60 protein-coding genes (2 of these 60 only partly in view) are annotated in these 54,298 nt (G+C 68.9%); 35 read left to right on the plus strand and 25 right to left on the minus strand.

The features are described 5' to 3' along the window. Window positions 1-200, minus strand: partial view of an ATP-binding cassette domain-containing protein gene (locus tag Q9G87_RS05330; protein WP_305915026.1) — the start only. 742 nt of this gene lie to the left of the window's left edge; the window shows 200 of its 942 coding nt (coding positions 1-200); its start codon is at window positions 198-200; its stop codon lies off the left edge, out of view. Between the two features lie 131 nt (window positions 201-331). Between Q9G87_RS05330 and Q9G87_RS05335 the strand changes: the two genes are divergently transcribed. The 3 genes from Q9G87_RS05335 to Q9G87_RS05345 all read left to right on the plus strand — a co-directional run bounded on the left by Q9G87_RS05335 (window position 332) and on the right by Q9G87_RS05345 (window position 3,032). Continuing rightward, complete coding sequence (locus tag Q9G87_RS05335) at window positions 332-1,471, plus strand: sensor histidine kinase (RefSeq protein ID WP_305915027.1); 1,140 nt, start codon at window positions 332-334, stop codon at window positions 1,469-1,471. 16 nt (window positions 1,472-1,487) lie between these two features. Next, window positions 1,488-2,174: a response regulator gene (locus tag Q9G87_RS05340; protein ID WP_305915028.1), complete on the plus strand. Its 687-nt coding sequence runs from the start codon at window positions 1,488-1,490 to the stop codon at window positions 2,172-2,174. A 315-nt stretch (window positions 2,175-2,489) separates the two neighbouring features. After that, the gene (locus tag Q9G87_RS05345) at window positions 2,490-3,032 is read left to right on the plus strand and encodes a hypothetical protein (RefSeq protein ID WP_305915029.1); all 543 of its coding nucleotides are present in this window, start codon (window positions 2,490-2,492) and stop codon (window positions 3,030-3,032) included. Between the two features lie 372 nt (window positions 3,033-3,404). Here the strand turns inward: Q9G87_RS05345 and Q9G87_RS05350 are convergent, their stop codons facing one another. Then, window positions 3,405-4,433, minus strand: coding sequence for a LysR family transcriptional regulator (locus Q9G87_RS05350; RefSeq protein WP_305915030.1), 1,029 nt, complete (start codon window positions 4,431-4,433; stop codon window positions 3,405-3,407). A gap of 84 nt (window positions 4,434-4,517) precedes the next feature. Here Q9G87_RS05350 and Q9G87_RS05355 point away from each other — a divergent pair, with 84 nt between their 5' ends. Then, a complete protein-coding gene (locus Q9G87_RS05355; protein ID WP_305915031.1) occupies window positions 4,518-4,703 on the plus strand; it encodes a hypothetical protein in 186 nt (61 codons plus the stop codon). Between the two features lie 100 nt (window positions 4,704-4,803). On the opposite strand, the gene Q9G87_RS05360 is transcribed toward Q9G87_RS05355, so the two are convergent. The 5 genes from Q9G87_RS05360 to Q9G87_RS05380 form a co-directional block, all read right to left on the minus strand. After that, window positions 4,804-5,205, minus strand: a complete 402-nt coding sequence (locus Q9G87_RS05360) for a hypothetical protein (protein WP_305915032.1) — start codon at window positions 5,203-5,205, stop codon at window positions 4,804-4,806. Between the two features lie 238 nt (window positions 5,206-5,443). Continuing rightward, the gene (locus Q9G87_RS05365; protein WP_305915033.1) at window positions 5,444-6,424 is read right to left on the minus strand and encodes a threonine ammonia-lyase; all 981 of its coding nucleotides are present in this window, start codon (window positions 6,422-6,424) and stop codon (window positions 5,444-5,446) included. Between the two features lie 111 nt (window positions 6,425-6,535). Beyond that, on the minus strand, window positions 6,536-7,198 hold the full coding sequence (locus Q9G87_RS05370) for a maltokinase N-terminal cap-like domain-containing protein (RefSeq protein ID WP_305915034.1): 663 nt from the start codon (window positions 7,196-7,198) through the stop codon (window positions 6,536-6,538). 101 nt (window positions 7,199-7,299) lie between these two features. Further along, on the minus strand, window positions 7,300-8,061 hold the full coding sequence (locus Q9G87_RS05375; protein ID WP_305915035.1) for an SDR family oxidoreductase: 762 nt from the start codon (window positions 8,059-8,061) through the stop codon (window positions 7,300-7,302). After that, window positions 8,058-9,083, minus strand: a complete 1,026-nt coding sequence (locus Q9G87_RS05380) for a zinc-dependent alcohol dehydrogenase (protein WP_305915036.1) — start codon at window positions 9,081-9,083, stop codon at window positions 8,058-8,060. Before Q9G87_RS05380 ends, Q9G87_RS05375 begins: the two co-directional genes overlap by 4 nt. 190 nt (window positions 9,084-9,273) lie before the next feature. On the opposite strand from Q9G87_RS05380, the gene Q9G87_RS05385 reads away from it, so the two are divergent. Continuing rightward, window positions 9,274-10,581 (plus strand): L-fuconate dehydratase, encoded by a 1,308-nt coding sequence (locus Q9G87_RS05385; protein WP_305915037.1) that lies wholly within the window; start codon window positions 9,274-9,276, stop codon window positions 10,579-10,581. Here Q9G87_RS05385 and Q9G87_RS05390 read toward each other — a convergent pair. Continuing rightward, on the minus strand, window positions 10,554-11,282 hold the full coding sequence (locus Q9G87_RS05390; protein WP_305915038.1) for a FadR/GntR family transcriptional regulator: 729 nt from the start codon (window positions 11,280-11,282) through the stop codon (window positions 10,554-10,556). The genes Q9G87_RS05385 and Q9G87_RS05390 overlap by 28 nt on opposite strands. 217 nt (window positions 11,283-11,499) lie before the next feature. Here Q9G87_RS05390 and Q9G87_RS05395 point away from each other — a divergent pair, with 217 nt between their 5' ends. The 3 genes from Q9G87_RS05395 to Q9G87_RS05405 all read left to right on the plus strand — a co-directional run bounded on the left by Q9G87_RS05395 (window position 11,500) and on the right by Q9G87_RS05405 (window position 14,402). Beyond that, the gene (locus Q9G87_RS05395; protein ID WP_305915039.1) at window positions 11,500-12,837 is read left to right on the plus strand and encodes an MFS transporter; all 1,338 of its coding nucleotides are present in this window, start codon (window positions 11,500-11,502) and stop codon (window positions 12,835-12,837) included. Between the two features lie 206 nt (window positions 12,838-13,043). Next, entirely contained in the window at window positions 13,044-13,793 is a 750-nt protein-coding gene (locus Q9G87_RS05400) for an SDR family oxidoreductase (RefSeq protein WP_305915040.1), read from the plus strand. A 153-nt stretch (window positions 13,794-13,946) separates the two neighbouring features. Beyond that, window positions 13,947-14,402, plus strand: coding sequence for a hypothetical protein (locus Q9G87_RS05405; protein ID WP_305915041.1), 456 nt, complete (start codon window positions 13,947-13,949; stop codon window positions 14,400-14,402). Window positions 14,403-14,509: 107 nt separating this feature from the next. On the opposite strand, the gene Q9G87_RS05410 is transcribed toward Q9G87_RS05405, so the two are convergent. From Q9G87_RS05410 to Q9G87_RS05420, 3 genes are all read right to left on the minus strand, one after another. Next, entirely contained in the window at window positions 14,510-14,785 is a 276-nt protein-coding gene (locus tag Q9G87_RS05410; protein ID WP_305915042.1) for an isoamylase early set domain-containing protein, read from the minus strand. Between the two features lie 100 nt (window positions 14,786-14,885). After that, window positions 14,886-15,311 carry an archease gene (locus tag Q9G87_RS05415; RefSeq protein ID WP_305915043.1) on the minus strand — a complete coding sequence of 142 codons (426 nt, stop codon included), beginning with the start codon at window positions 15,309-15,311 and terminating at the stop codon, window positions 14,886-14,888. A gap of 375 nt (window positions 15,312-15,686) precedes the next feature. Continuing rightward, window positions 15,687-16,445 (minus strand): class I SAM-dependent methyltransferase, encoded by a 759-nt coding sequence (locus Q9G87_RS05420; protein ID WP_305915044.1) that lies wholly within the window; start codon window positions 16,443-16,445, stop codon window positions 15,687-15,689. Between the two features lie 72 nt (window positions 16,446-16,517). On the opposite strand from Q9G87_RS05420, the gene Q9G87_RS05425 reads away from it, so the two are divergent. Next, on the plus strand, window positions 16,518-17,087 hold the full coding sequence (locus tag Q9G87_RS05425; protein WP_305915045.1) for a CGNR zinc finger domain-containing protein: 570 nt from the start codon (window positions 16,518-16,520) through the stop codon (window positions 17,085-17,087). 123 nt (window positions 17,088-17,210) lie between these two features. Further along, on the plus strand, window positions 17,211-17,693 hold the full coding sequence (locus Q9G87_RS05430) for a CHRD domain-containing protein (protein WP_305915046.1): 483 nt from the start codon (window positions 17,211-17,213) through the stop codon (window positions 17,691-17,693). A gap of 223 nt (window positions 17,694-17,916) precedes the next feature. Here Q9G87_RS05430 and Q9G87_RS05435 read toward each other — a convergent pair whose 3' ends face one another. Beyond that, complete coding sequence (locus Q9G87_RS05435) at window positions 17,917-18,282, minus strand: ClpX C4-type zinc finger protein (RefSeq protein ID WP_305915047.1); 366 nt, start codon at window positions 18,280-18,282, stop codon at window positions 17,917-17,919. 18 nt (window positions 18,283-18,300) lie between these two features. Beyond that, the gene (locus Q9G87_RS05440) at window positions 18,301-18,657 is read right to left on the minus strand and encodes a hypothetical protein (protein ID WP_305915048.1); all 357 of its coding nucleotides are present in this window, start codon (window positions 18,655-18,657) and stop codon (window positions 18,301-18,303) included. A 322-nt stretch (window positions 18,658-18,979) separates the two neighbouring features. Here Q9G87_RS05440 and Q9G87_RS05445 point away from each other — a divergent pair, with 322 nt between their 5' ends. The 8 genes from Q9G87_RS05445 (at window position 18,980) to Q9G87_RS05480 (ending at window position 26,300) form a co-directional block, all read left to right on the plus strand. Next, window positions 18,980-20,791 (plus strand): glycosyltransferase family 2 protein, encoded by a 1,812-nt coding sequence (locus Q9G87_RS05445; protein WP_305915049.1) that lies wholly within the window; start codon window positions 18,980-18,982, stop codon window positions 20,789-20,791. A gap of 75 nt (window positions 20,792-20,866) precedes the next feature. Beyond that, the gene (locus tag Q9G87_RS05450) at window positions 20,867-21,871 is read left to right on the plus strand and encodes an energy-coupling factor ABC transporter permease (protein ID WP_305915050.1); all 1,005 of its coding nucleotides are present in this window, start codon (window positions 20,867-20,869) and stop codon (window positions 21,869-21,871) included. Between the two features lie 3 nt (window positions 21,872-21,874). Beyond that, entirely contained in the window at window positions 21,875-22,630 is a 756-nt protein-coding gene (cbiQ, locus tag Q9G87_RS05455; RefSeq protein ID WP_305915051.1) for a cobalt ECF transporter T component CbiQ, read from the plus strand. Next, window positions 22,627-23,361 (plus strand): energy-coupling factor ABC transporter ATP-binding protein, encoded by a 735-nt coding sequence (locus Q9G87_RS05460; RefSeq protein ID WP_305915052.1) that lies wholly within the window; start codon window positions 22,627-22,629, stop codon window positions 23,359-23,361. Before cbiQ ends, Q9G87_RS05460 begins: the two co-directional genes overlap by 4 nt. An 85-nt stretch (window positions 23,362-23,446) precedes the next feature. After that, on the plus strand, window positions 23,447-23,785 hold the full coding sequence (locus tag Q9G87_RS05465; RefSeq protein WP_090946873.1) for an STAS domain-containing protein: 339 nt from the start codon (window positions 23,447-23,449) through the stop codon (window positions 23,783-23,785). 48 nt (window positions 23,786-23,833) lie between these two features. Continuing rightward, window positions 23,834-24,607 (plus strand): SDR family NAD(P)-dependent oxidoreductase, encoded by a 774-nt coding sequence (locus Q9G87_RS05470; protein ID WP_305915053.1) that lies wholly within the window; start codon window positions 23,834-23,836, stop codon window positions 24,605-24,607. 51 nt (window positions 24,608-24,658) lie between these two features. Continuing rightward, window positions 24,659-25,423, plus strand: coding sequence for a crotonase/enoyl-CoA hydratase family protein (locus tag Q9G87_RS05475; RefSeq protein ID WP_305915054.1), 765 nt, complete (start codon window positions 24,659-24,661; stop codon window positions 25,421-25,423). Window positions 25,424-25,682: 259 nt separating this feature from the next. Next, entirely contained in the window at window positions 25,683-26,300 is a 618-nt protein-coding gene (locus tag Q9G87_RS05480; protein WP_305915055.1) for a rhomboid family intramembrane serine protease, read from the plus strand. Here Q9G87_RS05480 and Q9G87_RS05485 read toward each other — a convergent pair. Further along, window positions 26,289-26,840 carry a TIGR00645 family protein gene (locus Q9G87_RS05485; protein ID WP_305915056.1) on the minus strand — a complete coding sequence of 184 codons (552 nt, stop codon included), beginning with the start codon at window positions 26,838-26,840 and terminating at the stop codon, window positions 26,289-26,291. The two genes, Q9G87_RS05480 and Q9G87_RS05485, sit on opposite strands and share 12 nt — an antisense overlap. A 71-nt stretch (window positions 26,841-26,911) precedes the next feature. On the opposite strand from Q9G87_RS05485, the gene Q9G87_RS05490 reads away from it, so the two are divergent. After that, window positions 26,912-27,280 carry a BlaI/MecI/CopY family transcriptional regulator gene (locus Q9G87_RS05490; RefSeq protein ID WP_305915057.1) on the plus strand — a complete coding sequence of 123 codons (369 nt, stop codon included), beginning with the start codon at window positions 26,912-26,914 and terminating at the stop codon, window positions 27,278-27,280. Here Q9G87_RS05490 and serC read toward each other — a convergent pair. Continuing rightward, a complete protein-coding gene (gene serC, locus Q9G87_RS05495) occupies window positions 27,259-28,368 on the minus strand; it encodes a phosphoserine transaminase (RefSeq protein ID WP_371825726.1) in 1,110 nt (369 codons plus the stop codon). The genes Q9G87_RS05490 and serC overlap by 22 nt on opposite strands. A 168-nt stretch (window positions 28,369-28,536) precedes the next feature. Between serC and Q9G87_RS05500 the strand changes: the two genes are divergently transcribed. Then, a complete protein-coding gene (locus Q9G87_RS05500; RefSeq protein WP_305915058.1) occupies window positions 28,537-29,448 on the plus strand; it encodes a LuxR family transcriptional regulator in 912 nt (303 codons plus the stop codon). Between the two features lie 15 nt (window positions 29,449-29,463). Here the strand turns inward: Q9G87_RS05500 and Q9G87_RS05505 are convergent, their stop codons facing one another. Then, the gene (locus Q9G87_RS05505; RefSeq protein WP_305915059.1) at window positions 29,464-31,032 is read right to left on the minus strand and encodes a peroxidase family protein; all 1,569 of its coding nucleotides are present in this window, start codon (window positions 31,030-31,032) and stop codon (window positions 29,464-29,466) included. 218 nt (window positions 31,033-31,250) lie between these two features. Then, entirely contained in the window at window positions 31,251-32,357 is a 1,107-nt protein-coding gene (locus Q9G87_RS05510) for a citrate synthase 2 (RefSeq protein ID WP_305915060.1), read from the minus strand. Between the two features lie 291 nt (window positions 32,358-32,648). Here Q9G87_RS05510 and pdxH point away from each other — a divergent pair, with 291 nt between their 5' ends. Together pdxH and Q9G87_RS05520 are read left to right on the plus strand one after the other, a co-directional pair. Continuing rightward, window positions 32,649-33,302, plus strand: coding sequence for a pyridoxamine 5'-phosphate oxidase (gene pdxH, locus Q9G87_RS05515; protein ID WP_305915061.1), 654 nt, complete (start codon window positions 32,649-32,651; stop codon window positions 33,300-33,302). Between the two features lie 10 nt (window positions 33,303-33,312). Continuing rightward, window positions 33,313-34,581 carry an MFS transporter gene (locus tag Q9G87_RS05520; protein WP_305915062.1) on the plus strand — a complete coding sequence of 423 codons (1,269 nt, stop codon included), beginning with the start codon at window positions 33,313-33,315 and terminating at the stop codon, window positions 34,579-34,581. On the opposite strand, the gene Q9G87_RS05525 is transcribed toward Q9G87_RS05520, so the two are convergent. Then, window positions 34,582-35,199: a UdgX family uracil-DNA binding protein gene (locus Q9G87_RS05525; RefSeq protein ID WP_305915063.1), complete on the minus strand. Its 618-nt coding sequence runs from the start codon at window positions 35,197-35,199 to the stop codon at window positions 34,582-34,584. It lies immediately after the preceding gene. Window positions 35,200-35,334: 135 nt separating this feature from the next. Between Q9G87_RS05525 and Q9G87_RS05530 the strand changes: the two genes are divergently transcribed. The 3 genes from Q9G87_RS05530 (at window position 35,335) to Q9G87_RS05540 (ending at window position 39,175) form a co-directional block, all read left to right on the plus strand. Next, the gene (locus Q9G87_RS05530) at window positions 35,335-36,036 is read left to right on the plus strand and encodes a metal-dependent transcriptional regulator (RefSeq protein ID WP_305915064.1); all 702 of its coding nucleotides are present in this window, start codon (window positions 35,335-35,337) and stop codon (window positions 36,034-36,036) included. A 123-nt stretch (window positions 36,037-36,159) separates the two neighbouring features. Further along, window positions 36,160-38,382 carry an ATP-binding SpoIIE family protein phosphatase gene (locus Q9G87_RS05535; RefSeq protein WP_305915065.1) on the plus strand — a complete coding sequence of 741 codons (2,223 nt, stop codon included), beginning with the start codon at window positions 36,160-36,162 and terminating at the stop codon, window positions 38,380-38,382. A gap of 16 nt (window positions 38,383-38,398) precedes the next feature. Next, complete coding sequence (locus tag Q9G87_RS05540) at window positions 38,399-39,175, plus strand: alpha/beta fold hydrolase (protein WP_305915066.1); 777 nt, start codon at window positions 38,399-38,401, stop codon at window positions 39,173-39,175. Here Q9G87_RS05540 and Q9G87_RS05545 read toward each other — a convergent pair. After that, a complete protein-coding gene (locus Q9G87_RS05545; protein ID WP_305915067.1) occupies window positions 39,170-39,526 on the minus strand; it encodes a MarR family winged helix-turn-helix transcriptional regulator in 357 nt (118 codons plus the stop codon). The genes Q9G87_RS05540 and Q9G87_RS05545 overlap by 6 nt on opposite strands. A gap of 20 nt (window positions 39,527-39,546) precedes the next feature. Here Q9G87_RS05545 and Q9G87_RS05550 point away from each other — a divergent pair, with 20 nt between their 5' ends. Then, on the plus strand, window positions 39,547-39,978 hold the full coding sequence (locus Q9G87_RS05550; protein WP_305915068.1) for a MarR family winged helix-turn-helix transcriptional regulator: 432 nt from the start codon (window positions 39,547-39,549) through the stop codon (window positions 39,976-39,978). Here the strand turns inward: Q9G87_RS05550 and Q9G87_RS05555 are convergent. Together Q9G87_RS05555 and Q9G87_RS05560 are read right to left on the minus strand one after the other, a co-directional pair. After that, window positions 39,975-40,136 carry a hypothetical protein gene (locus Q9G87_RS05555; RefSeq protein ID WP_165977497.1) on the minus strand — a complete coding sequence of 54 codons (162 nt, stop codon included), beginning with the start codon at window positions 40,134-40,136 and terminating at the stop codon, window positions 39,975-39,977. The genes Q9G87_RS05550 and Q9G87_RS05555 overlap by 4 nt on opposite strands. 44 nt (window positions 40,137-40,180) lie before the next feature. Continuing rightward, on the minus strand, window positions 40,181-41,326 hold the full coding sequence (locus Q9G87_RS05560) for an acyl-CoA dehydrogenase family protein (RefSeq protein ID WP_305915069.1): 1,146 nt from the start codon (window positions 41,324-41,326) through the stop codon (window positions 40,181-40,183). 140 nt (window positions 41,327-41,466) lie between these two features. On the opposite strand from Q9G87_RS05560, the gene Q9G87_RS05565 reads away from it, so the two are divergent. Both Q9G87_RS05565 and Q9G87_RS05570 read left to right on the plus strand, forming a co-directional pair. Next, the gene (locus Q9G87_RS05565; RefSeq protein ID WP_305915070.1) at window positions 41,467-42,897 is read left to right on the plus strand and encodes a hypothetical protein; all 1,431 of its coding nucleotides are present in this window, start codon (window positions 41,467-41,469) and stop codon (window positions 42,895-42,897) included. Beyond that, window positions 42,897-43,682, plus strand: coding sequence for a class F sortase (locus tag Q9G87_RS05570; protein WP_305915071.1), 786 nt, complete (start codon window positions 42,897-42,899; stop codon window positions 43,680-43,682). Before Q9G87_RS05565 ends, Q9G87_RS05570 begins: the two co-directional genes overlap by 1 nt. Window positions 43,683-43,935: 253 nt before the next feature. On the opposite strand, the gene Q9G87_RS05575 is transcribed toward Q9G87_RS05570, so the two are convergent. Beyond that, window positions 43,936-44,232: a hypothetical protein gene (locus Q9G87_RS05575; RefSeq protein ID WP_305915072.1), complete on the minus strand. Its 297-nt coding sequence runs from the start codon at window positions 44,230-44,232 to the stop codon at window positions 43,936-43,938. On the opposite strand from Q9G87_RS05575, the gene Q9G87_RS05580 reads away from it, so the two are divergent. From Q9G87_RS05580 to Q9G87_RS05595, 4 genes are all read left to right on the plus strand, one after another. Further along, window positions 44,219-44,662, plus strand: a complete 444-nt coding sequence (locus Q9G87_RS05580) for a hypothetical protein (protein WP_305915073.1) — start codon at window positions 44,219-44,221, stop codon at window positions 44,660-44,662. The genes Q9G87_RS05575 and Q9G87_RS05580 overlap by 14 nt on opposite strands. A gap of 5 nt (window positions 44,663-44,667) precedes the next feature. Further along, window positions 44,668-45,435 carry a class F sortase gene (locus tag Q9G87_RS05585; protein ID WP_305915074.1) on the plus strand — a complete coding sequence of 256 codons (768 nt, stop codon included), beginning with the start codon at window positions 44,668-44,670 and terminating at the stop codon, window positions 45,433-45,435. 23 nt (window positions 45,436-45,458) lie between these two features. Continuing rightward, entirely contained in the window at window positions 45,459-46,112 is a 654-nt protein-coding gene (locus tag Q9G87_RS05590; protein WP_305915075.1) for a hypothetical protein, read from the plus strand. A gap of 72 nt (window positions 46,113-46,184) precedes the next feature. After that, window positions 46,185-47,330: an acetyl-CoA C-acetyltransferase gene (locus Q9G87_RS05595; protein ID WP_305915076.1), complete on the plus strand. Its 1,146-nt coding sequence runs from the start codon at window positions 46,185-46,187 to the stop codon at window positions 47,328-47,330. 74 nt (window positions 47,331-47,404) lie between these two features. On the opposite strand, the gene Q9G87_RS05600 is transcribed toward Q9G87_RS05595, so the two are convergent. The 3 genes from Q9G87_RS05600 to Q9G87_RS05610 form a co-directional block, all read right to left on the minus strand. Further along, window positions 47,405-47,545, minus strand: coding sequence for a hypothetical protein (locus Q9G87_RS05600; RefSeq protein WP_305915077.1), 141 nt, complete (start codon window positions 47,543-47,545; stop codon window positions 47,405-47,407). Window positions 47,546-47,715: 170 nt separating this feature from the next. Continuing rightward, window positions 47,716-49,164, minus strand: coding sequence for a serine hydrolase domain-containing protein (locus Q9G87_RS05605; RefSeq protein ID WP_305915078.1), 1,449 nt, complete (start codon window positions 49,162-49,164; stop codon window positions 47,716-47,718). A 69-nt stretch (window positions 49,165-49,233) separates the two neighbouring features. Further along, window positions 49,234-49,704 (minus strand): Lrp/AsnC family transcriptional regulator, encoded by a 471-nt coding sequence (locus tag Q9G87_RS05610; protein ID WP_305915079.1) that lies wholly within the window; start codon window positions 49,702-49,704, stop codon window positions 49,234-49,236. Between the two features lie 93 nt (window positions 49,705-49,797). On the opposite strand from Q9G87_RS05610, the gene Q9G87_RS05615 reads away from it, so the two are divergent. The 3 genes from Q9G87_RS05615 to Q9G87_RS05625 all read left to right on the plus strand — a co-directional run. Continuing rightward, the gene (locus Q9G87_RS05615; protein ID WP_305915080.1) at window positions 49,798-51,012 is read left to right on the plus strand and encodes an APC family permease; all 1,215 of its coding nucleotides are present in this window, start codon (window positions 49,798-49,800) and stop codon (window positions 51,010-51,012) included. Window positions 51,013-51,082: 70 nt separating this feature from the next. Beyond that, window positions 51,083-52,954: an acyl-CoA dehydrogenase family protein gene (locus Q9G87_RS05620; protein WP_305915081.1), complete on the plus strand. Its 1,872-nt coding sequence runs from the start codon at window positions 51,083-51,085 to the stop codon at window positions 52,952-52,954. Window positions 52,955-53,154: 200 nt separating this feature from the next. Further along, window positions 53,155-54,298, plus strand: the 5' portion of a protein-coding gene (locus Q9G87_RS05625; protein WP_305915138.1) for an extracellular solute-binding protein. The gene runs 110 nt beyond the window's last position; only the first 1,144 of its 1,254 coding nucleotides appear in the window; its start codon is at window positions 53,155-53,157; its stop codon lies off the right edge, out of view.

Below are 54,298 nucleotides of genomic sequence, written 5' to 3' on the forward strand. Positions count from 1 at the left end.
GACCTGTAGGGCCGGCCGCCGATGAGCGCCTCGCCCGAGGTGGGGGCGACCAGGCCGAGTATCGCCCGCATGGTGGTCGACTTCCCCGCACCGTTCGGGCCGAGGAACCCCGTCACCAGGCCCGGCATCACGTGGATGGACAGGTTGTCGACGGCGGTCCTGGACCCGTGGCGCTTGGTCAGGTTCCGTACTTCAATCATGTCTCCACGATCGCGAAAGGCCGGGCCCGCGTCATCGAGCCCAGGTCTGGACGTCTCCGCCCTGGGTCGGAGGCCGCCGCCTCCGACCCGGGGAGGATGCCCTCGGGCGGGGCGGTACGTAAAGTGACCGCATGGATGGCCTCCGTCCGCTGCTGGCCTCGCGCGTACGCCGCCGTCATCTGGTCGTGTTCGACATGGCACTGGGCGTCCTGATCGGCCTGGTCGCGCTGGAACGGGTGGCCCTGCCGCCGTACGGCTGGCTGTTCGGCGTCGCCCTGGGACTCGCAGCTGGGCTGCGGCGGCTCTGGCCGCTGCCCACGCTCGCCGTAGTGCTGGCTCTCGCGGCCGTCGGGGTGCAGGCCGGCGCGCTGATCAACCCGTGGCTGGTGTGGGCGTTCGTGCTCTACACGGTCGGGCTGGCGACCTCGGGCCTGCCGGCCTACCTCGGCCTCGCGGCCGGCCTGGCCGGCGTCGCCGCCCTGGTACCGCTGACGCACGAGCCCAACCTGGTGGGCAGCGTCGGGCTGATCGGGCTGAGCTGGCTGACCATGGCCGCCGCCTGGCTGCTCGGCCTGACCGTACGGGAGCGGCGGACCGGCGCGGCCAGGGTCGCCGAGCAGCAGGCCCGCCTCGCCGTGGCCGAGGAGCGGGTCCGCATCGCCCGGGAACTACACGACATCGTCGCGCACAGCCTCAGCCTGATCGCCATGCGGTCCGGCGTCGCGGTGCACGTGGCCGGGGAACGCCCCGGAGAGGCGGTCAAGGCGCTGGAGGTGATCCAGGAGACCAGCCGCGGCGCGCTCGACGAGATGCGCCGCATGGTGGGCGTCCTGCGCTCCGCCGGCGTCGGCGTCGGCGACCCGGAGGACTCCCCGCTCACCCCCGTGCCGGGACTGGTCGGTTTGGAGACCCTGGCCGGCCGGGCGCGAGAGGCGGGCGTGCGGGTCACCATTAACGTAGACGGCGGGCACGACCTGCCCCGTGGCGTGGAGAGCACGGTCTTCCGCATCGTGCAGGAGTCCCTCACTAACGTGATCAAGCACGCGGGGGATCGGGTGTCCTGCGCGGTCTCGGTCGCGGTGACCCCCACGGAGGTCCTGGTCGAGGTGATCGACGACGGGAAAGCCGGTAGGGTCCCCTCCACCCAGGTGGGCGGGCACGGCCTCATCGGCATGCGGGAGCGGGCCCTGCTCCAGGGCGGGGAGTTCACCGCCGGCCCGCGGGAACAGGGCGGATTCCGGGTCGCGGCCAGGCTGCCGTACCGCCGGTGACAAGGGACGGAGGCTCATGACCGAGGGCATCAAAGTGCTCATCGCCGACGACCAGGTGCTGCTCCGCGGCAGTTTGCGCCTGCTGCTCGAATCGGCGCCCGACATCGAGGTCGTGGGCGAGGCCGGAACCGGTGGCGAGGTGCTGGAGCTGGTGCCGAGCTGCCACCCCGACGTGATCCTGATGGACGTGCAGATGCCCGGCATGGACGGCATCGAGGCCACCCGCCGGGTCTGCGCGAGCCCGGAGAGCCGCGTGCGGGTGCTCGTCCTGACCACCTTTGACATGGACGAGTACGTCTACGGCGCGCTCCGGGCGGGAGCGAGCGGCTTCATCCTGAAGGACACACTGCCCGCCGATCTGCTCGCCGCCATCCGGGTGGTGGCGGGCGGCGACGCACTCATCTCGCCCGCCGTGACGCGGCGCCTCATCGCCGAGTTCGCCGGGCGGCCGGAACCGCTGACCGTCCCCGCCCGCAACCGCGCCCTGGCGGGGGTCACTGATCGGGAGCGCGAGGTGCTGCTCCACGTCGCCCGCGGCCTGTCCAACACCGAGATCGCCCGCCACCTGCAGGTCAGCCTGGCCACGGTGAAGACCCACATCGGCAGCCTGCTGGCGAAACTCGGTGCCCGCGACCGGGCCCAGCTCGTTATCGTCGCCTACGAGGCCGGCCTGGTCGAGGCGCGACCCCGCAGGCACGGCTGACCCCCGCCCGTCACAGGGGGCGGCGCAATCCGCGGACCGCCACCACAGGGGAGAACGCCGACAGCAGCAGGCTCGGCAGGACCGCCAGCAGCGCCGCATCCGTGTATCCGTAACCTGTTACCGACCGGGGTCACGATCACGCTCCCGGCGACAGAAGCGCGCGTACGAATGCCATGAAAGAAGCTCCCGACATCGATTGTGGATTTCTGCACAATCCGTACACGCCAGCTCGGCGGAATCGCCACCAGCGAAAGTTAAGATCACGCGGTGGGCATAGCGAGCGATCTTCCTAATGCGTCTCGCCAGCGTGCTCCCATGAACGTCAGCGGCAAGGCATGGGGGACGGTCGCCGTATGGCTGGGGCTCGGGACGATTTATGCGACAAGTGTTCCCGGGTGGCATTTCACGTGGCTCATGCTCGTCGGCGTCGGCTGGCTGTCGTTCGGCGTGGGCTGGCTGATCGTGCTCGGCCTCGTCCTTGTCAGGCGGGGGAGGCTAGTCGCATTGCGTCGTAACTGGCCGTTCTGGGCTGTGCCGCCCCTGATTTTGGCGTTGGCCGGCTCACTGGTCTACGTCGGTGCGCCGGTCAGGATGCGTTTCGAGTTGTCGCGCAGCAGCCTCGACCACTTCGCGAAGACGGTGTCAGAGGGGACGCCGCCGGGGAAGCGGAATTGGATCGGCCTATATCCCATCGAGTACCTTGAAGGATCCCGCCGGGCCTTCGGCTTCATGATCGAAGACACGGGCTTCTTCGGAAGCTACGGCCTCGCCTGGAGTCCGAATGGCGAGCCGGACATCGACGCGCCGGGCTACTACCGTCACTTCGACGGACCGTGGTACATCTGGATCGACGATTGATAGACGATTCGTCCGTCGCGGGCGCCAAGCGGTCGCCAGGGCCGGGGGTACCTCGGCGAGGTGAACCATTGGACTTGCTGGGAGCCACCTTGGGCGCCACTCGAATGGACGATCATGAACTGGACTGAACGGATCTGAAAGGCCGGATTCCCGGTGACCAGTGCGACGGACGGCCCTGAACGATCGTGAAGATCGTGCGGCTGGTCGGGTTCGGCACGTTCAGGCAGGTACTGCGGGCGGCGCGGAAGGCGCGCGATCTGACGACCGGGCAACCCCGTCGAGGTTGTGACCTTCGCCGATATGTGGCCGGGGTTCGTCGCCTGGTACGAACGCCATGTCGACACTCGTTACGGCCTCGGCCATGACGACAAGTTAGATGATCTTCGGTATGTCGTGTGGTGACAGTACCGCCGGCCCCCGGAGATCGCCATCCCCGTGACCATGTCCCGACCGCCTCAGCACCGCCTCGTCGGCCTCGGGCAGCCAGGAGTGCGGCGGCCGGCGCAGCCCGCGCCCCACCCTCCGGAACTCCGTCACAGCCTGGAGCAGCGCGTCCAGACCCGGATGCCGCAGGCCCTCGGGGAAGACGAGGTTCTCCAGGGCGAGCGGCACGGGAGCGACCAGGGGCCGCACCACGGCACCGGGGATCCCGCCGATCTTGGCCGTGGCCAGCACGGGCTCTTGGTGCCGTTGCAGGTAGAGGCCCATCTCGTGGGATCCGACCGGCGGCGCGTGTGGCGTGGCCAGGGTGAGCCCGAACTCCTCTGCCAGGCGCTCGCCCAGGTCGGTCCACTCGGTGGTGGCGGGGTTGCCCGCCATGGCGTCCAGCGGGAAGTCGGCCAGCACGCCGAGCGGCACCTCCTCCAGCGCGGCCAGCGGATGGTCCTCGGGCACCAGGAGGGCGAGCGGATCCAGCCGCACGGGCACCTGGGCCAGTCCCTTGCGCACGTCGGCGGGCAGCCCGGCGAACCGGCCGAAGGACACGTCGAGACGCCCCTCCCGCATGGCGGCGACCCCGGAGGCCAACCCGCCGTGGAAGCGAGCGAGTATCTCCACTCCCGGCGCCAGCTCCCGGGCTCTGACCAGCGGCTGCGGCGGCTCGTGGCCCTGCATGTTGACGTCCACGAGCAGCGGCCCTCGAGCGCCGGAGACCTCCGCGACCAGCTCGTCGTGCAGCGCGAGCAGCCGCCTGGCCCCGGACAGCAGCCGCGCTCCCTCCGGGGTCAGCTCCACCCGCCGGGTGGACCTGGTGAACAGCGCCGCCCCGAGCTGCTCCTCCAGCCGCCGCACGTCGCGGCTGAGCGCCTGCTGGGCCACGTACAGACGGGCGGCGGCGCGGCCGAAGTGCAGCTCCTCGGCGACGGTCACGAACACCCTGAGCAGCCGGGGATGCAGGTCCACGCGGCAACATTAACAACAGATCCGCGTTAATCCCGCCTTTTCCGGTGTTGGACCGCGCGTCGCGATCTCCATCAGGCTGGACGCGTGATCCCCATGAAAGAGCTGCTCAGCGGCATGCCGCTGTCGCCCGCCCAGATCGGCGTCCTCCTGAGCCTGATCCACCCACCGGGGCTGACGGCTCAGAACGTCCCGAGCGGGTCGCCCACGAAGTCGGCGATGAAGTTGCCGAAGAAGCCGAAGAACAGGAAGTTCGGCACCAGCACGACGTAGTGCCGGCGCCGCGCACGCGCGCCTGTGGACCGGCCACGCCGAGCTCAGCGAGCTCGGCGTGGCCCGGTTCGCGCTCTGCTTGATGCACGATCGACATCCATCAAGCGGCGTCGAGGGCCTCGGTGATCTTGCGGGCCATCTCCGCCATGGTGGGGCTGGGCTCGCCCTTCTGGGTCCGCGCGGCCGCTTCGATGGCGACAAGGACGGTACGGCGGAAGTTGTCGGCCTCGGCCGGAGCCTGCTGCTTGAGCAGGGTCATGGCCGCTGTCACAGCCGGCAGCACCTGGTCGGCGAGTGCGGCTACGGACTTGCCTTTCAGGCCCTTGGGCGCCTTGACGAGCACGTGCCCGACCACGCCGGTCGCGGAGGTCAGAGCGATGCTGGACCCGGTGGCGGCCTTGTGGGCAGAGCCGGCGGCAGCAGCGGCGGACATCAGCGAGACGGCGCCCCACGCGGCGGTCCGCAGGGTGAGCTTGTCCTGGTCGGTAAGGGTGACGGACATGGTGGTGTGCTCCTTCACATCTGGTACGAACTTTCAATGACATCCACCATCGCCGACCGCTCTGATACCGGGCCGTTGCCGTACTGACGCCGCCGCTGACAGGGCACCGCATGGTCAGCGCGAAGGTGGTCAGCTGGGCCGAGGGCTCCGGTGATCTTGCGGCCATCTCGGAGGGGCGGGATCGTCACCGTCAGCACCCCGCGCGCGACGCACGGAAGGCCAGGCACAGGAGCAATGGTCAGGACCTGTGGAGGGGAGCCGCACCGACCCAGCGGTGGTAGGCGTCTACGTCGACGTTGCTGCCGCACACGATGGTGACTACGTGTCGGCCGGCGAAGCGGTCACGGTCTTCGAGGATCGCCGCGATGCCGAGCGCGGCCGATGGTTCGACCACGAGGCCGGCGTGGTCGAGGAGCATCCGCATACCGGCGATGATCGACGCCTCCTGGACCAGGACGGCGTCGTCAGCGACCAGGAGGAGGTCGTCCAGGACGGCCGGGATGGGACGCCGGCCGGCGACGCCGTCAGCGATGGTGTTGGTCGAGTCGGTGGTGACGACGCGCCGTTGGCGCCACGAGTGTGTCATCGCCGGTGCGCCCAGCGGCTGGATGCAGATCACCTCGACTTCGGGCGCCCAGGACTTCACCACATGACCCACACCGGTGGCCAGCGCCCCGCCGCCGAGAGCGATCAGGACGGCGTCGAAGGACGGCAGGGTGTCCACCAGTTCCAGGCCGATGGTCGCCGCGCCCTCGCACGTCTCGATGTCCAGGCTGTCTTCGACCAGCCGGATGCCGTCGTGCCGCGCGATGGCCGCCGCCCGCTCGCGAGCCATGTCGAAGTCGCCGTCCACCAGTTCCAACCTGGCGTCCAATGCGCGGATGCGATCAAGCTTGGCCGCGGGCGCAAAGCGGGATGCCACGACGGTGACGTCGAGCCCCCGGCCGCGACCGGACCAAGCGAGGGCTTGGCCAAGGTTGCCCGCGCTGGCGCACACCACGGCTCGCGAGCCATTGTCGGCGAGCAGGCTCGCGACCACCTCGGTGCCACGGGCCTTGAAGCTGCGGACCGGGTTCGCCGTTTCGAGCTTGATGCTCACCGTGCACCCGAGGTCGGGCTCCAGCGCCTCGCAGCGGTACAGCGGCGTGTCGAGGAAAATCGGGTCGATTAACTGGCGAGCCGCCCGGATCCGAGCAGTGTCGAGGCGCGTCTCCTGCATGACACAGCAGCGTAGCGCCGCCGGCCTGCAGGGGATCGCGGCTCTCGTGGGGCACGCTCATTCGCGGCTGCCGCCCTGGAGGGCCTCGACGAGGTCGCCCCTCGCTGAGATCTAGGTACGAGGGCCGCTGTGCAAGACAACGAACAGCCCCCGCGCCCGGGTGCCGTCCGGCAGGTGCCAAGAGCCGGCGACGTGGCCGGTCGCTTCCGGTGGGGGGAGAGGCGCGTTGTCCGGGGCGGGATGCAGGACCCGGTGCAAGCGGAGGGCCGTACCGTTCGGTGCAGACAGCTCGGTGACCTCTTGGTCGTCGGCGGCAGTGGTGAAGTCTGTGAGGGCGGGTCCGGCACCGATGTAGGAGCGGGTGACCTCCCGGTCGGGGATGTCGCTGGTGTTTTGGTCCTGGGCCTGGACGCGGCCCTCGATCAAGGCCAGCAATTGGGCGACCAGCACAGGGTCGTGGCAGCCGTCGTAGGCCCAGCGCCGCCCCAGCACCCCGTGCTCCATGGTGCCGACGAGGGCGTGCTCCGCCCCGTCGAGTGGGGCGCCGCGATAGGTGAGCGGCACCAGATAGCTGGTCGGGTGAGTGCCGGAGGTGTCGGTGACCACCATGAACTCGATCCCGACCTCACCCTGCGGGTCGTCCAGCCGGAAGCCGCCGGCCTTGCCCAATTCTGGTTCGCCCGAGCCGCCGAGGTACCACGGCCGGGAGGGGAGCCAGGAGGTGAGAAGTTCCAGCTTGGTCGGCTTGAGGGTGGTGTGGTGGATGACGGCCATGCCGAGAGTTCTCTTCCGTTGAGCGGGTACGACCTTCAGATCTTCCCATCTGCCGGCAGAGCGGTTCTTCAGCCGCCAGGACCAGCAACGCGGCGTGGACGTCAGCGGGCGAGCCAGCCGCCGTCCACGGGCAGCACGATGCCGGAGATGTAGTCGGAGGCGCGGCTGGCCAGGAACACCGCGGCGCCGCCGAGGTCGCTCGCCGCCCCCCACCGGCCGGCCGGGATACGCTCTAGAAGGGATCTGCTGCGTTCCGGGTCCTCCCGCAGCGCCTGCGTGTTGTCCGTGGCGATGTAGCCGGGGGCGATGGCGTTGACGTTCACGCCCTTCGGCATCCACTCGTTGGCCAGCGCCTTCGTCAGCCCCGCGAGCGCCGACTTGGAAGCGGTGTAGCCGGGCACGTTGATGCCGCCCTGGAAGCTCAGCAGCGACGCGATGAAGATGATCTTGCCGTGCCCTCGCTCGATCATCGACCGGCCGACGGCCTGGCTGAGCACGAACTGGCTGTTGAGGTTGGTCTCGATGACCCGGTCCCACAGCTCGATCGGGTGCTGGGCGGCGGGCTCCCGCTCGATGGTGCCCGCGTTGTTCACCAGGATGTCGACACCGAGCCCCTCGAGGTGAGTGGCGAGCGCGCTGACGGCCGCCCGGTCGGAGAAGTCGGCCTGGAGCGGCGTGAAAGTCCGTCCCATCGCTTCCACGCGGCGTGCTGCTTCGCTGCCCGACGGCTCCATGGCCGCGCTGACGCCGATGATGTCGGCGCCCGCCCTGGCCAGCGCCTCGGCGATGGCCAGGCCGATGCCGCGGCGTGCGCCCGTCACGACGGCCGTGCTCCCGGTCAGGTCGAAAAGCTCGCGGCTCATGCCGTACCCCCAGAGACGTTCACGAGGATCTTCATGGCCTGCCCCGACTCCAGGGCGGCGAAGGCGTCCGCCGTCCCGGTGATCGGCACGATCTCCGTGATCAGCTCGCCGGCCGGGATCACGCCCGTGGCGAGCAACTCGACGGCGCGTTCGAAGTCGGCGCGCTGGTAGACGCGCGCGCCCAGCAGGCGCAGCTCGCGCCAGAAGACACGTTGCAGGTTGACCGGCCGCGGCTGCGGATGGATGGCCACCACGACGACCGTGCCCCGCACCTTCACCAGGTCCGTCACGCCGAGGACCGCCGCCGCCGCGCCGGACACCTCGAACGCCACGTCCGCGCCGGCTCCCTGCGTCCATTCCTCGACCCACGCGACCTGGTCGGTGGCCGAGGGATCGAGCACGCGGAACCCCATGGCCGCGGCGGCCTGTCTGCGTCGCGGGTCTATCTCGACGACCACGACGTCCGCGCCCTCGTGCCTGGCGACCGCGGCGATGAGCGCGCCGATGGGGCCACCGCCGACGACCACCGCGCGGTCGCCCGGCACGAGCTCGGCTCGCCGTACGTCGTGGACGGCGACCGCCACGGGCTCGACCAGGGCCGCGTGGTCCAGGCGGAGGGTCTTGGGCAGGGGGACCAGGAGATCGGCATCGACGTTCCACAGGCCCTGGAGCGCGCCGGGGGAGTCGATGCCGACGAAGGTGAGGTTCTGGCAGATGTGCTGGTTGCCCGCACGGCACGCGGGACAGGAGCCGTCCCAGTCCAGCGGCATGACGGTGACGTGGTCGCCGGCGGCCCACCCGGTTACTCCGTCGCCCACGGCGGCGATGACTCCGCTCATCTCATGGCCGATGATGGCGGGCGGCTTGACCCTGCCGTCCATGTGTCCGTGGAGGATGTGCAGGTCAGTGCCGCAGATTCCGGTGTACGCGACCTCGATCTGCACCTGGCCGGCCTTCGGGGGCGACGGATCCGCCTCACGGATGCCGATCCTCTGATTCCCCAGGTAATTGGCGGTTAGCACCGTTCGGGCTCCCATCGCTCTGGTGTTCCGGCAGCAGCATACACAACAGACATCAGATGAAAGATGTGATTCTCTCCGGATTTGCCGGGCTCTCTCCACCTTTGCAGGGATATTCATCAGATGTATCCTGGCGGCAGCTGATCTGGTGTCACAGATTGTGACGCACCGTACGAGCTCCGCTGGAGAGTGAATGACCGCGATCATCGGCGTGGACGCCTTCGACGTACGCTTCCCGACGTCGCTGAGCCTGGACGGCTCCGACGCGATGAACAAGGACGGCGACTACTCGGCCGCCTACGTCGTGATCAGGACCGATGACCCGGATCTGTCCGGCTTCGGCTTCACGTTCACGATCGGCAGGGGCAACGACATCTGCGTGCTCGCCGCCAAGCAGCGTGGACTTCCTCTGGTCGGCATGGCCGTGGAGGACGTGGTGACGGACCTGGGCGGCGTCTACCGCCACCTCAAGTCGGACTCGCAACTGCGCTGGCTGGGGCCGGAGAAGGGCGTCGAACACCTCGCCATGGCCGCCGTCATGAACGCCGTGTGGGACCTGGCGGCCCGCGTCGCCGGCAAGCCGCTGTGGCGGTTGCTGACCGACATGACCTCGGAGGAGCTGGCCGACGTCGCCGACCTGTCGTACCTGTCGGACGTGCTCACCCGCGACGAGGCTGTAGAGCTGCTGAAGGAGCTGGAGCCGACCCGCGCCGACCGCGTCGCAGAGCTGGCCGAGACCGGCTACCCGTGCTACACGACCAGCGCGGGCTGGCTCGGATACTCCGACGAGAAGCTGCGGCGGCTCTGCCAGGAAGCCGTCGAGGCCGGATACAAGCACGTGAAGCTGAAGGTCGGCGCCAGCCTCGAGGACGACATCCGCCGGTTGCGCATCGCCCGCGAGGTCATCGGCTCCGACGCCAGCCTGATGATCGACGCCAACCAGGTCTGGGACGTGCCGCAGGCGATCGAGTGGGTACGCGCGCTCGCGGAGTTCGAGCCGCTGTGGATCGAGGAACCCACCAGCCCCGACGACATCCTCGGCCACGCCGCGATCCGCAAGGCCGTCGCGCCCATCGGCGTGGCCACCGGCGAGCACGGGATGAACCGGGTCCTGTTCAAGCAGATGTTCCAGGCCGAGGCCATCGACTTCTGCCAGCTCGACTCCGCCCGGCTCGCCAGCGTCAACGAGATTCTCGCGGTCTACCTGATGGCCAAGAAGTTCGGCGTGCCGGTGTGCCCGCACGCAGGCGGCGTCGGCCTCTGTGAGCTGGTGCAGCATCTGTCGATCTTCGACTACGTCGCCGTGTCGGGCTCGCTCGAGGGCAGGGTGACGGAATACGTCGACCACCTGCACGAGCACTTCGTCGACCCGTGCGTCGTCAAGAACGGCGCCTACACGCTGCCGGCCCGCCCCGGCTACAGCGCCCAGATGTACGACGCCACGCTGGCGACGTTCTCCTTCCCCGACGGCGACTACTGGGCCAGGGCCACGGAGTCCTGATTCGCCGACAGATATTGCTCCACGGCAAGCAGGTGCACGCCCATCCGCAGCCGGGCCGCGTCGGGATCCCGTGTCCTGAGCGCCTGGAGGATGGCCTGATGCTCCTTGTGGGTGTCGAGCTCGGCTCCGTCGGCGTTGATGGCCCGCCACAGGCGGGCCCGCACGGTACGGCTGGCCAGCGCCTCGATCAGCGCTTCCAAGGTCGTGTTGTGTGACGCCGCGGCGATGAGGCGGTGGAACGTGATGTCGGCGTTCATGATCGCCTCGTGGTCGATCAGCTCGGCCTGGAGTAGCAGCTCCATGGACGCCAGGATCTGCTCGGCCCGGTCGAGCTCCTCGTCGGTGATGCGCAGCGCGGCCCGCGCCACGGCCTCGGTCTCCAGCACGCGCCGCACGGACTGCAGGTCGGCGACGTTTTCCGGCCGGTGCAGGTCGACCAGGAAACCGATCGGGCTCAGCAGTATCCCCGGGTCGAGCGCGGTCACGTAAGTGCCGTCGCCCTGCCGGGTCTCCAGCACTCCGGTGATGACCAGCGCGCGGACCCCTTCGCGGAGCGAGCTGCGTGACACGCCCAGCTGGGCGGCCAGGTCCTTCTCCACGGGAAGGCGGGATCCCGCCGTCAGCGCACCGTTGATGATCATGTGCTTGATGCCCTCGACCACGATGTCGGATTGCGATGCGCGCGGCTCGCGGGTAGTCATCTGACCAGTTTAAAGCCAACGCCAGCGCACGCGGCCGTACCAGAAGTCAATCATCAGATCAATCGTGCAGAGTGATTGCCAATTGGCCGCAATATCCTGGTGAAACCTTGACGTAACACATGATTCATCAGATGATTCCGGAAAGCCGTCCGGGTTTGTCACGCCATTCGTCAGGGCTTTCCGGCGGCTGCTCCCCCGCACGAAGGAGGGCGTCGCAATGACGCAAGCGCATCCCCAGCCGGTCAGATCACGCACGGGAACGACCAGGATCCGATGGACGATCATCTGGCTGGCGTTCGCCGGACTGTCGATCAATTACCTCGACCGTGCGAGTCTCAGCGTCGCGCTGCCGTTCATGGGGGAGGATTTCCACCTGACCGCGACGCAGCAGGGGCTGGTCTTCGCGGCGTTCTTCTGGGCCTACGACGCCTGCCAGCTCGTCGCCGGCTGGTACGTGGACAAGGTCGGGCCGCGGCGCTCCTTCTTCCTCGCCGCGGTGTGGTGGTCGATCTTCACCGCGCTGACCGGGCTCGCCCGCGGCTTCTGGTCCCTCATCACGCTCCGCTTCCTGCTCGGCGTCGGTGAGAGCCCGGCCCCCAGCACCGCGGCCAAGGTCGTGGCGACCTGGTTCCCGACCAGGGAACGCGCCTTCGCCACCAGCATCTGGGACTCGGGCTCCAGAGTCGGCGCGGTCATCGCGCTCCCCGTCGTGACCGGTCTCATCGCGTGGCTGCACTGGCGCGCCGTGTTCGTCGTCATCGGCGCGGTCGGGGTCGTCTGGGCGCTCGTCTGGTGGAAGTACTACCGGGACCCGCGGCAGCACCCCAGTGCGAGCGCGGCCGAGGTCGAGTACATCGAGGGCGGCGGCGCCCGTACGGCGGAGACCGACGGCGAGGAGGCCGCGCGGATCCCGTGGCGGTCGCTGTTCCGCTACCGCACGGTCCTGAGCATGATGTTCGGCTTCTTCTGCCTGAACAGCGTCATCTATTTCTTCATCACCTTCTTCCCGTCGTACCTGGTGACCGAGCGCGGCTTCTCCCTGCTGAAGCTGGGCTTCTTCGGGGCCATCCCCGGCCTGTTCGCGGTGCTGTCCGGCTGGGCCGGAGGCCTCCTGGCCGATCGGGCCATCCGCAGGGGCGCCTCGGTCACGCGGGTACGCAAGACGGTCATCGTCGGCGGGCTCGTCGGCGGGTCGGTGATCATGTTCGCCGCGCTGGTTCCGGAGGCGTGGATGGCGCTGACGCTCCTGTCGATCTCGTACGGCAGCCTCACCGTCGCCGGCACCGGCATCTGGTCGCTCCCCGCCGATGTCGCGCCCAGTTCCAGGCACGTCGGATCTCTCGGCGGGGTACAGAACTTCGCCTCCAACTTCGCCGGAATCATCACGCCGATCGTGGTGGGCGCGCTGGTGGACGCCACGGGGTCGTTCGTCGTGCCGCTGTTGGTGATCGGGGTGGTCGCCCTGGTGGGGGCGTTCAACTACCTTGTGATCATGGGCAGGATCGAGCCGCTCAAGCTCATCGGCTCCGCCCCTGCCGCCACGAGTGGCTCCTGAGGGTCTTCGCGCCATTCGGAGCGGTCGCCCCTGAGGCGAGTCCTTTGCTCGCAGGCGTGCGCGACAAGAGACGAGCCGGGGGAGGGAGGCCGAAGAGAAGCTCCAAGAAAAGATTTCGCTGAGGCTGTCACAGATCGGGAGGCTGCCCGGTCGTAGCTGGCGACCGGCCGGCAACCAAGTGCCCCGGCGAGGCAGGAAGGCTCATCATGAAGATCGTGGTTATCGGTGGTACCGGCCTGATCGGGTCGAAGCTCGTGACGAAGCTGGGAGAGCACGGTCACGAGGCGGTGGCGGCGTCGCCGAACACCGGCGTCAACACCCTCACCGGCGAAGGGCTGGCCGAGGTGCTGGCGGGCGCGCAGGTGGTGGTCGACGTGTCGAACTCGCCGTCGTTCGAGCCGGCCGCGGTGATGGAGTTCTTCGAGACCTCCACCCGCAATCTGCTGGCCGAGGAGACGGCGGCGGGCGTCGGTCACCACGTCGCGCTGTCGGTCGTGGGAACGGAGCGGATGCCGGACAACGGCTACTTCGCGGCGAAGATCGTCCAGGAGCAGCTGATCGAGAAGTCGTCGATCCCGTTCTCGCTCGTGCACGCGACGCAGTTCTTCGAGTTCGCCCGCGGCATCGCGGACGAGGCCACGATCGACGGCAAGGTGCACATCGCGCCGGTGCGCTTCCAGCCCATCGCGGGTGACGACGTCGCGCAGGCGGTCGGCCGGGTCGCGGTGGGGACGCCGCTGAACGGCCGGGTGGAGGTGGCCGGGCCCGAGCAGTTCCGGATGGACGAGTTCTTCCGCGAGGCCCTGGCTGCCTGGGGCGACTCGCGCGAGGTGGTCACTGACCCGCAGGCCCGCTACTTCGGCAGCGTGCCGGGCGAGCGCACGCTGGTGCCCGGTGAGGGCGCCACCTTCGGCCAGATCCGATACCGCGACTGGCTCAAGACCGCCGCCCGGTAGCCGCGTCGTGGAGGGCGAGACCACCGCGCCCCGCGTCCGTCCTGAGCGCGGATCCGTAACTGGCTGAGGAACCGGATCTCCCATCGGTCCGGTTGCGCCGGAGGCGACGTAGGGTCCAGATCAGCAACCAGTCCTGCGGAGATGGGAGCCTGCATGACCGTCACTCCCGCGCACCTGCGCGCCCTCGCGAGCCGGGCCGAGGCGCTGACCGCCGAGGTTCGGGCACTCTGCGACAGTGCCCCGAACGGATCGCCGGAACGGGAGCACCTCGCGGTGGCGGGGCAGGCCGCCAACTGGCTGGCCCGAGGCGCCGAGGACCTGCAGCGCGCGGCCACAGACCTGGCCAGGATCCAGGCCCAGCCGTGCGGCCTGCCGTGGAGCGTCTGCCCCGAACACGGCAACACCCTCTCCTCCAGTGCGGGCGTCTCCACGTGCCGGGTGTGCCGCCGCACCTGGAACTACAACCGGCCCGGCGAACCGTGCAAGGAGCCGGTGACGTGGAAGGTGATCGACCGGGCCGGGACGGAGACGAGGATGTGCGACGGCCACGTCCTCGGCGCCCGCGCGGCCGCCCAGGGCGCCACCTTCATACGCCTCGAGCAGCCATGACACCGGTGAACGGCCTTGCTTCCTGAGACGGGCGATCCTTTTGCGGGCGCGCGAGCGGATCGAGGCTGAGCGGCCATCGGATCTGGTCGCGGCGACCTCGACCCGGGTCAGAGGTGAAGCATGCTGCCGTGCTGGTCGATGTGGTCGGCCGTGTCATCGTCGAACCACACGCCACCGGTCGCCAGATAACGGAAGTAGTGGATCCCCGGCGGGAGGATCACTGACACGGTGCGCATGCCGTTGCGGCGCGGCAGGAGCTCGTGGTGACCGGGCGACCAGTCGTTGAAGTCGCCGACGACGCTGACAATGCCGTCGGGCTGGTGTGCGGGCAGGGCGAAGGTGATGCGGGTCTTCTTGCCGAATAGGGGCGTACGCCTGAGCATTGCGAACCCTCCCAGAATGTGGGGAACGGCCCTAGCTTGCTGGGACCGGACAGCTGGGAGGAATAGGACACACGCCTCGTAACCTACATTTCATCAGAATTCACAAATCGACATTCACGTGAGCCCGCCACAAGCCCTCGGTCTTGCCGAAGCGCAGGTGGTAGACGGCGACCGCCTTGGGTATCGAGCCCACCCGGTTCACCGCGGCGACCGGCACGGTGGCCAGCCGCACCTCGACCTGCCCTTTGGTGGCCTTGGTGCGCTCGTCCACGGACACGTCCACCGCCACCCGGTCGTACGCCTCCACCTGGTGGATGGTCTCGTCCAGCACGCCGATGAGCAGTGCCTCGTCGGTCTCCTCCGCCGAGACGAACACGACACTGTCGTCCGGGACGGCGTCGCCCACGTCGGCGAAGTTCTCCACCAGCGCCTGCACCGTCTCTGCCAGGCACTCCTCCCGGGTGTCCGCCCACGCCTCCATGACGATGCCGGCCATGTGCGGCACCGCGCGATGCCCTCTGCTCACTCTGTCCACTCCACCAGCAAGACGCGCCGCTGTGAAGAGGTATCTCCAGCTCCCTGGCACCGCACTGACAGGACGATGCAAGGCCGGCTCGGCACTCTAGAGGCCACGTAGGCTGCCGCCGACGGTCTGTCCCCGCCCCCGGCATGACCTTCCCCTGTACGCCGCGCACGGGCCGGCCGCCGCAGCCACGGCGGCCATCGCGGCAGACAACGTGTGGTTCGCGCAGGCGTGGGCGACGGCCTCTGCCCTGCTCCATGGGGACCGGTCCAACAGGCCGGGGCGGGTAGGCGTGGCGCAGGACGAGGATCGGCGGTGGGCGACCGTGGTGTATTGGCGCCGGCCCCGCGGTCGGGGAGGCGACATGCCACGAGCCGATCAGTGTCCTCGCACGGCGCACAGTAGCCGGTTGTTCCCGTGCTGCCACAGCGTGCCGATCTCGGTGAAGCCGCTGTCCCGCAGCGCCTCGACATGATGGGACATCAGGTGCGACTCCGAGCCGTGATGATCGGCCCCAGCCGTGGTGCGCTCCTGGTTGAGCTCGGCGAATGCCGGATCCGCGGCAATCGCCTCCCACCAGGCCCGCCAGCCCTCCGGCCGGTCCGCGCCGAAGGCCCGCTCGGTCTGCTGCTCATGCACGGCGCGCTCCAGCCGCCCCAGGACGGGCGTGGCGTCGTCGGTGTCCATGTGGTCGCCGTTGAGCAGCAGTCCGCCCGGCCGCAGCACGCCGGCCAGTTCGGCATAAACGCGGCGCAGGTCAGGCCCGGAAATCCAGTGCAATGCCGTCGTGCTGACTGCGGCGTCTGCGGGCCGGTCCAGGCCGAGCAGCCGCGTCCAGCCGCTCGTACGCAGATCGGCCGGTACGAACGTCAGCTGCGGATACGCGGCCCGCCCGAGCCCGAGCAGCAGCGGATCCGCGTCCACCGACACGACCGTGGCCTTGGGCAGCCGATCGAGCAGCCGCGCGGACAACGACCCCGGCCCGCATCCCAGGTCGATGACCAGCGGATCGGGCCGCCCCAGTGCCTCCACGGCGTCGATCAACGCGGTGAACCGCTCTTCGCGATCGGGGAGGTAGCCCTCCTGCTGGCGGTCCCAGCGCGCGATCCATTCCCGTGCGGCATCGTGAGTGAGCACGAACATCTCCTTGTAACCGTCGTCTAAGCTTTCGGCAGTCACAACGTAAGACACGAAGGTGTAACCGGTCAATTGGATTACAACAGTCACACGGACGTGGTGGTCAGGGTGGCGGTCGCCCTGGTGAACGCGCTGACCCCAGGCGAGGAGCGCGGACGGCCCATCCCCGCGCCTGCCGACGCCGGCGCCGCCGCCACCGAGGGCCTGCGCAGCGTCTATCCGGCCTACCGTGCGGTCACCGCGGTCGAGGGTGCGGAGCTGGCCGAGGTCGCCGCCCGCCTGCGGACGGTCTTCGCCGCCGTAGCCGCGGCCGACATCGACGCCGCGGCCACGCAGGTCAACGCGCTCCTGGAGGAGACCCGAGCCAGGCCGCTGCTCGAAAAGCACGACGGCGAGCCATGGCACCTGCACTTTCACAGCCGCGGCGGCACCACGGCCGGCGACTGGGCGGCGAGTTGCGCGACCGGGCTGGCGGTCGTGCTGGGCAGCGAGTTCAGCGACCGCCTCGGGGTCTGCACGGCGCCGCACTGCGACCGGGTCTATGTGGACGTGTCGCGCAACGGCACCCGCAGGTTCTGCTCCACGGCCTGCCAGAACCGCGTCAAGACGGCCGCCTTCCGCGCCAGGAGCAAGGCCGGCTGAGCACGTCGGCATCGTGAAAGCCGTGTCACCACAGGGCGGCTTTCCTCTTACTCGGATGAACCGCGTCTTCCGCCCGGTCGTATGGGGGGTGTCCTGAAGTCCGATGGGAGAGGAATTCATCCCATGCGTAGACAATTGGCAGCGGCAACCCTCGCCACAGCTGCCACCGCCGCCGTACTCGTCGCGCTCCCCGGGCCGGCCAGTGCGGATACCGCATATCCGCACGTCGACCGGGTCAAGCTGACCGGCAAGCAGGAGGTCCCCGGACCGGGCGACCGCAACGGCTTCGGCACCTTCGCCTACCGGGTGCGCGACGGCAAGCTCTGCTACGCCATCGCGGCCCGCAAGATCAGGCCGGCCACCGCGGCTCACATCCACGCGGGCAAGAAGGGCGTGGCAGGCCCGATCGTGATCACGCTGAAGGCCCCGGCGAAGGGCTTCGCGAGCGGCTGCGTCAAGGCGGTCAAGCACCAGAACAAGAAGAACGCCGAGGTCGTCCTGACCTTCCGCGAGCTGCGCGGCATCGTGAAGTGGCCGCACCTCTACTACGTCAACGTCCACAACGAGAAGTTCCCGGCCGGCGCCATCCGCGGCCAGCTCGGGTAGTGGTCCGGGTATAACCGGCCCCCTGCTCCAGCTCCCCGGCGCAGGCCGGGGAGCTGGAGCCCGTTCATTCGGCGGCTAGCCGTTCTGCCTCTTCCTGCAGCGCGAGGATGAGAATCAGCTCCAGCTGGAGCTCTTCCAGACCCGGCGCCGCGAGGCCGTCAAGGACGCGCATAATGGGCCTCCCTGACGTAATGACGCCCCAGACGTCACAACGGTTGACGCCCTAAGTCTCGCTTCTGAAGCGTTCCCACGCCGATTGACGCGTCATGCCGAGCGAGGCCCCGATGCGCTCCCAGCTGACGTCCCTGCCGCGCAGATGCGCCACCCAGTCGCGCAGATTGTCGTCGACTTGGGCCTGCACGGCGGCGATTTTCGGAAGGTGCTCGAGTATTTGCTCTTCGGTCATCGACTCCCACATGGGGAGCCGGGGCTCAGTGGAGGCGACGAGTCGTTCCTCCGCGAGGATGTCATTGCACAATTGGATGCACTGGTCACAAATATGCACACCAGGACCGGCAATGAGCTTCTGAACGTCCGCACTCTTCTTGTGGCAGAAGGAGCAGCGGATCTTGTCCTTCCAGTCAGGCATAACCTGACACTAGATCCGTCAGGCCGCACCTGACAACCCTGCGCGCCGATCCCGTTCCATCTGTGCCTGCAAGATGGCCTGCCGCTCCTCGGTGATCCTGCGGCAGATCGTCACGTAAGCGGTCAACACCTTGGAGTACGCCTGGCGCGCCTGGTCCACATGGGCCCGCAGGCTCAGGATGCGGTCGGCGTCGCCGAGGCGCTCGGCCGCGGCCAGCAACGAGCGGGCCTCGTCGACGATCTCTTCGGCCCGCATCCTCGTACGGCGCAGCAATGCAGAGCACTCGTGCAGCTCTGCCAGCCGAGCAGAAGAGACGATGAACTCAGCAGTGTGCACTGCCGATTCGGTCGTCCGCCTGCGGAGATCCGATCCCATCCCGCCACCTCCCGGTCAAGGTTGCCTAACTGTAGACGCGCAACCCTTGCGAGCGGATCACCCGGGCCGTTCGGGGAGACCTCCATGCACCTGACGGAGAGGTTTCTCCTCCCGGGTGGGAAAACCTCTTTCCTGAAGCCCGTTCGGTCGGCGGCTGAATGTGGTATTTGGCGACCTTGCCGGGGCTTATTCGAGGAATGCCGTGAATATCCGGTGTCAGCAAAAGCCGGGGATGAAGAGATGCGATCGGGCCCCATGGCGGCGGCCGTTCGTCACATACTGAAGCGGAGCGACAGCGGACCGTAGCCCGGGAGTGGTGGCGATGCCGGCGACAGGCAATGACGATGCGGTGGACGTCAGCGTCGTCATCCCCGCGCAAAACTGCCGAGACTACCTCGACAGATGCCTCACGTCCGTGCTCGTGCAGCGGGTCAAGAAGGAGATCGTCGTCATCGACGACGGCTCCACGGACGGCAGCGCCGACCTGCTCGACCTCTACGCCGCCTACCACAAGGACAGCATCCGGGTGGTGCGCATCGAGCGCGGCAGCGGCGCGGGCCGCCCGCGCAACGTCGGCCTCGAGCACGCCACCGGGCGGTACGTGTTCTTCTGCGACGCCGACGACTACCTCGGGCAAGAGGCGCTGGAACGCATGGTCGCCATGGGCGACAGGAACGGCTCCGACATCGTCCTCGGCAAGATCGTGGGACACGGCAGGCGGGCGCCGGCGTCGATGTTCCAGCACAACGCCGACCGGGCGGAGCTCGGCGACAGCGCCGTCTACAACAGCCTGTGCTGTTTCAAGCTGTTCAGGAGGGATCTGCTCGAACGCCACCACATCAGGTTCGGCGAGGGCATGAGCATCGGCGAGGACATCCTCTTCACGGTCCACGCCTACTGCCACGCCGGCGTGATCTCCGTGGTGGCCGACTACGACTGCTACCACCTCGTGGCCAGGCCCGACGGCAGCAGCCTCATGCAGCAGCCGAGCAGCAGGGACCCGCTCGCCTGGCTCGCCATGATCAGGGAGCCGATCCGGCTCATGGCCAGGCACGTCGAGCCCGGCCCGGTCCGCGACCACCTGCTGCGCAGGCACTTCAGGCTGGACGCGTTCGCGCAACTCGGGGCGGTGTTCCTGGAGAGCGACGACATCCGGCGCAAGGACATCGCGCGGGAGGTCGCCGCCCTCTGCGACGAGTGGTACACGCCGGGCGTGCACGAGCGGCTGGGCAGCATCGACCGGCAGCGGGCGGGCGCGCTGGACGACATCGACCGGCTCGTGCGCCTGGCCCGCATCGAGAGCGCCACCGTGCGGCGCAGGCTGACCGGGCTGCGCTGGGACGGCGACCGCCTAGTGGTGACGGGCGCCGCCCGGCTCGACGGCATCAGCAGGGACGATGGCGTGGCCGTGGTGCTGCGCTCCAGGTACGTCCCGCACACCGAACTGGTCGTGCCCGCGCAGCGCAAGGGCGGCGAGTTCACCGCCCGCGTCGAGGCGAGCAGGCTCGACTCAGGCATCTGGGACCTGCGGGTGGCGGTCGAGCTCGAGGGCGTCGTGCGCTTCGGCAGGCTCGGCGCGGAGCGCGACAGCGGCGTCACCCTGCCGCAGCCCAGGCTGATCGGCAAAAGAGCGGTCCTGCCCTACTTCACCAGGGACAACGGCAACCTGAGCATCGACGTCGGCGGGCATGTGGTCGGGGTGCCCGGCACGGCCAGGCTCATCAGGACCAGGTGGGGGCTCGTGCGCCGGCTGGTGGTGGACGGTGAGATCGCCGTCGCCGGCACCACCCCGGCGGCCGCGGCGATCAGGCGGATCGTCTGGCGCGAGCGCCAGACGGGCCGCGAGCTGATGGAGCCGGTGACGGCGCTGCCCGGCGGCGGGTTCACGGCCAGGCCGGCGGTGGGCAAGCTCGCGCCCGGCACCTGGGACGCCTATCTGGAGCTCGATCTGGGCGGGCCGCCCGCGCGGTTCAGGATCGAGGCAGACGCCGAGGCGGTCGCGCCGCCGCGCCGGTGGTGGTTCGCCGCCCTGCTGCGGAGCGTGCGACCGTACGCGACGTCGGGGAAGGGGCGGCTGAGCACGGTCGTGCGGCGGCTGACACCGGCGACTCTCGTGAAAAAGATCATGGGCTAATTGCCATCTATGTGCAGGTGCAAGACGATGCCTTAAGGTAGGAACGCTTGTTCGTCCTCTTGGGAGGCAATGGTCGTGCACGTACCCGATGGCTTCTTCAATGCGGTGACATCCCTGTCAGCCGGGGTGGTGGCGGCGGCCGGGGTCGCGGTGTGTCTCCGCGGGGCGCGGCGGGAGCTCGACGACCGGACCGCGCCCATGGCGGGGCTCGTGGCCGCCTTCGTGTTCGCCGTGCAGATGCTCAACTTTCCCGTCGCCGCGGGCACCAGCGGCCACCTGATGGGCGGGGCGCTGGCCGCGATACTCGTCGGGCCCTATACCGGCGTTCTGTGTATCGCCGTGGTCCTCCTCGTCCAGAGCGTGTTCTTCGCCGACGGCGGGCTGACCGCGCTGGGCGTCAACATCACGATCATGGGCCTCGTCGGCGTGCTGGTCGGCTGGGCGGTCTTCCGGCTGGTCAGCGGGCTGGCCAGGGGCAAGGGCGGGGTCACGCTGGCGGCGTTCCTGTCCGCGCTGATCTCCGTGCCGGCCTCCGCGATGGTGTTCACGCTGCTGTTCTGGCTCGGCGGCACCGCGCCGATCGAGGTGTCGGCGGTGGCGGCCGCGATGGGCGGTGTGCACCTGGTGATCGGCATCGGCGAGGGCGTGATCACGGCGCTGACCGTCGGCGCGGTGCTCGCCGTGCGGCCCGACCTCGTGTACGGCGCCCGCGGCCTGGCCAAGCCGCTGGTCCTGCGCGGCGCCGACGGGACGACCACCGTGGGCGAGCCCGAGCCGGCCCCCGCCCGCGGCGCCGGCCGGCCGTTCCTGCTCGGCGGGTTCGGGGTGACGGCGGTGCTGGCCGGGGTGGTGTCGTTCTTCGCCTCCTCCTCGCCCGACGGGCTGGAGTCGGTGGCCGAGAGCAAGGGCTTCCTGGGTCAGGCCACGGACCACGTGTTCGGCGGGTGGGCGCTGGCCGACTACGGTGAGGTGGGCGGGATCCCCGTGGGCGTGGCCGGGCTCGTCGGCGTCGGGCTCGTGCTGCTGGTGGCCGGGGCCGTGGCCTATGCCGCCAGGAGTCGAGACAAGGTCAAGGTGTGAGGCGTGGGCGCCGGGCGTCACCATCAGCTCTACCTGCCGGGCGGCTCGGTCGTGCACCGGCTGCCGCCGCAGTGCAAGCTGCTCGCGGTCTTCGCGTTCGCCGTCGTCGTGGTGGCCACGCCGCGCGAGCGGTTCTGGGCGTTCGCGGCATACGCGGTGTTGCTCGGTGTCGTCGCGGTGGCGGCGCGGGTGCCGGCCACGTACATCGTGCGGCGCATGGTGATCGAGGTGCCCTTCGTGCTGTTCGCGTTCCTCATCCCGGTCATCGGGCTGGGGGAGCGGGTCGCCGTGCTGGGGCTCTCGCTGAGCGTGCCCGGCCTCTGGGCCGCCTGGAACATCCTGGCCAAGGCCACACTGGGGGTGGCCGCCTCGATCCTGCTGGCGGCCACCACGGAGCCGCGGGTCATCCTCATTGGGGCGCAGCGGCTGCGGCTGCCGAGCCTGCTCGTGCAGATCGCCATGTTCATGCTGCGGTACATGGACGTGATCATGGATGAGATGCGGCGGATGCGGGTGGCGCGGGAGTCCCGCGGGTTCGAAGCCCGAAATTTCCGGCACATCCCCGTGCTGGCGCGATCCGCCGGGGCGTTGTTCATTCGTTCGTACGAGCGGGGCGAGCGGGTGCATCTGGCGATGCTCAGCCGCGGATACTCCGGCCGCATGCCGATAATTCATGACATGTCGGCATCCGTCCCCCAATGGGGCACCGCTCTCGCTCTGCCCGCAGCGGCACTCGCAGTGTTGGGACTCGGCCCGTGAATTCTCTCGACGTCAGGCAGCTCGCCTACGCCTACCCCGACGGCACGCAGGCGTTGTACGGCGTGGACCTGTCGATCACCCGCGGCGAGCGGGTGGCCCTGCTCGGCCCGAACGGCGCGGGCAAGACCACACTGGTGATGCACCTCAACGGGATCCTCACCCCAGGGCACGGCACTGTCACCGTGGCCGGCACCCCGGTGCGCAAGGACACGCTCCACGAGGTCAGGCAGCGGGTCGGTCTGGTCTTCCAGGACCCCGACGACCAGCTCTTCATGCCCACGGTCCGCGACGACGTGGCCTTCGGCCCGGCCAACGCGGGCGTGCGGGGCGAGGACCTGGATCGGGTCGTCAAGGGCGCGCTGGAGCGGGTCGGCATGCTGGAGGCCATTGACCGGCCGCCGCACCATCTGTCGTTCGGCCAGCGGCGCCGGGTGGCGGTCGCGACGGTGCTGGCCATGGAGCCGGAGATCCTGGTGCTCGACGAGCCCTCCTCCAACCTGGACCCGGCCGCCCGCAGGGAGCTGGCCGAAGTCCTGCGTTCCCTGGACGTGACGGTGCTCATGGTCACGCACGACCTGCCGTACGCGCTGGAGTTGTGCGAGCGCTCGCTCATCCTCTCCGACGGCGTGATCGCCGCCGACGGGCCCACCCGCGAGCTGCTGGCGGACACCGAGCTGCTGGCCTCACACCGCCTGGAGCTCCCGTACGGGTTCGCCATCCCCGTGGTGTGAGGAAGTTAGGCATCAAATCTTCGGAGTCTTGCATGTCCGGTTTCCGGGGATGTCGAAGTACAGTGGCTCATCGAGGAGGGGCCAAATGAAGCTGCGGCTTGCGCGACACGCCCTGGGAGACGCCGTGGTGGTGGCCGTTGAGGGAGAGCTCGATCTGTTCACCGCGCCGTTCCTCCGTGACGAGGTACGCGATGCCATCAAGCAGGACGGTGCCAGGCTCGTGCTCGACCTGCAGCAGCTGTCGTTCATGGATTCCAGCGGGCTGTCGGTGCTGATCGAGGCCTGGCGGCTGGCGACCGGTGAGGGCGGCGGGGTGTCGCTGGCGGCGCCGCAGGCGCCCGTGGCACGCATTCTCCGCACCACGGGGCTGGACCGGCGGATCAAGGTCTACTCCGACGTGGACAGCGCCGTGGGTGAGATTTGACGACCCCCGAGTAGAACTTCATTCGGTCGCCGGGTTAGGGTCCGGTCTATGGACGTGAACGGATCTGCAGCAATCATTTCCGGCGGCGCCAGCGGCCTGGGCGAGGCCACCGCCCGCGAGCTGGCCCGCGCCGGCGCCACCGTGGTCGTCGCCGACCTCAACGAGGAGCGCGGCAAGAGCGTCGCCGACGAGATCGGCGGGGTCTTCGCCAGGACGGACGTGTCGGACGACGAGCAGGTGCAGGCGGCCGTGGACGCGGCCGTGGCCACCGGCAAGCCGCTGCGCGTGGTGGTCAACAGCGCCGGCATCGGCTGGGCGGAGCGTACGGTCAACCGCGACGGCCAGCCGCACAACCCGGCCACCTACCGCAAGGTCATCGAGGTCAACCTGATCGGCACGTTCAACCTCATGCGCATCGCGGCGGCCGCGATCGCCAAGACCGAGCCGGCCGACGCCGACGGGCAGCGCGGCGTGGTGATCAACACGGCGTCTGTGGCGGCCCTGGAAGGGCAGACCGGGCAGTTGGCGTACTCGGCCTCCAAGGGCGGCATCGTGGGCATGACGGTGCCGGCGGCCCGCGACCTGTCGGCCATCGGCGTCCGCGTGAACACGATCTGCCCCGGCATCATCGACACCCCGATCTACGGCTTCTCCTCCAACGCCGAGGAGTTCAAGGCCAAGCTGGTCGCGCCGGTGGTGTTCCCCAAGCGCATGGGACGGGCCGACGAGTTCGCGCACCTGGTGCGCAGCCTCATCGAGAACGACTACATGAACGCCGAGGTCATCCGCTTCGACGGCGGCATCCGCTTCCAGCCCAAGTGAGGTCCCCGCGGGGGGACGCCCCCCGCGAACCCCCGAGTTGAAAGGCTTCCCGTGTCTGACGAAGTGCTCGTCGAGGAGTCCGGCAATGTCGCGATCATTACCATCAACCGGCCCAAGGCGCGCAACGCCGTCAATGGGGCGGTGGCGCGCGGGATCGCGGGCGCGCTGGACGAGCTCGATGAACGTCCCGACATTTCGGCATATGTCCTGACCGGCGCCGGGGGCACGTTCTCGGCGGGGATGGACCTGAAGGGCTTCCTGGCCGGCGACTTCCCGGTGGTCGAGGGGCGCGGGTTCGGCGGGGTGACCGAGGCGCCGCCGAAGAAGCCGCTCGTGGCCGCCGTCGAAGGGTACGCGCTCGCGGGCGGGTTCGAGCTCGCGCTGGCCTGCGACGTCATCGTGGCCTCGTCGCAGGCCACGTTCGGGCTGCCCGAGCCCAGGCGTGGGCTGGTGGCCGGGGCGGGCGGCATCATGCGGCTGCCGCGGCGGATCCCGTACCACGTGGCCATGGAGATCGCGCTGACCGGCGAGCACTACCCGGCCTCCCGCCTGTATGAGCTCGGCCTGGTCAACCGGATCACCGAGCCGGGGACGGCCCTGGAGGGAGCGCTGGAGCTGGCGCGCAAGATCGCCGCCAACGCCCCGCTGGCGCTCGCCGCCACCAAGAAGGTGATCATCGAGTCCCAGGACTGGTCGCTGGAGGAGATGTTCGCCAAGCAAGGCGCGATCGTCGGTCCGGTGTTCGGCTCCAAGGACGCCATGGAGGGCGCCGCGGCCTTCGCCGAGAAGCGCGCGCCCCAGTGGAAGGGCGAATAGCTCTCCCCCTCCCGGAACCGGTATCCCCTCCCCGGAACGGGGAGGGGGATACTTTTAGCGCGTTCATAGGACTTCCTGCGTACCGTAAAGGGAGAAGACGAGCTACCGGGAGGGCGTATGAGCGAGCGCAGCGAGCGACTAGGCCAACACAGCCGACTGTCGCTCATGCGACCTCCGGAGGAGGGCGCATGAGCGAGCGCAGCGAGCGACTAGGCCAACACAGCCGACTGTCGCTCATGCGACCTCCGGAGGAGGGCGCATGAGCGACTATTCGGGTTCGCCGAGGTTCGAGTCCGCCAAACGTGGCGCCGGAGCCCTTCTCTCCGGCGCGTTGAGCGCCTTCATCATCGTGGTCGGCATGCTCGTCGTGATGTGGGTCGTCGAGGGCGTCGACTTCGTGCTCAACGGCGCGCTCGACCAGTTCGGCATCCTCGGCTGGGATCCCGAGGGGCTGGTCGGCATCCTGTTCGCGCCCTTCCTGCACGGCGGCTTCGGCCACCTCATGGCCAACTCGGTGCCCCTGCTGGTGCTCGGCTTCCTGGCCGGGCTGCGTGACGTGCGCAAGTTCCTGTGGGCCAGCCTGATCATCATCGTGATCGGCGGGCTCGGCACCTGGCTGACCAGCCCCGCCGTCTACACGGTCGGGGCGAGCGGGCTGGTGTTCGGCTACTTCGGCTACATCCTGGCCAGGGGCGTGTTCGACCGGCGGCTGCTCGACATCGTCATCGCCGTGGGCGTGGGCATCGTCTACTACGGGATCCTGGCGGGCCTGCTGCCCAACCAGGAGGGCATCTCTTGGCAGGGACACCTGTTCGGCCTCGTCGGCGGCGTGGTGGCCGGCTGGGTGCTCCGTCGTAGGCGAGCGCTAAATATGTGACCGCGTGTGCTCGGCCGGGGAGGCCGAGAGCAGGCGGTCGATGAAGGCCAGACCCACGGCGGAGGCCACGAACGCCAGGTGGATGATCGTCTGCCACATGATCTTGTCGTTGGGCGTCGACTGCACCCTGATGAAGGTCTGCAGCAGATGCACCGATGAGATGCCGATGATGGCCGTGGCCAGCTTGACCTTCAGCACGTTGGCGTTGACGTGGGAGAGCCACTCCGGCTCGTCGGGATGGTCGTTGAGGTTGATGCGGGAGACGAACGTCTCGTAACCGCCGATGATTACCATGATCAGCAGATTGGAGATCATCACCACGTCGATCAGACCCAGGACGGTGAGCATCACCACCACCTCGGCGGACGGCGTGCCCGCCGACGCCGGGGCGGCGTGCAGGAACACCGTCTTGATCAGGTGCCAGAGCTCCAGCACGAACTGCCACACGTACACCGCCTGCGCCACGATCAGGCCCAGGTAAAGCGGCACCTGGAGCCAGCGGCTGGCGAACATCAGATAACCGAGGCTCTTGGGGCGCACGGTTCCCTGGCCGAATGGGGGGATATCGGGCAAGAATGATTCCTACAGCTTGAGCCGGAAAGGTTAGTCAGTTGGCGAACCTGGGGTCGCTGGAACGCGCGATCATGGAAGCCCTGTGGGACGCGGACAAGCCGCTGCGCGTCAGAGAGCTCCTGGGCATGCTCAGCGAGGAACGCGAGCTGGCCTACACGACGGTCCAGACCGTGGCCGAGCGGCTGGTGAAGAAGGGTCTGCTCGTGCGCACGCCCTATCGCAACGCCTTCAGGTATGCCGCGGCCAAGTCGAGGGACCAGCACGTCAGCGACCTCATGCTGGAAGCGCTCGCGGCCAGCACCGACCGGCTGCCGGTGCTGGCGAGGTTCGCGCAGAGCGTCGCGGAGGAGGACGCGCTCGCCCTCATGGCAGAGCTACGTCGTCGTCAGAGACGCTCGACCACGTAGTCGACGCACACCGTCAGCGCCTCGACGTCGGCCGGGTCGATGGCCGGGAACATCGCGATGCGCAACTGGTTGCGGCCCAGCTTGCGGTAGGGCTCGGTGTCGACGATGCCGTTGGCGCGCAGCACCTTGGCCACAGCCGCGGCGTCCACGTCGTCGGAGAAGTCGATCGTGCCGACCACCTGCGAGCGGAACTCGGGAGCGGCGAACGGCGTGGTGTAGGACGACTTCTCGGCCCACGTGTAGAGGCGCGAGGCGGAGTCCGCCGTGCGGGCGGTGGTCCAGGCCAGGCCGCCGTTGCCGTTCATCCAGTCGAGCTGGTCGGCCAGCAGGAACAGCGTGGCCACGGCCGGGGTGTTGTAGGTCTGGTCCTTGCCGGAGTTGTCGATCGCGACCGGCAGGCTGAAGAACTCCGGCACGTAACGGCCGCTCGCGGCGATCTCCTCGACCCTGGCCAGGGCGCGCGGCGACATGATCGCGATCCACAGGCCGCCGTCGGAGGCGAAGCTCTTCTGCGGCGCGAAGTAGTAGACGTCGCTCTCGGTGATGTCGACGGGCAGGCCGCCGGCGCCGGAGGTGGCGTCCACGAGCACGAGCGAGTCGTCCGGGCCCACCCGCTTGATCGGCATGGCGACGCCGGTCGAGGTCTCGTTGTGGGTGAGCGCGTAGACGTCCACGCCCTCCTCGGTCACCGCGGTCGGGTGGGTGCCGACCTCGGACTTGATCACGCTCGGCTCGGCCAGCCACGGGGCCTTCTTGGTGACCGTGGCGAACTTCGAGGAGAACTCGCCGAACGACAGGTGCTGCGACTTCTCGCGGACGAGCCCGAAGGCGGCGATGTCCCAGAACGCCGTGGTGCCACCGTTGCCCAGCACGACCTGGTAGCCCTCAGGCAGCGAGAACAGGTCGGCGAGTCCGGAGCGTACGCGGCCGACCAGGTTTTTGACCGGCTTCTGGCGGTGGGAGGTGCCCATGAGGCTCGCGCCGGAGGCGGCGAGCGCGGCCAGTTGCTCGGTGCGTACCTTCGAGGGCCCGCAGCCGAATCGGCCGTCGGCGGGCTTGATGTCAGCGGGAATCACGATGTCAGCCACGTGAACCAGCGTACTGACCGGCGTGGAGTGGCTCGCACGGGGTCCGGATTATGAGATCCGTGAAACTTTCACAGATGCTCCCAGGTCAGCGGCCGAAAGAGGGCCGGGGACTTGACGAAACGCCCTTTCCAACTCACGTTCCTCACTAGTCGCGGGAGCGTGATGCCCATGGTCGACATGGATGGCCTCACCGCCAGAGAGCTGCAGGTCCTCTCCCTGACCTGCGCGGGTCACAGCGCCCAGGAGATCGCCGACCGGCTGCACATCGCCCGCTGCACCGTGGAGAATCACAAGCGGCACATCTACCAGAAGCTCGGCGTCGCCGGCCAGGCGCAGGCCGTGTCGCACGGCCTCGCGCTCGACCTGCTCCACCTCCGCCCGAGAGCGGCCGCTCGCGTGATCGGCGAGGGCCAAGTGAGCGCGACCATTCAACACAGCGCGCCGCGCCCGCGCGTGTCGTTCGGGCGCGACCTCGTGGTGCTGCATGCCAGGTGCGTCGTGGCGACGGAGATCGTGACGCGGACCATGATCGGGGGCGGCAGACCGCTCTTCGCCGTGCGGGACACGGTCACCGGCGACGACGCCGCGGCCTGGCAGGGAGTGCTCAGGTTCACGGCGGTGCTCGTGGACCCGCTCCCCGCGGACTGGCTGCTGCCGGTACGCCTCGGCGCCCGCGCCGTCGCCGTGCCGTCCGCGCCACCGTGTCCCACCACGGTGGCGGACGCCATGGCCCACGGCGCGTACGCCGTACTGTGGCTGGAGGACGTCCCCGACCACCTCTGCGCGGTCCTCGACCTGGTGGCCGGTGACTACGTGGTCGTGGGCGCGGACATGTGCCGCCGCCTCCTGCCCACGCCTCACCTCACCGGCCGCGAGCACGACGTGCTGGTCGCGATCGCCGCAGGCCGCACGATCAGGCAGACAGGCCGCCTGCTGGGCATCGCGAGCAAGACCGTGGAGAGCACGCGGGCCCGCCTGTTCAGGAAGCTCGATGCGCGCAACAGGTCGGAGGTGCTCGCCAACGCCTACCGGGCGGGACTGCTTCCGACGGAACCGCCGACGCCGGTCGAGCGGTGCTGATCCCGGCGGAGCCGCTCACTGGCCCCGGCTGGCCGGATCGACCCGCGCGAACGTGAGCAGATCCACCATCCGGAAGTCGCCGGTCCCGCCGGTCCTGCGCGGCAGCGTGGGGCGCCAGGACGGGTTGGTCCTGAGGAAGGAGCTCGGATCGAGCTGCAGCAGCCCGATGAAGACCTCGCCCACGATCCTCGCCCCGACGCCGGCCAGCCGGACGCCACCGGCCAGGACCTCGGCCTCCTTGAGCACGTAGTACCACAGCGGCGTGCTGGCGGGCAGGCCGTGCCCGAACTGCTGCAGCTCCGGGAAGTGCTGCGACTCCAGCGCCTGCACGCCGACGGCACGGGCGATGTTCTGCCCGGACGGGATCGACCAGGTGATGTGCCGCAGCAGATTGCGCTGCGGCAGCGCGGTCGGCGCGTCCCCGGACGGGATCGCGATCAGCGGCAGGTTGAACAGCGGCGTGGAGATCTTGGTGTCGATGCGCTTGTTGGGGCGCACCTGACCGTCGCCGAAGTCGAAGAACGTCTGCCAGCCGATGAAGCGCCTGGGCGCCCGGGCCTCGCCGCGCAGGTCGACGGGATCGGCCTGACCCTGGCCCGCCGGGTCGAAGACGAACCCGAAGAACGGCGTGTTGTCGGCGTTCCCCGCGAGGTTGGCCCGGTAGGAGGGCCGGACCTGGCTGTGCCCGAACCGGTACGCGGCGCCTTGGAACTCGACCGGGATGAACTGCTGGCCCTGCGCCGGCCGGTAGAACCGCCGCCCGTTGGCCAGGATGTCGTTGACCACGGTCGGTCCGATGATCAATGGCAGGAACTCGCGCAGGATGATCCACTGGTAGTGCCATCTGACCTGCTGCCTGGCCGCCTCGAAGACGTTGCCGGTCTGCCCCGACGCGCGCAGGTGGTCGACCACCCGGTTGTGGAACAGCAGGAACGCGGCGTGCAGGCCGCTGATCATCAGGTTCTCGTCGTTGCGCGGGTCGGGAATGATCGCCCTGCGGTTCGGCAGCCGCGGCAGGTCCTCGAACCTGCCGCCGCTCTCCAACCGGAACTTGGCGGGGTCGGAGGGGTTGTAGTACTGCGGGTCGGCCGTGGGCCCGCCGCCGTAGACGGTGTCGAGGTCCAGGCCGGGCGTCCGGGTGTTGGGCGACTGCTCTGGAGCGGTGGGGACGCCGAGCGGCGAGGTCTCGTCGAACGTCAGGTCGTGGTCGATGAACTGGCCGAGGAACGTGATGCCGGCGGTCTGCGCGGCGTTGTCGAGGTTATTGGGGCTGAGCTCCGGGTTGGTGATCAGCCGGATCGGGCCCTCCTGGAGCGGGTCCTGGGCGTCGATCACGCCCCCGGGACGGCCCATCGACATGAGGGCCTGCCGGAGGGTGGGCGCGTTGAAGTCGGCGAACGGGGCGATGTTGAAGATCCGGCCGAACCGGTCCGGGGCGGTGGCCAGGCCACCGGCCTGGACGGTGACGACTTTGGCGAGCGCCTCGGCGGGGGTGAGCGTCAGGGCGGCGGTCCCTGCTCCCACGCCGGCGAGGAAACCTCGCCTGCTTAAACCGGGCTTGGAGTCGTCGGTCGACTGGCGCATGACGTGCCTCCTTACGGGCCTCCCGCCGGAGGAGGGCAGGCGCGCGCCGACAACCCGCTACGCGTGGTTGTCCGTCCTGCTCGGGGGAGGCTGGGGGTGCCTGCGCTCAGGCTGATCCCTTGACATAAGGCGGTCAAGGACAACTTTCCCCTAAGGCTGTTTCCACGAAAACGGCTACCGCGCGGATGCGAGCCGCGCGGTAGCCGCTGTGACGTGGATCAGTACGCGCCGGTCACCTCGTCGGCACCGGGCACCTCGCTGAGCGGGCGCGAGGTGGGGCCGACGTAGTTCGCGCTGGGGCGGACCAGCCTGCCCGTGCGCTTCTGCTCCAGGATGTGCGCGGCCCAGCCGGCCGTGCGGGCGCAGGTGAACATCGAGGTGAACATGTGGGACGGAACCTCGGCGAAGTCCAGCACCACGGCCGCCCAGTACTCGACGTTGGTGGCGAGCACCCGGTCGGGCTTGCGCGCGTGCAGCTCCTCCAGCGCGGCCTGCTCCAGCGCCGCCGCGACCTCGTAACGCGGGGCGTCGAGCTCCTTGGCGGTACGGCGCAGCACGCGGGCGCGCGGGTCCTCGGCGCGGTAGACGCGGTGACCGAAGCCCATGAGCCTGTTGCCCTTGTCGAGCTCGCCCTGGACGTACTTCTTGGCGTCGCCCAGCTGCTCGACGCCCTCGATCATGTGCAGCACCCGGGCCGGGGCGCCGCCGTGCAGCGGACCGGACATGGCGCCGACGGCACCGGAGAGCGCGGCGGCCACGTCGGCGCCGGTGGAGGCGATGACGCGGGCGGTGAACGTCGAGGCGTTCATGCCGTGCTCGGCCGCGGAGGTCCAGTAAGCGTCGATGGCCTTGACGTGCTTGGGATCGGGCTCACCGCGCCAGCGGATCATGAACCGCTCGACGATGGTCTTCGCCTCGTCGACCCGGCTCTGCGGCACCATCGGCAGGCCGAGTCCGCGCGCGGACTGCGCCACGAACGACAGCGCCATGACGGAAGCCCGCGCCAACTGGTCGCGGGCCTCTTCGTCACTGATGTCGAGCAGCGGCTTGAAGCCATAGGCCGGAGCCAGCATGGCCAGCGCGCTCTGTACGTCTACGCGGATGTCACCGGAGTGGACAGGGATGGGGTACGGCTCCGCCGGGGGCAGGCCCGGCTGGAACGTGTTGTCGACCAGCAGGCCCCAGACGGCCCCGAACGGGACACGGCCGACCAGCTCTTCGATGTCGACGCCCCGGTATCGAAGGGCGCCCCCTTCTTTGTCCGGTTCCGCGATCTCGGTCTCGAAAGCTACGACGCCTTCGAGCCCGGGTTTGAAGTCGGACATGCTCGGCCGCCTCCCTTTCTTGCCATGTTTCGGCAACGCAAAGCCTTGATGTCGAGATACCGGCGGGTCAATTTAACCCCCTCCCAGGTCATGCTCGGTCTCGGGACCCGCCGTAAGGCCAAACCCGCTGGTCGGAGCGGTCTCGGAAGCCGGCAAGAGATCGCCATGACACAGTGGTGTCAGAGTCGGCATGAGATCGCCATGACACAAGCGGTCTCAGAGTCGGCATGAGATCGCCATGGGAAGCGGGTGCGTGGGATCGTGCCCGCGGGCACGCAAGAATACGGTCTCGTGGATGCCACCCCGCGCCCGCCCGTGCTGGCGGGGCTTCGCCGTACGTACGAGGGCGAGCCGCTGCTCGAATCAGACCTCGCGTCCGACCCCATCGCGCAATTCACCGTCTGGTTCCAGGATGCGGTCGACGCCGGCCTGCCGGAACCCAACGCCATGATCCTGGCCACGGCCTCCGCCGGAGGTCGCCCCGGCGCCAGGACGGTCCTGCTGAAGGGCTACGACGAACGCGGATTCGTCTTCTACACCAACTACGAGTCGCGCAAGGGCCGCGACCTGGCCGAGAACCCCCGGGCCTCGCTGTTGTTCCCCTGGCACCCCATCCGCCGCCAGGTCCGCATCGAGGGCACCGTCGCCAAGATCCCCCACGAGGAGTCGGCGGCATATTTCAACTCCCGCCCGTACGGCTCGCGCATCGGCGCGTGGGCCTCACGCCAGTCGGCGGTCGTGCGCTCCAGGGAGGAGCTGGACGCCCGCTACCGCGAGCTGGCCGACCGCTGGCCGGACGACCCGCCGGTGCCCGACTTCTGGGGCGGCTACCGCGTGGCCCCCAACGAGGTGGAATTCTGGCAGGGACAGCTCGACAGGATGCACGACCGCCTTCGCTACCGGCGGACCCGACCCGGCTGGGCCTTGGAGAGACTCGCGCCTTAGTGTGCATTGAGTGGCATTCGGGGAGCTGGTCAAACGTCATCTGGTGGACACCCGGCCGCTGGGCGTACCCGCGTACCGGCGGATCTGGCTGGGCCAAGCGGTCTCGCACATGGGGGTCGGGGTCACCGTCGTGGCGGTCGGCCAGCAGGTCTACGAGCTGACGCACTCCTCGCTCTGGGTCGGGCTGCTCAGCATGGCCAACCTGGTGCCGCTGGTGGTGTTCGGCCTGTGGGGCGGGGCGGTCGCCGACGCCATGGACCGGCGCAAGTTGCTGATCATCGGCTCGTTCGTGGCCTGGGCGGCGACCCTGTTCATCCTGGGGCAGGCGCTGCTCGGGCTGGCGAACGTCTACCTGATCTTCGCGGCGGTCGCGCTGAACGCCACGGGCTTCGCCATCACCGGCCCGACCAGAGGCGCGATCATCCCGAGGATCCTGGAGCCCGAGCTGGTGCCCGCCGCCAACGCGCTCAACTCGCTGGTTTACAGCATGGGCGCGGTGGTCGGACCGATGGTCGGGGGCGTGCTGCTGGCCACCGGCGGGTTCGCCGCGGCGTACGCAGTGGACGCCCTGCTGTTCACCGGCAGCCTCTACGCGGCCCTCAGACTGCCCTCACTGCCTCCGAAGGGCGAAGTGAGCCGTCCAGGTGCGCGGGCGGTGCTGGAGGGGCTCAGCTTCATCGTCAGGAGCCGTGTGCTGCTGATGTCGTTCGTGGTGGACATCATCGCGATGGTGTTCGCGCTGCCGCGGGCGTTGTTCCCCGAGCTGGCCGACAAGTCGTTCGGCGGGTCGGAGATCGCGCTCGGCCTGCTGAACTCGGCCATGGCCGGTGGCTCGGTCGTCGGCGCGTTGTTCTCCGGGTGGGTGGGGCGGGTCAGCCGGCAGGGGGTGGCGCTGGTCGTCGTCATCGCCGTCTGGGGGCTGGCCGTGGCCGCGGCAGGCCTGGTGTCCGAGCTGTGGCTGGTGGTGGCGTTCATGGCCGTCGGCGGCGCGGCGGACGTGGTGTCGTCGGTGTGGCGGCAGTCGATCCTGCAGCTGTACGCGCCCGACGAGATGCGGGGACGGATGCAGGGCGCGTTCATGGTCGTCGTGGCGGGCGGGCCGCGCCTGGGCGACCTGCGAGCCGGTGCCACGGCCACGGTGTTCGGGCTCACCGGCGCGTGGGTGGGCGGCGGCCTGGCGTGCGCGGCCGTGGTGCTGGTCGTGGGCCTGTCGGTGGCCACCTTCAGGAACTACCGGGCGGGCACGGTCGCCAAGAGTCCGGTGGCCGCCCCGGAATAGTCAGGCCGCCCGGGCCGCCGCTTGGAGGTCGGACAGGAAGCCCGCGTACGCGGCGTCCCTGTCCGGCGCGCGCAACACGGCCGACGGGTGGATGGTGGCCACCGCGAGCGCGTTGCCGAGCGGCACCGGCTCCCCTCTGTGCTGCGTCACCCGGAACGTCCGCCCCAGCAGCGCCTGCGCGGCCGTCGCACCCAGCACCACGATCACCGACGGATCCACCACGGCCAGCTCCGCGTCGAGCCACGGATGACAGGCCGTGACTTCGGCGGCCGTCGGCTTCTGGTGAATGCGCCTTTTCCCGCGCGGCACGAAGGAAAAGTGCTTGACCGCGTTGGTGACGTAAACGTCGTCACGCGGAATACCGGCCTCCGCCAGACCTTTGTCCAGAATGCGACCCGCCGGGCCGACGAACGGATGCCCCTGACGGTCCTCCTGGTCCCCCGGCTGCTCGCCCACCAGCATGAACCTCGCCTGACTCGGCCCCTCGCCGAACACCGTCTGCGTGGCGTTCCTGTACAGGCCACACCCCTCGCAACAGGCCGCGGCGAGCCGCAGCGACTCGAGGTCCAGCTTGTCGGGAAGGAACTGGGCCGCGCTGGTGTTGCCGTCCTTATCCATCGTCGGTCGTTCTCCCAATAGGGTTCCTGTGAGGCCTGTGCCCGAGGCGAACGGGCTCAGTCCTGGGTCGGGTGGTCAGCGTCCAGGGGGACCCAAACGCCACGACCGGCGTAACATTCAGTTGGGAGGACTGTCTTGACCGCACACGGCCTGATCGATACGACGGAGATGTATCTCCGCACGATTTACGAGCTCGAGGAAGAGGGCATCGTCCCCCTTCGCGCGCGCATCGCCGAGCGCCTGCAGCAGAGCGGGCCCACGGTGAGCCAGACGGTCGCGCGCATGGAGCGTGACGGCCTCGTCCGGGTCGAGGGTGACCGGCACCTGTCGATGACCGACCTCGGCCGCCAGCTCGCCACGCGGGTGATGCGCAAGCATCGGCTCGCCGAGTGCCTGCTGACCCAGGTGATCGGACTTCCCTGGGAAGAGGTGCACATCGAGGCGTGCCGCTGGGAACACGTCATGTCGGAGTCCGTGGAGGCGCGGCTGGTGACGTTGCTCGACAACCCCACGGTGTGCCCGCACGGCAACCCGATCCCCGGGCTCGCCGAGCTGGGCGCCAAGGAGGCCGAGGCCGGCGGCAACCAGCTGATGTCCATGAGCGACGTGGCAGGACCGAGAGATATACCCGTCGTCGTCCGCCGAATTAGCGAACAAGTGCAAAGTGATCCCGCTGTGATGCTTAAACTCAAGCAAGTTGGGATACAACCCGGACGCGAGGTCACGCTCGCGGCGAGCGACGACGGTGTGCGGGTGACAGGTGACGGTGACGCGAACGACACTCCCGCGGAGCTTCCGCGCGATGTTGCCGCGCACGTTTTTGTCTCCAAGCGCTGACGCGCGCGCGGCTGCTTGGTTGAATCCCTCTTGGGAGGCCCTCCACTCTCCCCTGGCCAAGACTGTTGCAGGAGCGCTCGTGGTTCGCTTTGCATGCTCGCCACCCCGAGGAGTGGTCTCCGGATGAAGCGTTGGGGGGATCTGTCACAAGATGCGGCTGATCACCTTGCTGCCGGATCCGTGCTAGACCATGCGGAAATGGCGGTGGTCGTCACCGACCGTTTCAGCAACCTCCTCTATTGGAACCCGTTCGCCGAGAAGCTGTTCGGCCGTCCGGACAGCGCCCCTTCGAGGGGAACGTCCGTCCTGTCCCTCGGGATCATGGAGAAGGACCACCCCCTGGCGATCGAGCTGGCCAAGCACGTGCTCAAGGGCGGCGTGTGGGAGGGCACGTTCGACGTCAAGCGCGGCGACGGCACCATCGTCTACGTCCGCGCCCAGGCTGTGCCGTTGCGCCACCCGGGGGGCTCGGTGACGGGCATCGTCATCATGGCCCGCGAGGCGCTGCGGAGCAACGAGCGGGAGAAGGACCGTTTCGGGCTGCTCGAGCGCATCGGCGAGCGGCTGGCCGGCTCGCTCTATGTCGAGGAGACGCTCAAGCGCGTCGCCGAGATGCTCGTCCCGCAGTTCGCCGACCACTGCTTCATCGAGCTGATGGAGGGTGACCGGCTCGTCCGCCGGGTCTCACAACACGTGCAGGGGTGGACGCCCCCGTCGGGAACATGGAAGCCGGTGGGCGCGGAGATCCGCTACCCCTCCGGCCACTACGCGGACACGGCGCTGCGCCGTCAGGAGACCATCCTCGTCGAGGACTTCTCCTCCAGCAGCTACCCGGCCCCCCATGAGGACAGCGCGCGGCTATGCGGCGAGATCGGCATGACCTCGGCCATCGTCGCCCCCTTGCTGGTGCGCGGTGAGACCCTCGGCTTGATGTACCTCAGCCTGTCCAACCTCACCGACCGCCGCAGCCCCCACTACGACGCCTTCGACCGCGACTTCGTGGGCGCCATCGCCACCAGGGTCGCGCTCGCGATCGACAACGCGCTGCTGTTCGAGGAGGAGCGGCACACGGCGGAGTCGTTCCAGAAATACCTGCTGCCCCGGGCGCTGCCGCAGCTCGACGGCCTGGAGATCGCGGTGCGCTACTACCCGGCCGCGCCGCTCGCCTCCCACGGGCAGGGCATCCAGACGCAGGTCGGCGGCGACTGGTATGACGTGATCCCGCTGTCCGCCGGCCGCGTCGGCATCGTGATCGGCGACGTCGAGGGCCGGGGCGCCAAGGCGGCGGCCATCATGGGACAGCTCCGGGCCGCGCTGCGGGCCTTCGCCCAGGACGACAAGTCGCCCGCCGACATCCTGGCCAGGCTCGACGAGTGGACCCGCATCATCGCCACCCCCGAGCAGGACGACAACGGCGCCGACGTCAGCATCCCGCCCATCGTGACCTGCCAATACCTCGTCTACGACGCCTGGTCCAGGCAGCTGGCCTTCGCCAACGCGGGCCACGCCCCGCCGCTGCTGCTGGTCGACGGCCAGTGCGTCGAGCTGGACATCGAGGAGGTCGGCCAGCCGCTCGGCGTCCGCGCCAAGGGCATGCACGCCGACCTGGTCTACAAGGAGGAGACCCGCACGCTGCCGCCGGGCGCGGCGCTGCTCCTCTACACCGACGGCCTGGTCGACCGCCGTCCCGGCCGCGACGGCAGGATGCCGAGCGAGGAGGAGACGCTCGGCGTGCTCTGCGACAAGCTCGCCAAGATGGCCGACGCCGACGTCGAGCGCATCGCCGACGTCGCCACGGTCGCGGTGCCCGGCGAGATCGACGACGACATGGCGATCCTGGTCGTGCGCTCCAGCGACGTGGATCTCGACGTCGAGGAGCGCACGTTCCCCGCCCAGCCGATCATGGTCGGCGAGGCGCGCCGGATGGCCTCGGAGGCGTTCGCCGGCTGGAACGTACCCGAGGAGCGGGCCGAGCTGGCCTGCCTGCTGGTCTCCGAAGTCGTGACGAACGTGGTCCTGCACGCCGCCAGCGCCAGCGTGCCGCGCAGGGAGCTGGTCGTGGAGGGGCCGCCGCTGCCGTTCGAGGAGTCCTGGGACATGCCGGGCTTCGAGGACGAAGTGGTCGGCGAGAAGGAGTTCACGCTGCGGCTGCGCAGGGGCGAGGAGTCGGTCTGGGTCGAGGTCTTCGACCAGGACCTGCGCCTGCCGCGGATCCGCAGCGCGGGGGAGAACGACGAGGGCGGGCGCGGCCTCTACCTCGTCGACCAGCTGGCCAGACGCTGGGGCTCGCGACCCACCAGGGAAGGCAAAGCGGTCTGGTTCGAGATTCCCACGCGCGGCAGGTGAATGATTCACTGGCCGTATGGAGCTGGCCTTCGAACGGCGGGGCAGCGGTCCGTCGCTGATCCTCCTCCACGGCATCGGCCACCACTGGCAGGCCTGGTCGCCGGTGCTGGATCGCCTGGCCGCCTCCAGGACCGTGATCGCGATCGACCTGCCCGGGTTCGGGGCGTCGCCGGGGCTGCCTGACGGCACCCCCTACACCGCCGAGTCGCTGGCCGATGCGGTTGAGTCGTTCTGCGCGCTGCTGGGCGTGCGCGAGCCGCACGTGGCGGGCAACTCGCTCGGCGGTTACATCGCGCTGGAGCTGGCCTCGCGCGGCGTCGTACGCACGGCGACCGCGTTGTCGCCGGCCGGCTTCTGGTCTCGTGCCGAGCTGCTCTACTGCCGGACCGTGCTGCGCGCGCTGCGGGCCACCGCCCGTGCGATGCCGCCCGAGCAGGCCGTCAGGACGGCCGAGAGCCCGTTCCTGCGCGCCCTGTCCACGGGCGTGCTGGTCGCGCACCCGTCCCGGATGGAGCCGGCCGCGCTGATCGCGGCCACGCGGGCGCTGGCCGCCTCGACCGGCTTCGAGGAGACGCTGGAGTCGTTCGCCGGGGTGATGCCGCCTGCGCCGCCCAAGACGCCGATCACGATCGCGTGGGGCGAGCACGACCGCCTGCTGCCGTGCCGCCAGGCGGTGCGTGCGGCGCGGTGGTCAGGGCAGCGGGTCAAGCTGCTGAAGGGCTGCGGGCACGTGCCGATGAGCGACGACCCGGACCTCGTGGCCCGCGTCCTCCTGGAGGCCTCGGCTTCATGAAGCCGTGAGATTGGCGGCCATGCGACGCAGCACGTCCACGGTCACCTGATAGTCCTCCGGGGTCACACCCGCGCCCACCCGCTGCCTGAACCCACGCACCCGCTCGGCGATCTCCGCGTGCGCGGCCCTGCCGGCCTCGGTGATCCGGCCGTCCACCAGCCACCCGCGCGCGGTGAGCCGCTCCACGGCCTCACCCACCCCGGGGAACGGCGCCAGCTCCTCCGGCCGGGCGTCATGAGCGACGGTGTTGAGCACCTGCCACTCGCGCCGCGACATCTGCAGCGCGTCGTCCATGGCGCTCTCCAGCACCATATCCAGATTCTTCACCCAGTAGCCGATGTGCTTCTCCATGCATGTACGATAGCAACTATATGCATAAAGACAAGGAAAATGCCGGGCTCCGCGCGATCGAGCAGTCGATGGTCGCCATCAGGCGCAGGCAGAGCAGGCGGGTGCTGGCGAATGCGCAGGGCGCCGGGCCCGAATACGACGTGCTCGACGTGATCGAGGCCGCCCGCGAGCCCGTCACCGTGACCGCGGTCGCGCAGGCGTTGAGCGTGGACCAGCCGCGGGCGAGCCGGCTGGTGGCCGCGGCCGTGGAGGCGGGCCTGGTCAGGCGCGAGGCCGATCAGACGGACGGCCGCAGGTCGTGCCTGGTGCTGACGGACGAGGGGAGCGCCGCGCTCGAACAGGCGCATCGCGCCAGGCAAGCGGCGTTCGCGACGGCGATGGAGGGCTGGTCGGCGGCCGAGCGTGCCGAGTTCGCCCGGCTGCTCACCCGCTTCGTCGAAGCGCTCGCCTAGACCTTCGTCTGGCCCCAGACCAGCAGCATGGCGATGATGAACACGATCATCACGCCGGCATAGCCCACGGGACCCAGGCGGAACGCCCGGCGCACACGATTGAGCCCCCAAGCGACGAGCAACGCCAGGAAGACCAGGAGGATCAGGCCGCCGTCCATGCTGTCCAGTATGCGGCGTCGGACGGCGGCCCGCGCGTCAGGTGCTAAAACCCGAATGACCGGCCGATGATCTCCTTCATGATCTCGGTCGTGCCGCCGTAAATGGTTTGGACGCGGCTGTCCAGCCACGCCTTCGCGACCGGGTATTCGGTCATATATCCGTATCCGCCGTGGAGCTGGACGCAGCGGTCGATGACCTTGTTCTGCAACTCGGTCGTCCACCACTTGGCCTTGGCCGCGTCCACCGCCGTGAGCTGCTTGGCGTTGAGCGCCAGGATGCACTTGTCGACGTAGTGGCGGGCGATCTCGGTCTCGGTGGCCAGCTCGGCCAGGACGAACCGGGTGTTCTGGAACGAGCCGATGCTGCGGCCGAAGGCCTGGCGGGTCTTGCAGTATTCGATGGTCTGCCCCAGCACGGCCTCCGCCGCGGCCACCGCGGCCACCGCGATCGACAGGCGTTCCTGGGGCAGGTTGTGCATGAGCTGGAAGAATCCCTCGCCGTCGTTCGGGCCGAGGCGGTTGGCGACGGGCACGCGGACGTTCTCGAAGAACAGCTCGGCGGTGTCCTGCGCCTTCATGCCGACCTTCTCGAGGTTGCGCCCCCGGCTGAACCCCTCCATGCCCCGCTCCACGACGATCAGCGTCGTCCCCCTGGCGCCCGCCTCCGGATCGGTCTTGGCCACCACGACCACGAGGTCGGCGTTGATGCCGTTGGTGATGAACGTCTTCTGCCCGTTGACGACGTAGTGGTCGCCTTCGCGGACGGCAGTGGTCCTGATGCCCTGCAGGTCGCTGCCCGCGCCCGGCTCGCTCATTGCGATCGCGGTGATCAGCTCGCCGCTGGCGAAGCCGGGCAGCCACCGCTGCTTCTGCTCGTCATTGGTGAGATCGACCACGTACGGGGCCATGACGTCGTTGTGCAACGAGAAGCCGAGCCCGGTCGCGCCGTGCCGCATGATCTCCTCGACGATCACAGCGTTGTACCGGAAATCCGTGACGCCGGCGCCGCCGTACTCCTCGGGGACCGAGAACCCGAACATGCCCAGCTCTCCGGCCTTCTTCCACACCTCGCGCGGAACGATGCCGTCCTTCTCCCACTGCGCGTGGTGCGGCACCACTTCGCGGGCCATGAACTCGCGCACCGTGTCCCTGAACAGCAGATGTTCCTCGTCGAAGAGGTCTCTTTCCATCCTCGCCTCCCGAACAGAATTCTGGTGCTGGACACGTCTTCATCACAAGTGCAGGAAGATGCCTCATTAGGCATGTGTTGCGGGTGTTTTCAACCCTAAGATCTACCCTCGGTCTATTTCGTGGGTGATCGGAGTCTTCCGTGAGTCGGTGGCGCAAGGCGTGGATCGCCGCATCGGTCGGTTCCGTGGCGGCGTTAGGCGTAGTGGTGTTGCCCAACCTGCCCGCATCGGCGGCGCCGGCCGATCTCGAGGTCGAGTACATCTGTACGGAGACCGGTACGAGCAGCATTGTTCGGAACGGTCCGGTGAAGTTGACCACCTACCTCACCTTCGAGACGGATCTCGTGGTCGGCGGGCCCCTCAACTACTCCTGGAAGCTGGAGTACACCGGCGACGGCAGCACGTTCCAGTCGCCTGGCTACTTCGGACCTGGCGGACAGGTGCATGCCATCGGAAACCTCGAGCTCAAGAGCGACTGGCAGGGCATCCTCCAGCCCAGGGGCAGCGCCGAGCCTGAGAAGGAGCTGCGCCCCGACGCCCCCCTCGGCCTGCCTCCGATGCTGAACGACCCCGGCCTGATCAACAGGACGGGCACCATCAGGATCACCCCGAAGGACATCGACCTCGACTTTACTCCGCCGGACAACAGCGTGGTCATCAACGACGGTGACGATGCCGACAATCCGAGCGACATGATGATCGTCTACAACGGCACGTGGGTGCCGCGGGACGACCTCCCGTCCTCCGAGCACCACGTGCACAACGACCTGCACGAGACCACCCAGCTGGGCGCCTCCGCCGAGTTGACCTTCGTCGGCACGAGCGTGAAGTACATCGGGCCGACGGACAAGGACTCGGGACCCGTCAACATCTACATCGACGGCAGCAAGCGGGCCACGGTCGATCCTTCGCGCGACGCCAACGACGATCCGGTCAATGATGACCTTGAGGGCGGCAAAGTGCTGTGGGAGTCGCCCACGCCGCTGAAATACGGCAAGCACACCATCAAGGTCGAGAACGCCTCGACCAGTTCGGCCAAGCCGATGTGGCTGGACGCGTTCGAGGTCTCGACCGCCACGGCTCAGAACCCGACCGGTTTCCACAGCGCGAAGTGCACGCCCGCCAGCCCTCCCGGGTCGATCGTGGTGACCGTCGGGGGCGGGCCGAGCAGCACGCCCCCGACGACTCCGCCCCCCACGTCACCAACGAACACGCCGCCGACCAACCCCACGAGCACGGGGACGCCGGGCGTCAGCAACACGCCCACGAGCAACCCCACGTCGCAGGACATCCATCCCCCGATCGTGGCCGTCGTCCCCGGGGGGTTGAGCACCGCGACGCCGACCACCAGCACCACGACGTCCGTGTCCCCGACGGCGACGAAGTATGTGAGACCGCAGGTGGCCAAGACGCCCAAGGGCGGAGTGGAGACCGGTGAGGCGCCCGATCCGCCCGCGGACACGGGAGCGTACGGACTGATCGCGAGCGGATCCGCGATGATCATGGGCAGTGCGGCCGGAGGCCTGCTGTTGTGGCGCCGCCGCGCCGTGCACGCCGGAGGTGTGAAGTAATGACCGAGCAGCAGCAGAAGTCGCCGCTCAACAAGGCGGTGCCCGGCCTGCTCATCGCCGGCTCGCTGGCCGGTGTGGGCGCCGTCATGGTGGGTCTGCTCTCGCTGGCGCCCGCGGTGGACGACGGCTCCGGACCCGGCGTCGCTGCCATGGACGAGCCGTCCACCGTGCAGATCGAGAACGCGGGCGCGTTCGTGCTGCCGCCGACCGTCGGCCCTGGCGGTCCGTCCGGCCTTACCCCGGCCCGCCTCGACGCCCCGCCGCCGCTCGCCGCCGTGCCGACTGTGGCTCCGATCCCGGTGCCCAAGACCAAGGTCGCCAAGGCCAAGGCCAAGCCGGCTCGCATCAAGATCCCCAAGATCAAGGTGAACGCGCCGGTGGGACCGGTCACGGTGGACATCAAGGGCAACCTCGGCACCCCGCCGCTGACCAAGCAGAACCAGACCGGCTGGTACCGCTTCTCGCCGGTCCCCGGCGAGGCCGGGCCTTCGATCATCAACGGGCACGTCAGCACCCGCAAGGGTCCTGCTGTTTTCGCCCGGCTGTCGGAGTTGGCCAAGGGTGACCACATCTACGTGTACCGGTCGGACGGCAAGGTCACGCGGTACACGGTGAGCGGCATCGAGCAGGTGAGCAAGTCGACGTTCCCGACCAAGCGCGTGTACGGCAACACCAGCGGGGCCCAGCTCAGGCTCGTCACCTGTGGCGGTGTCTTCAACAAGGGGGCGCACAGCTACCAGGACAACATCATCGTGTACGCGACGTTGTCCAAGAAGAAGGGGTGACCGAGGTAGCTGTGGCCGATTTGGCGGTTTACCGGAAGTTGACAGGGACAGTTCGTAAGATCTCAACCTAACCGTGACAAACGGCTGGGATTCTGGCACGACTGTTGATACTGCGCTGAATGGAGATGGAAGTGCAGACGTCCAAGGCGAGGCGCCGCCTCGCCCTCAAGACATCCGCTATGGCCGTCCTAGGCGCAGGGATCTTTGGTGGGCTACCCGTGGTGGCTGCTATTGCGGCCCCGGTCCCCGTGGTCTACTCCTGCACGGGTTCAGACGGGGCCGCGGCGGCGACCGTGACCTTCTCCATGGAGGTGAAGACTCCGGCCGCGCAGCCGAGCCCCAGCTCCACAGCGACCCTCACGTGGGAAATCATCCAGCCGTCGACCGGTGCCTTGACGGCAGCGGCCTCGATCAGTCCGAGCAGCACCGTGGCGGCGTCGGGAACCGTCAGCCCCAGCGGGTCACCGGTGCCTTCGACGCAGGTTGTGGCGACCGGTGCCGTCGCACCCGCGACAGGGATCAGCCAGGGCGCTCCCGTGCCGATCCCCACGATGACCATGGTGGTCACGCCGACCGCGAGCGGGACGGTGGTTTTCAAGGGCGGCGGCTTCGCGCTTCAGGTCGGTGGTGGCAGCTACAACTGCCAGCCGACAGCCTCCGGCTCCGGCCCTGCCGCCACCCTGGTAGTGGGGACCGGCAGCACCGCCACCGGCACGAATAGCCCGACCACCTCGAACACGCCGACCACGACCCCGACCACGAGCACCCCCAAGCCCACCAAGACCAGCACCGCGACGGTGACCGTCACCCCGCCCGAGAAGACTGAAAAGTCCAAGACCCCCAAGGAAGGGGCGGACACCGGGGCCGGTGGCGAGATGGGGCCTGATGGGCGGATGTTCATCCTGACCGGCACCGCGCTGATCGCGGCCGCGACGGTGGGCGGGCTGTTCATGCGTCGCCGTAACGCCACCCGGGGCTGACCGCAGTGTCCGGCTACTACCCGTACGGTGGCGGCGGGGCGGCACCGCCGCCTCCGCCCGAGCACAAGGGCAGCACGGCGCTCAGGACCGTGCTGATCGTGGCCGCCATCGCCGGCGTCGCGACCGTGGTGGCCGGGCTGCTGATCGTGCTCCGTTCCCCGGACGAGTACGGCCTCGCGTCGAACAACAGGGACAGCCTGGCGCTGCCGTCGCAGCCGAACCAGAGCGGCAAGCCGGAGCAGGCGCTGTTCCAGGCGGCGCCGGACGTGCCGCCGCCCCTGCCGCAGATCAACCCGGCGCCGCCGATGATGCCGTCCACCCCTGTCCGGATCGTGGTCAAGCGTCTGGGGATCAACGCGCCGATCAGGTCCGTGGGCCTGGCCAAGGACGGCACGATCCAGGTGCCGCCGCCGGACAACCCCAACCTGGTGGGCTGGTATCGGAACATGTCCACCCCGGGTGAGGCGGGTCCTGCCGTGCTGCTCGGACACAAGGACACCAGGACGCGCAGTGCGGTGTTCAGCGCGTTGTTCCAGATCAAGAACGGTGACATCATCGAGGTCAAGCGCCAGGACAGGACCACGGCGGTCTTCACCGTCGGCGGCGTGGAGCAGGCGAACAAGAAGACGTTCCCGACCCAGCGGGTCTACGGGCCGCAGGACAACGCCCAGCTTCACCTGATCACCTGCGGCGGGACCTACGATCGGCGTACCGGGCACTACACCGACAACATCATCGTCTACGCGACGATGACAAGCTCCTATCGAAGCTGAGCGCGGAGGCGGGCATGGGCTGGATGGCGAAGCGGAGACTGCGTACTGGTCCCACGGCGGCGCTGCCGGCCAAACCTGATCCGGCCGAGCTGCTGCGCATCGTCCAGCTCGCCGACCCAGGGGCCAGGAAGGACGGCGACGACATCGTGGCCACCGACGTCCGAGTGAGCGCTGCCGTGGAGGCGGACGCCGACCTGGCGGGCGGTGAGCTGGAGAAGGTCTGGGCGGTGCGGGTGGCCGCCGAAGGGCCTTTGCCGCTGGACTTCTTCGACCGCTACCTGGCCGAGGGCATCGCGTTCAGGCTCAAGGGGCTCGCGGTCTGCCGGGGTGAGGTGAGCGACCCGTCCGATGAGGAGAAGACGGGGCCCGCGGTCATCCTCCCGGTCCGTCCGACCGCCGAGGAGCTGGCGCCGCTGCTGGAGCCGCAGGAGGACGACGAGTTCACGTTCACCGCCGGCGACATCAAGGCCGTCCTGGTCCCGCAGAAGGGCCAGCCTCCGGCCGTGCAGGAGCTGCTGCCCTTCGCCACCGAGCTGACCGCGATCGAGCTGCGCGGCGACGAGCAGGTCAAGCTGGGGACGCTGGCGCTGGAGCTGTCCGAGGCGCTGAACGGGCTGGTCGTGGACCGGTGGCGGTTCCGGGTGGACACGGCGGAGGACCTTCTGCCTCCGGCGTGAGCAGCGGCCGAACGTCATTCTGTTGTACCCTGCCTCTAGTAACCGAATAATGCTCGGTTCTCAGGAGGCACCGTGGCAGAGGCGTACATCGTCGGGGCGGTCCGCACCCCGGTCGGCAAGAAGAAGGGCGGCCTTTCCACCGTCCACCCCACTGACCTGGCCGCTCACACGCTGAAGGCATTGATCGACCGCACCGGCGTCGACCCGGTGGCGGTCGAGGACGTCATCTTGGGGTGCGTCATGCAGTTCGGCCCCCAGAGCATGGACATCGCCCGCAACGCCTGGCTGTCGGCAGGGCTGCCGGAGACCACCGCAGGCGTCACGATCGACCGGCAGTGCGGGTCCTCGCAGCAGTCGATCCACTTCGCCGCCCAGGGCGTCATGTCCGGCACCCAGGACCTTGTCGTGGCCGGCGGCGTCGAGTCGATGAGCATCGTCCCCATGGGTTCCTCGATCACGGCCGCCCTGGAGAAGGGCATGCCGTTCCCGTTCGGCGAGAAATGGGTCGAGCGGTATGGCAAGCAGGAGATCTCGCAGTTCCGCGGCGCGGAGCTGATGTGCGAGAAGTGGGGCTACACGCGGGAGATGCTGGAGCAGTACGCGCTCGAGTCCCACCAGCGGGCCGCCAAGGCGATCGCGAACGGCCACTTCAAGGACCAGATCGAGCCCGTCAACGGCGTCGAGGACGACGAGGGCCCGCGCGCGGACACGACGCTGGAGAAAATGGCCTCGCTGAAGACGCTGAAGGAGGGCGGCCAGATCACCGCCGCCACCTCCTCGCAGATCTCCGACGGCTCCGGCGCGCTTCTGATCGCCTCCGAGCAGGCCGTCAAGGACCACGGGCTGACGCCCCGCGCCCGCATCCACCAACTCGCGCTCATGGGTGACGACCCCGTCTACATGCTGACCGCGCCGATCCCCGCCACGCGGCGGGCCCTGCAGAAGGCCGGCCTGTCGATCGACGACATCGACGTCGTGGAGATCAACGAGGCGTTCGCGCCGGTGCCGCTGGCCTGGACGCACGAGCTCGGCGCCGACCCCGCCAAGGTCAACCCCAACGGCGGAGCCATCGCACTCGGCCACCCGCTCGGGGGCACGGGCGCGATCCTCATGACCAAGCTCCTGCACGAGCTGGAGCGCACGGGCGGCCGCTATGGGCTGCAGACGATGTGCGAGGGCGGCGGCCAGGCCAACGTCACGATCATCGAAAGGCTGTAACGGGTTGCGAGCGCCGCCTCCGGGCGTAACGAGGGAGGCGGCGCTCGCCCTAACTACCCATCCTGGTAGTAGTCTCAGCGGCCCTTGGGCGGGATGCGCCGGGGCGGCGCGATCGGACGCTGCGGCATCCGGGGCATCTGCCGGCGTGCGGGCGGCATCTCCCGGCCGGGGAAGGCCGGGGTCTTCTTGCCCTTCTTGGCTGCGCGAACTCGCATAAGAGGCTCCTTTACGTAAGTCACAACGCGGCTCACTCGCGAACGAAGGCCGGTCGACATGCTCAGCTGCCGCGTCTGGATGGACGGACGGGACGGACTGACGCTGCGAATTACACGTAAAGGCGCATGTCCATGAAGGTACGGGGCATCCGGAACCCGCCGCAACCGAATTAATTCCGGCCGGGAACCGGTGCTCGAAGCGGGCCGGCAGGTGACGACGACCGACCAGGTCCGCCCCAGCGCAGTACACAAATCCTGACAGCGGCTACAAGCACGCCTGCGAGCGCCGTCACGAGCAACGTGATCGACATCGGCGCGGGGAAGTACGTGAGCTGCGCCCAGGTGACCGTGCGCCCGTTCATCAGGAAGGACAGAAGATCCGGGTACGCCGCCAGCACCGCCGCGGGCGCGATCATGGGGACCAGGCGCAGACCCGTCCGCCACCACGGCTTGCCCGTCCGCAAAGCGGCCCAGCGCCGGGCTCTGACCACCCCCACGGTCCCGAGGCCCAGCGCGACCAGCGCGATGACGCCCAGCACCAGCTCGAACAGGTGCCGGCCGCCTCCCGGCCGGTCCGGCGTCCGACCTTCGCTCATGGCCGTGAGCCCAAGCATGATGTCGTAGGTGTCGTCGTGCAGTGCCGCGCTGTTGGTCATGACGGCGATGCCGTAGCCGGTCTTGGGGGAGATTGCCTCGACGGCGGTGTAGGTGAACAGGTTGCCGGAATGCGTGAGCTGCCCGGTTTCCTGGTCCAAGCCCCAGCCCATGCCGTAGTCCCGGAGGTCGGTGGGCGTGTGCATGGTCTCCAGGCTCTGCCGCTTGACGAGGGGGTGGCCGTTCCCGGACTGGGCGATCAGCCATTTGCCCATGTCGGCGGCCGTGGTGATGACACCTCCCGAGCCGCTGTCGTTGAGGAAGGCGGGAAGCTCAGGGCGGGGGAGCCAGGCGCCGAAGATCGAGTTGTGGCCGTCGGCGGGCTTGACGACCTGATCGCTGACGGCGCTGGATTTCATGCCCAGCGGGCCGAAGACCCCCTCGCGCAAATAGTCGCCGAAGCCCTGGCCGCTGGCGGCCTCGACCAGCCGGGCAGCGAGGTTGTAGTTGACGTTGCAGTACTCCCAACGCGTGCCGGGGTCGGCACGTAGCCCGTCGTCGGCCAGGCGGGCGGTGTAATCGGCGAGAGAGGTGGAGCTGTCCAGCTCGCGGATGTCGACCGTGGTGTCCGACAGGCCGGAGGTCTGGTTCAGCAGGTGCCGCACGGTGATCCGGGCCGCACGCGGGTCGGTCATCCTGAAGCCCGGGAGCTGGGCGGCCACCGGCTCGTCCAGCTTGATCTTGCCGCGCTCCACGAGCGTCATGACCGCTATCGCGGTGAACGACTTGCTCACCGAGGCTACGCGCATCGGTGTGTTCGCGGTGACCGCGCGGCCCTGTGAGTCGTGGCCGTAGCCGGCCGCGTGGACGACCTTGCCGCCGTGCGTGACGACCACGGACACGCCCGGCAGACCGGTGGCCTCCAGCGCGTCACGCATGTAGGTGTCGATGGCGACCGGGGTCATCGCGGGTGTCGGGGCGGCGACGGCCGTGGCCGCGTACAGGGCGATCAGGAGGGATTTCACCCGAGAAACTTAGAAGGGGGCGGTTCCTCTCCGGATCCGCCGATTGTCCAGGACGGCCCCTGACGAAAGTCAGGTATCGCCCGGTGGCGGCAGGCGGGTCGGGACGGCCTTCTGGACCTGCTGGAAGACCACCGAGGTGCGGAAGCCGACGATCTCCTTGCGTTTGCTCAGCTTGTCCAGCAGGAACGCGTGCAGATGATCCAGGTCCTGGACGGCCACGTGCAGGAGGAAGTCGTCCCCGCCCGCGAGCACGAACACGCTGAGCACCTCGGGCATCTCGGCGGCCGACGACTTGAACGCGTTGATCACCGCCCGGCTGAGCGGCCGCACCTGGACCGAGACCATGGCCTGCACGCCGCGGTTGAGCGCGGCCGGGTCGATGTCGGCGTGGTAGCCGCGGATGACGCCGCGCCGGGTGAGCGACCTGACTCGCTCCAGGCAGGTCGAGGGCGCGATGCCGAGTTGCCGCGCCAGCTCCCGGTTGGACTGCCGAGCATCCGTTTGGAGCAACCGCACAATGGCCGAATCAAGTTCATCCATGGAGGGATATTCGCATGTCCGTCCGGTCGTACGTTCGGCAGGCAGCGGTGGTTCTCGTTCAGATGAGTAATTTCATGGGGTATGACACAACGGATGACCACCGGGCAAGGCATGGCGCTGCTGGTCGGGGCGGTGCTGGGGCCGGGGATGCTGGTGCTGCCGCATCTGGCGGCCGCCGCCGCGGGGCCCGCCTCCGTGCTGGCCTGGGCCGGGTTGCTGGTGCTGAGCGTCCCGGTCGCGCTGACCTTCGCCGCGCTCGGCGCGCGGTACCCGGACGGTGGCGGAGTGGCGAGCTTCGTCGGGCTCGCGTTCGGCCGGCGCGCCTCCGCCATGGCCGGCTGGTGGTTCTTCGGCGCCGTCCCCATCGGCACCGTCGCGGGCGCGCTCGTCGGCGGCCAGTACGTCGAGGCGTGCTTCGGCGTGGACGGCACCCTGGCCGCCTGGCTCATCATGATCGCCGCCTTCGCGGCCAACGCGGCGGGCCTGCGGACCTCGGGGCGGCTGCAGATCGTGTTCGTCGTGCTCCTGGTCGCGTTGCTGGCCGCCGCCGTGATCAGCGCGGCTCCGCACGCCGACCCGGCCAACTTCACCCCCTTCGCCCCGTACGGCTTCGCGGGCGTGGCCGGGGCGGCCGGCGTGCTCATGTTCGCCTTCGTCGGCTGGGAGGCGGCCAGCCACCTGTCGGCCGAGTTCGCCGATCGGACGAACGGCCTGATCAGGGCCACGGTGGTGACGCTCGCCGTGATCGCCGTCCTCTACCTGGGGGTGTCGGTCTCCTCCGTCGCCGTCCTGGGCGCGGACATGACCGAGGTGCCGCTGACCGCGATGCTGGAGCTGGGGATCGGTGCCGCGGCGCGGCCCGTGACCGGGGTGGTGGCCGTGCTGCTGACGTTCGGGGCGGTCAACACCTACATCGCCGGGGCCGCGCGGCTCGGGGCGGCCCTGGCAAGGGAGGGAGCGCTGCCCGGGTGGTTCGCCAAGGGTGGGGAGCCGGGAGGCACGCCGTACCGGAGTCTGGGGTTGCTGGCCGTGCTGTGCCTGCCCGTGCTGGTCTGGGCGGTGGATCTGGACCTGTTGATGCGGGCGACTTCGGCGTGCTTGGCCGCGGTCACGGCGGCGGGCGTGGTGGCGGCGGTGCGGATGTTGCCCGCCGGCCGGCACCGGAACACGGCCGTGGTCGGTGCTCTGATGTCGGTCGCATCGCTCACATTCTGCGGCGTCTACCTGGTGCTTCCCGCCGTCCTCGCCCTCGTGGCGACCATTGTGCCGGCGGCCGGTGCTCGCCGTCCGCTGAAAAAGGGCATATAAACGGCGACAGGCGCGCCGTTAGGCGGGGCACTACTCATAAGCACGGGACGGCGCAAAGTCGGGAGGTGCTATGACCGAGCACGCCAAGTACGCGGAGTCGAGGGCAGTCGGCGAGCAGGCCCGCGAGAAGGAGTGGGCCCTGCCGAGTTTCGCCAAGCAGTTGTTCCTTGGCGACTTCCGGCTGGATCTGGTGTATCCGGCGCCCAAGCTGCCCGACGAGGCGACCAAACGCGGCGAGGAGTTCGTCCGCGCGGTGCGCCGCTATCTCGACGCGCACGTCGATCCTGCGCTCATCGAGCGGACCGGGCAGGTGCCCGACGAGGTCGTCAAAGGGCTGGCCGGGCTCGGTGCGTTCGGGATCACGATCGGCGAGGAGTACGGCGGGCTCGGCCTGCCGTACCTGTACTACTGCCGGGCCCTCATGCTGGTGGGCTCGTACTCCCCGGCACTGGCGACGTTGTTGTCGGCGCACCAGTCGATCGGGGTGCCGCAGCCGCTGAAGTTGTTCGGCACGGAGGAACAGAAGCGAGAATTCCTGCCAAGGTGCGCGGCGGGCGAAATTTCGGCTTTCCTGCTGACGGAGCCGGACGTCGGCTCCGACCCGGCACGCCTGTCCACGACCGCCGTCCGCGACGGCGATGACTACGTGCTCGACGGCGTCAAGTTGTGGACGACCAACGGCGTCGTCGCCGACCTGCTCGTGGTCATGGCCAGGACCGGTAAGAAGATCAGTGCGTTCGTGGTCGAGGCCGACTCGCCGGGCATCATCGTCAAACGGCGCAACGGTTTCATGGGGCTGCGCGGGATCGAGAACGGTGTCACCGAGTTCGCCCAGGTGAGAGTGCCCGCGAAGAATCTGATCGGGCGTGAGGGCGATGGGCTGCGGATCGCGCTCACCACGCTGAACACCGGCCGCCTGTCGCTGCCCGCCACGTGCGCGGGGAATGCCAAGTGGGCGCTGAAGATCGCCCGCGAGTGGGGCAACGCGCGCGTGCAATGGGGACACAAGATCGGCACGCACGAGGCTGTGGCCACGAAGATCGCCTTCATCGCGGCCACCGCGTACGCGCTGGAAGCCGTCATGGAGCTCACCAGCCGCCTGGCCGACGACAAGCGCAACGACATCAGGATCGAGGCCGCGCTGAGCAAGCTCTACTCGACGGAGATGTCGTACCAGGCGCTCGACGAACTGGTCCAGATCAGGGGCGGGCGCGGCTACGAGACCGCCGAGTCGCTGGCCGCCCGCGGCGAGCGCGGCGTGCCCGCCGAGCAGATGCTCCGTGACTCGCGTATCAACCGCATCTTCGAGGGCTCCTCCGAGATCATGCGGCTGATGATCACCAGGGAGGCGGTGGACGCGCACCTGTCGGCGGCCGGGGAGCTGATCAACCCCGAGGCGTCCCGCCAGGAACGCACGCAGGCGCTCAAGCGGGCGAGCCGCTTCTATGCCAAGTGGTTGCCCACGCTGGTCGCCGGCACCGGCAACCTGCCCACCGCGTACGCCGACTTCGGCCCGCTGGCCGCGCATCTGCGTTTCGTGGAGCGGACCAGTAGGAAACTGGCCCGGTCCACCTTCTACGGCATGTCCCGCTGGCAGGGCAGGCTGGAGCACAAGCAGTCCTTCCTCGGCAGGATCGTGGACATCGGGGCCGAGCTGTTCGCCATGACCGCAGCCTGCATCAAGGCCGAGGAGGACGCCAAGGATCTGGGGCGCAGGCCGTACGAGCTGGCCGACACCTTCTGCCACCAGGCGCGACGCCGCGTGGATGCGTTGTTCGACCGGCTCTGGGACAACAGCGACGCCCACGACGCGCGGCTGGCTGGATACGTGCTGGAAGGCCGCTACGGCTTCGTCGAGGAAGGCATCCTCGACCCGTCCATCGAGGGGCCGTGGATCGGCGCGCCGGAGGGCGGGGAGAACGTCCGGAGGAAGATCCTCTGACGTCCGGTCTAGACCGGTTGTGAGCACTTACTGGTAAGAGTGTTTTCAAATCGAGACAAGCCGGTATAGACCGCCTCCTGAACGCTGGCTTACTCTGGCGCAAACGCGCGTCGCGCGTGCCCATCCCCCCAGGGCGGGGTCCGGTAGCTGGTACGGACCAGCGTCACCCGTCCGACGAGAAGGCGGTATCTCCAGTGAACATGAAGCTTGTGGGCGGCGCCGCTCTCGGCCTTGCCACGATGCTGGTCCTGTCCAGCTGCGGCTCCGGCGACGGCGGCGGCACCCAGGCATCGGGCGGCGGTCAGGTCACGCTCAAGATGGTCGCCGCGGACTACGGCGACGGACCCGGCAAGCCGAACTCGGGTGAGACGTTCTGGAAGGGCGTCGTGGACGAGTTCCAGGCCGCGAACCCGAACATCAAGGTCGAGGTCCAGGTCATCAACTGGAACGACATCGACAAGCAGGTCGCCACCATGGTCCAGAACGGCCAGGTGCCCGACATCCTGCAGACCGGCGACTACTCGGGCTTCGTCAAGGACGGCCTGCTCCACAAGGTGGACGAGGTCCTGTCCCCGAACGTCTCCGGCGACATGCTGCAGAAGTTCGCCGAGTTCGGCAAGGTGGACGGGGCCGCGTACGGCATCCCGTTCGTCTCCTCCGCCCGCGCGCTGTTCTACAACAAGGACCTGTTCACCAAGGCCGGCATCGCCGAGCCGCCGAAGACGTGGGACGAGCTCAAGGCCGCGGCCGAGAAGCTGAAGGCGGCCGGCGTGACGCAGCCGTTCGGCCTGCCGCTCGGCCAGGAGGAGGCCCAGGCCGAGTCGTTCCTGTGGATGCTCGGCAACGGCGGCGGCTACAAGGACGCCTCCGGCAAGTGGTCGATCAACTCGCCGCAGAACGTCGAGACCTTCACGTACATGAAGGGCCTGGTCGACGCCGGCCTGACCACCCCCAACCCGGGCACCAAGGACCGCAAGACGGTCTGGGAGGACTTCGGCGCCGGCAAGGTCGGCATGGTCAACGGCGGACCCATGTCCATCCCGATCTTCGACGCGGCCGGGCTGAAGAACTACGGCGTCGCGCCCATCCCCGGCAAGACCGGCCCCCTCGACACCACGCTCGGCGTCATGGACTGGATCATGGCGTTCAACAAGAACGGCCACGCCGCGGAGATCAAGAAGTTCTTCGACTTCTTCTACACCGGCAACGCCGCGACGAAGATCTCCGACACCTACAAGCTGCTGCCCGTCACCAACGGCGGCATCCAGAAGCTGTCGAGTGACGAGAAGCTCAAGCCGTTCCTGGACGCGCTGCCGAACGCCAGCTTCTACCCGTTCCAGGACC

The sequence above is a fragment of the Nonomuraea turcica genome, assembly GCF_030718205.1.
Classification (GTDB): Bacteria; Actinomycetota; Actinomycetes; order Streptosporangiales; family Streptosporangiaceae; genus Nonomuraea.

What these genes read in the sequence shown, in the direction of transcription:
- Q9G87_RS05610 (WP_305915079.1), bottom strand. Translation starts at nt 49,704, where the DNA reads ATGGATGAACTTGATTCGGCCATTGTGCGGTTGCTCCAAACGGATGCT.
- Q9G87_RS05395 (WP_305915039.1), top strand. Translation starts at nt 11,500, where the DNA reads ATGACGCAAGCGCATCCCCAGCCGGTCAGATCACGCACGGGAACGACC.
- Q9G87_RS05385 (WP_305915037.1), top strand. Translation starts at nt 9,274, where the DNA reads ATGACCGCGATCATCGGCGTGGACGCCTTCGACGTACGCTTCCCGACG.
- Q9G87_RS05465 (WP_090946873.1), top strand. Translation starts at nt 23,447, where the DNA reads ATGAAGCTGCGGCTTGCGCGACACGCCCTGGGAGACGCCGTGGTGGTG.
- Q9G87_RS05430 (WP_305915046.1), top strand. Translation starts at nt 17,211, where the DNA reads ATGCGTAGACAATTGGCAGCGGCAACCCTCGCCACAGCTGCCACCGCC.
- Q9G87_RS05555 (WP_165977497.1), bottom strand. Translation starts at nt 40,136, where the DNA reads ATGGACGGCGGCCTGATCCTCCTGGTCTTCCTGGCGTTGCTCGTCGCT.
- Q9G87_RS05375 (WP_305915035.1), bottom strand. Translation starts at nt 8,061, where the DNA reads ATGAGCCGCGAGCTTTTCGACCTGACCGGGAGCACGGCCGTCGTGACG.
- Q9G87_RS05345 (WP_305915029.1), top strand. Translation starts at nt 2,490, where the DNA reads ATGAACGTCAGCGGCAAGGCATGGGGGACGGTCGCCGTATGGCTGGGG.
- Q9G87_RS05445 (WP_305915049.1), top strand. Translation starts at nt 18,980, where the DNA reads ATGCCGGCGACAGGCAATGACGATGCGGTGGACGTCAGCGTCGTCATC.
- Q9G87_RS05570 (WP_305915071.1), top strand. Translation starts at nt 42,897, where the DNA reads ATGACCGAGCAGCAGCAGAAGTCGCCGCTCAACAAGGCGGTGCCCGGC.
- Q9G87_RS05390 (WP_305915038.1), bottom strand. Translation starts at nt 11,282, where the DNA reads ATGACTACCCGCGAGCCGCGCGCATCGCAATCCGACATCGTGGTCGAG.
- Q9G87_RS05560 (WP_305915069.1), bottom strand. Translation starts at nt 41,326, where the DNA reads ATGGAAAGAGACCTCTTCGACGAGGAACATCTGCTGTTCAGGGACACG.
- Q9G87_RS05360 (WP_305915032.1), bottom strand. Translation starts at nt 5,205, where the DNA reads ATGTCCGTCACCCTTACCGACCAGGACAAGCTCACCCTGCGGACCGCC.
- Q9G87_RS05470 (WP_305915053.1), top strand. Translation starts at nt 23,834, where the DNA reads ATGGACGTGAACGGATCTGCAGCAATCATTTCCGGCGGCGCCAGCGGC.
- Q9G87_RS05340 (WP_305915028.1), top strand. Translation starts at nt 1,488, where the DNA reads ATGACCGAGGGCATCAAAGTGCTCATCGCCGACGACCAGGTGCTGCTC.
- Q9G87_RS05525 (WP_305915063.1), bottom strand. Translation starts at nt 35,199, where the DNA reads ATGGATAAGGACGGCAACACCAGCGCGGCCCAGTTCCTTCCCGACAAG.
- Q9G87_RS05545 (WP_305915067.1), bottom strand. Translation starts at nt 39,526, where the DNA reads ATGGAGAAGCACATCGGCTACTGGGTGAAGAATCTGGATATGGTGCTG.
- Q9G87_RS05550 (WP_305915068.1), top strand. Translation starts at nt 39,547, where the DNA reads ATGCATAAAGACAAGGAAAATGCCGGGCTCCGCGCGATCGAGCAGTCG.
- Q9G87_RS05410 (WP_305915042.1), bottom strand. Translation starts at nt 14,785, where the DNA reads ATGCTCAGGCGTACGCCCCTATTCGGCAAGAAGACCCGCATCACCTTC.
- Q9G87_RS05620 (WP_305915081.1), top strand. Translation starts at nt 51,083, where the DNA reads ATGACCGAGCACGCCAAGTACGCGGAGTCGAGGGCAGTCGGCGAGCAG.
- Q9G87_RS05615 (WP_305915080.1), top strand. Translation starts at nt 49,798, where the DNA reads ATGACCACCGGGCAAGGCATGGCGCTGCTGGTCGGGGCGGTGCTGGGG.
- Q9G87_RS05335 (WP_305915027.1), top strand. Translation starts at nt 332, where the DNA reads ATGGATGGCCTCCGTCCGCTGCTGGCCTCGCGCGTACGCCGCCGTCAT.
- Q9G87_RS05510 (WP_305915060.1), bottom strand. Translation starts at nt 32,357, where the DNA reads ATGTCCGACTTCAAACCCGGGCTCGAAGGCGTCGTAGCTTTCGAGACC.
- Q9G87_RS05400 (WP_305915040.1), top strand. Translation starts at nt 13,044, where the DNA reads ATGAAGATCGTGGTTATCGGTGGTACCGGCCTGATCGGGTCGAAGCTC.
- Q9G87_RS05600 (WP_305915077.1), bottom strand. Translation starts at nt 47,545, where the DNA reads ATGCGAGTTCGCGCAGCCAAGAAGGGCAAGAAGACCCCGGCCTTCCCC.
- Q9G87_RS05505 (WP_305915059.1), bottom strand. Translation starts at nt 31,032, where the DNA reads ATGCGCCAGTCGACCGACGACTCCAAGCCCGGTTTAAGCAGGCGAGGT.
- Q9G87_RS05590 (WP_305915075.1), top strand. Translation starts at nt 45,459, where the DNA reads ATGGCGAAGCGGAGACTGCGTACTGGTCCCACGGCGGCGCTGCCGGCC.
- Q9G87_RS05405 (WP_305915041.1), top strand. Translation starts at nt 13,947, where the DNA reads ATGACCGTCACTCCCGCGCACCTGCGCGCCCTCGCGAGCCGGGCCGAG.
- Q9G87_RS05435 (WP_305915047.1), bottom strand. Translation starts at nt 18,282, where the DNA reads ATGCCTGACTGGAAGGACAAGATCCGCTGCTCCTTCTGCCACAAGAAG.
- Q9G87_RS05540 (WP_305915066.1), top strand. Translation starts at nt 38,399, where the DNA reads ATGGAGCTGGCCTTCGAACGGCGGGGCAGCGGTCCGTCGCTGATCCTC.
- Q9G87_RS05535 (WP_305915065.1), top strand. Translation starts at nt 36,160, where the DNA reads ATGAAGCGTTGGGGGGATCTGTCACAAGATGCGGCTGATCACCTTGCT.
- Q9G87_RS05365 (WP_305915033.1), bottom strand. Translation starts at nt 6,424, where the DNA reads ATGCAGGAGACGCGCCTCGACACTGCTCGGATCCGGGCGGCTCGCCAG.
- Q9G87_RS05440 (WP_305915048.1), bottom strand. Translation starts at nt 18,657, where the DNA reads ATGGGATCGGATCTCCGCAGGCGGACGACCGAATCGGCAGTGCACACT.
- Q9G87_RS05480 (WP_305915055.1), top strand. Translation starts at nt 25,683, where the DNA reads ATGAGCGACTATTCGGGTTCGCCGAGGTTCGAGTCCGCCAAACGTGGC.
- Q9G87_RS05500 (WP_305915058.1), top strand. Translation starts at nt 28,537, where the DNA reads ATGGTCGACATGGATGGCCTCACCGCCAGAGAGCTGCAGGTCCTCTCC.
- Q9G87_RS05370 (WP_305915034.1), bottom strand. Translation starts at nt 7,198, where the DNA reads ATGGCCGTCATCCACCACACCACCCTCAAGCCGACCAAGCTGGAACTT.